Raw genomic sequence first — 44,480 nt, 5'->3', positions numbered from 1 at the left:
CTTCGACGTCGACGCCGCCGCCCAGCGCTCCATGGCCTTCGAAGCCCTCGACCAGCTCGCCCTGGACCACCTCCTCGGCGTCCGCTGACCCCCAGGGTTCCAGCGACACCCCCGCATCGCGGCTCGCGATGCGCCGACCGGCAGGGGCCGGGCCGTCCGGCGGGACGGCCCGGCCCCTGCCGGTCCGTGTGCGGTGCTACCGGCCCGTACCCCCCGTCTCACCGCCCCCGGCCGGCGTACGCCACCGGGTCGGCCAGTACGTCCTGCATCACCAGGGCCGCCGCGCCGCGCGCGGCGTCCCCGGCCACCGAGGACGCCCGGAGCCTGCCGCTGCCCCGCGACCAGAGGCCGGAGACCACCCGGCCCGTCAGTTCCTCGTCGGCGGGGCCCGCCAGCCATGGCATCAGACCGCGGTAGATCCCGCCGAGCACCACCGCGTCCGGGTCGATCAGGTTCACCGCGCCCGACAGGACGCGTCCCAGCATCCGGCCCGCCTCGCCGACCGCCGCTTCGGCGCGCGCGTCGCCGGAGCGCACCCTGCGCTCCAGCTCGACCACCGCCGCACCGCCGCCGGCCCCCTCTATGCCCGCGGCCCGCAGCAGCGCCGCCTGACCGGCGTACTGCTCCAGGCAGCCGCGCGAGCCGCACCTGCACTCGGGGCCCGCCGGGTCCACCACCACGTGGCCGATCTCCCCGGCGAAGCCGTGCGCGCCGCGCAGCAGCTCACCCCCGATCACCAAAGCGCCACCGACACCGATCTCGCCCGTCAGATAGAGGAAGCTGCGCACGTCACCGAGACCGCCGAACCACAGCTCGGCCAGCGCCGCCAGATTCGCCTCGTTCTCCGAGCTGACGGGCAGCGGGCCGAGACCCGGGCTCAGTACGGCGAGCGCCTCGGCGAAGAGACGCTCCGCCGGGACGCGGTTCCAGCCGAGGTTGGGGGCCTGGCGCACCGCGCCGCCGGAGACGAGGCCCGGCAGGGCGAGCGCCGCGCCCACCGGGTCGAGTTCCTGCTCGCGGGCCGAGTCCAGGGTCCGCGCGGCGATCCGGGCGGCGCGGACCAGAACCTCCTCGGGCGGCTCTCCCCGGTTGTCCAGGTGCTCCGTCTGCCGTACCCGCCCGGTGCCCGCGAGGTCGACGACGCACACCGAGACGTAGTCGATGTTGACCTCCACGCCGATGCCCGCGGGCCCGGTACGGGCGACCTTGAGCGCGGTGCCGGGGCGCCCCGCCTGACCGCTGAAGGTCTTGCCGGACTCGGTGAGGAAACCGGTCTCCAGCAACTGCTCGACCAGCGAGGAGACCGCCGCGCGCGTGAGCCCCACACGGGCCGCCACACCGGCCCTGGTCGCCTCGCCGGTCTCGTCCTCGTCGCGGACGGCACGGAGCACGAGGCTCAGGTTGTGCCGACGGACGGTGTCCTTGTCGGCCTTGGGGCCCAGCTGCGTGAGGTGGTTCTTCATATCGCCCCGAGCCTATGCGATGGCGGGTGCGACCGGGTGGGGAGCCGGGAGCGCGCATCCCGCTCCGTCCGCCCGGCTCCCCGCTCCTGTGTTCCCGCGACGTCAGGGCCTCGCGCCGCGCGCGTGGAGCATGTCCGCCATGAGGGCGATCTCCGACCGCTGACCGCGGACCATGCCCGTGGCCAGGTTCCTGATCGCGTCGGTCGTGGCCGAGTCGGCCGCCGCCTGTGCCATCTCGGCCCCCGCGGTGTGGTGAGCGGTCATGAGCCGCAGATAGAGGATCTCTGCCTCCTGGCCCTTCGCCGCACGCAGCGCGTCCAGTTGCGCGTCGGTGGCCATCCCGGGCATGAGCGCCCCGTCGTGCGGCGTGACCGTGTGGCCCATCCACCGCATCGGCGGGACGGCCGAACTCTTGGGCAGCCCCCACATCTCCAGCCAGCCGAGCATCATGCCGCGCTGGTTGGCCTGCGTGTTGATGATGTCGTACGCGAGCCGGCGCACGTCCTCGTCGTCCGTGCGGTCCCGGACGATGAACGACATCTCGACGGCCTGCTGGTGGTGTACGGACATGTCCCGGGCGAAACCGGCGTCCACCGAGCCGTCCGCGGGCGCCGACCGCCCGGCCGGGGAGGCGGAGCCGGAGGAGGATGCGGAAGACGGCCGGACGACCATCAGCGCCACCAGCCCCAGGGCGAGCAGCAGCACGGCGACACCGGCCACCGCCAGCCGCCGTGTTCCGACCGTGCGGCCGGCGCTCGTCACTTCGCGATCCCGCCGGTGCAGGCGGCACCCGGCTCCGGCGTCTGCGCGCCCTGGACGTACTTGGTGAAGAACTGCGCGACCCGCGGGTCGGTGGCGCTCGTGACGGTGACCTGTTTGCCCCAGGCGCTCAGGATCAGCGGGTCCGCCTGGTCCTCCAACGGGCTCATCAGTGAGTACGGGGTGGCCTTGACCCGCTCGGTGAGCGCCTTCACGTCCGCCGCCGCGGCCTTGCTGTTGTACGTGACCCAGACCGCGCCGTGCTCCATGGAGTGGACGGCGTTCTCCTTCGGTATCGCCTCGGTGTACACGTCGGCATTGCAGTTCATCCAGACCGGATTGTGGTCGCCGCCGACCGGCGGGTTCATCGGGTAGTCGACGGGCTTCTGGACGTGGTTCTGGGTGAGCTTGTCCCAGCTGCGCTCACCCGCGATGGCGCTGGTCTTGGCCTTCGCCTCGGCCTTGTCCTTGTCGTCCGACTTCGTCACGAGGTAGCCGCCGCCGACGACCAGGGCGGCGACCACCACGACGGAGGCCGAGATGGTGAGGATCCTGACGCGGCGCTCACGGCCACGCTCCTTGCGCCGCGCCTCCTCCAGCTTGGCGCGTCGCGCGGAGGAGGCGGAGGAGGGGGAGTTCTGGTTCTGGGTGGAAGTCATGGGAGAGTCCTCGGAATTCGGCATTGACGGAAGGCACGCAGGGGCTAGGGAGGCCGGGCGGGCCGGGGAACGCCTCGCAGGAGCTTCTTGTCGGGCTCGTGGCGGCGGGAGGCCCTGGTCGCGGCCCGGGGGGTTGCCGTCGCCGGGGGCTCACGTCCGCTGGATCTGCAGGCGATGGCGGTCGACGGCCTGCGTGGCGTGGTCCGAGGGCCCCCGGATGGGAGTGATGCCCGGGCTCGGCGAGGGGCCGATGCCGTCGGGGTGCGGCAGCGCGAGGGGCGACGCGAGGGCGGGCGGCAGGGCTGCCGCCGCGCACCCCGGGGAGCCGTGGCAGGAACTGCCGAGCCCGTGGCCGCCCGGGGCGTAGGCGCGTACCTCCGGGAGCCCGGAGGTCCCGGCCGGGTGTGCCAGGGTGAGGGTGGCCGAAGTCGTCGCCGTGGCGCGGGCGGTGGCGACACCGTCGGCGGCCGTACGTTCCGTCGGGGCGCCCGGTGCCGGCATCGCACCGGCCTCCGCCGCGGCGCTCGCGCCGACGGAACAGCAGAGCAGGATCAGCACCGCCGACAGCACGGCCCGCGGCGACACCGCCCAGGCCCGACCGGCCCGCGACAGCACGGCCCGTGGGAACACCGCCCAGGCCCGACCGGCCCGCGACAACGCGGCGTTCGCCCCGCGGGCCCGCCGCGGTACGGCACCTGCCCGACCGGCCGGTGACGGAGACGGTGGACGCGCACCGGCGGATTCGGCATCCGCTCGTGCGTCCTCCGGTGCCCTCAGCCTGGTCATCGCCACCACAGTATAGGTATGTGAAATTTCAAGAATGTGCCCGCAGTCCTGTCGCGGGATAGTGTGCCTCGGTGACCACGACTTCGAACATACCTGCGGGTTGGTTCCCTGATCCGCACGGCGCCACGGAGCTGCTCCGTTACTGGGACGGCTCCCGGTGGACCGAGCACACCCACCCCGCCGCAGGCGCCCAGCCCACGGCCCCGGCCGGCGCCCCGCAGGCCGCCGCCGTGCAGGCCCCGGCCCTGCAAGCGGCCGTGCCCCAGCAGCAGAAGGCACCCGTCCAGGCCGCTCAGCCGGGCCAGATCAGCGCCGGAACGCTCTTCAACCAGCAGGTCCTGGTGGTGAACCAGAAGGCCAAGCTGATCGAGGTGACGAACGAGTACCGCGTCTTCGACCAGCAGGGCGCGACCCTCGGCTCGGTCGTGCAGGTGGGACAGAGCGCGTTCCGCAAGGTGCTGCGCTTCGTGTCCAGCTGGGACCAGTTCCTGACGCACCGCCTGGAGATCCGGGACGCTTACGGTCAGCCGCAGCTGCTGCTGACCCGTCCCGCCAAGTTCATCAAGTCGCGGGTGATCGTCCAGCGCCCCGACGGGCAGACGGTCGGCGAGATCGTCCAGCAGAACGCGTTCGGCAAGATCAACTTCGCGATCATGGCGGACGGTCAGAAGGTCGGCGCGATCAAGGCCGAGAACTGGCGCGCCTGGAACTTCGCGATCGTCGACCAGAACGACGCCGAGGTCGCCCGGATCACCAAGACCTGGGAAGGGCTCGCCAAGACGCTCTTCACCACGGCGGACAACTACGTCCTCCAGATCCACTACCAACTGCCCGAGCCGATGCTGAGCCTCGTCGTCGCGACGGCGCTCACCGTGGACACCGCCCTCAAGCAGGACTCGCGCGGACTCGGCTGAGTCACACCGACGCCGACGCCGGGGCTCCGTACGCATGAGGCGTCCGGAGCACCGGCGTTTTTTTCCGGGACGGGACGGGCACGGCGTTCTCCGGCGGATGCGGGGTTTTCGGCGGGCGGGCGCGGGCCCTCGGCGGTCCCGGCCGGGGCGTCTCAGGCCTGTTCCTCCTCCGCCAACTCCGCGAGCACCCCTGCGGCGACCCGGAACGCGGCGTTCGCCGCGGGCACCCCGCAGTACACCCCGGTCTGGAGCAGCGCGGCGCCGATCTCCTCGGGCGTGAGCCCGTTGCGCACCGCCGCCCGGACGTGCAGGGCCAGTTCGTCCAGGTGGCCGTGGGCCACGAGTGCGGTGAGCGTGATCAGGCTGCGTTCCCGGCGGGGGAGTGTCGGGTCGGTCCAGATCTCGCCCCAGGCGTACCGGGTGATGAAGTCCTGGAACCGTGCGGTGAACGGCGTGGTGGCCCTCCGCGCCCGGTCCACGTGCGCATCGCCGAGCACTTCCCGGCGCACCGCGAGCCCGCGCGACGCGAGCCCGTCCTCCTCCTCGGCGGCGAAGTGCGCCCGCAGGGCCCGTACGAGCGGCTCCGGGCGTTCGGCGGGCGCCAGGTGCGAGGCGCCCGGCAGCTCCAGCAGGGTCGCGCCGGGAACGGCGTCCGCGATCTCCCGGGCGTGCGCCGGTGGCGTCGCGGGGTCCTCGCGGCCCGCGACGACGAGGGTGGAAGCGCCGATCGAGGGGAGCAGCGGACGCAGGTCGTACGAGGCGAGAGCGTCGCAGCACGCCGCGTACGCCCCCGGATCGGCGGCACGCAGATCGTCCAGCAGCGCCGGAACGGTGAACCCCGGGGTGAACCATCGTGCCTCCGCCCCCTTTGCCACCGGCCCGGTGCCCGACTCGCGTACCCGCGCGGCCCTCTCCCGCCAGGGCTCCGGTGCGCCGAAGCGCGCGGACGAGCAGACCACCGCCAGGCGGTCGATCCGCCCGGGGTGGTGGACCGCCAGCCAGAGCCCGACCGCGCCGCCGAGGGAGACCCCCGCGTACGAGAAGCGGGGCAGCGCCAGCGCGTCGGCGAGGGAGAGGACCAAGTGGCCGAGATCGGCTACCGTCGCCCCGGGGCCGATCAGGCATGCCGGGGAACCGCCGTGTCCCGGCAGGTCCCAGCGGACCACCCGGTGCACCGTCGAGAGGCCGGGTACGACGGCGTCCCAGAGGGCCGTGGACGTGCCGAGCGACGGCCCGAGCAGCAAGGGCGGCGCGTCGGGCGCCCCGTCCTCGCGGAAGTACGGTACGGGGTGCGTGTGCGGGGTCATCGGCGCTCCAGGGCGCGGTCGGTGAGCGGGCCGGCGGAGCCGGTGTACCGGGTGGGATCGGTGAGGGCCAGGAGGTCGAGTCCGGCGAACGCGGCTTCCCCGTCGAGGACTTCGGCGAGTGGGAGCACCCGCTCGCGTGCGGTGGTGGTCGCCCGTGCCATCAGCTCGGTGGCCCTGGTGCGGCCGATCCGGTCCGCGGCCACCGCCGCCAGCCGCTCCGAGACGATCAACCCGTGCGTCAGGTCGAGGTGTTCGCGCATGACGTCCGCGAAGACCCGCAAGCCGGAAACGAGTTCAACGGCGTCCCGGGCCGATCCGCCCACCAACCGGAGCAGGTCGCGCAGCGGCTCCCACTCCGCGTGCCAGGCACCGGCGGGACGCTCGTCCTCGGCGGCGAGCGAGCCGTAGAGCGTCGCCGCGAGGTGCGGTGCGCGGCGGGCGGCCGACGCGATCAACGTGGCGCGGACCGGGTTCGCCTTGTGCGGCATCGCGGAAGACCCGCCGCCCGACCCCTCGGCCACCTCGCCGATCTCGGTACGGGCCAGGGTCAGCACGTCCACGGCGAGTTTGCCGAGTGCGCCCGCGGTGAACGCCAGTGCCCCGGCGAGATCGCCGATCGGGGCGCGGAGGGTGTGCCACGGCAACGGGGGCTCGACCAGGCCCAGTTCGGACGCGTACGCCGAGACGACGGCCAACGCGGACGCCGGGTCCCGCGCCTCGGGGACCTGCGGCCCGAGTGCGGCCAAGGTGCCTGCCGCACCGCCGAGTTGCACCGGAAGGGACACGGTCACGGCGGCGAGCCGGTCCCGGGCGTCGAGCAGCAGCGCGCGCCAGCCGGCGGCCTTGAGGCCGAACGTCGTCGGTACGGCGTGCTGGGTGAGCGTCCGCCCCGGCATGGGGGTCTCCCGGTGCTCGGCGGCGAGCACGCCCAGCCGGGCGGTGGTGCGCCCGAGGTCGTCCACGACGAGGGCCAGGGTGCGCGAGGCCACCAGCATCGCCGCCGTGTCCATGATGTCCTGGCTGGTCGCGCCCCGGTGGACGTGACCGCGCAGCTCCGGGGCCACCCCCGCGCGCAGGTCGGCCACCAGCGGGATCACCGGGTTGCCGCCGGAACGGGCTCGCAGGGCGAGATCCCGCGGGTCGAAGAGCGCGGGGTCGGCGGCCCGGGTCACCGCGGGCCCCGCCTCGGCGGGAGCGAGCCCGCAGCAGACCTGGGCCCGTGTGAGGGCGGCCTCTGCGTCGAGCAGTGCCCGCAGGAAGGCCGCGTCGCCGGTCGCGGCCTCGGCGGGGGAACCGGCCCGCCCGGGAGCGAGCAGGCCGGTGTCGAGTGGGCCGGTGTCGAGTGGGCCGGTGTCGTGCGGGGCGGTGTGGAGCGGGCCGGTTGAGTGCGGGCCGGTGTCGTGCTCGTGCATCAGAACTCCAGGAGGGCCGTGCGGTGCTGGTGCATCAGGAGAACTCCAGGAAGACCGTCTCGTCCTCGCCCTGCAGGCGGATGTCGAAACGGTACGTGCGGTGCCCCGCGGGTTTCGCGATCAGCGTGGCGCGGCGCCCCTCGTCCAGCGACTCCAGCAGCGGATCGCCCTGGGGTGCGGCCCCTTGCTCGTCCGGGAGATAGACCCGGGTGTGGAGGTGGTGCACGAGGCCGCGCGCGAAGACGACGACGCTGAGATAGGGGACGCCGCCCGGCGGCAGTGTCCGGAGCGACCACTGGCCGTCCGCGTCCGTGCAGACCCGGCCGAAACCGGTGAAGTCCACGCCGTTGCGCCCGGCGTTGCGGCCCGTGACGGGATCGCGGCGCATGGAACCGGGCAGCCCGGTGCGCGATCCGTCCGGAGCCGGCTGCCAGGTCTCGACGACCGCGTCCGGCACGGGAGCCCCGGCTCCGTCGAGCACCAGGCCGCGCACCGTGATGGTGTCGGGGTGCCCGGCCGGGGCGATGTCACCGCCGTCCGGCAGCGGCAGCGCGAACCCGTAGAACGGGCCGATGGTCTGGGAGGGTGTCGGTGCGAGGCTCATCGGTCGCGGCCTTCCTCGATCCAGGTGGCGGACGGGCCGTCCAGGACGATGTCCCAGCGGTAGCCCAGGGACCACTCGGGTACGGACAGATCATGGTCGTAGGCGGAGACGAGCCGCGCGCGTGCGGCGGTGTCCGTGACGGACCGCAGGACCGGGTCGTGGGCGAAGAGCGGATCGCCCGGGAAGTACATCTGGGTGACCAGTCGCTGCGCGAACGCCGTGCCGAAGAGGGAGAAGTGGATGTGGGCGGGGCGCCACGCGTTGATGTGGTTGCGCCACGGGTAGGCCCCCGGCTTGATCGTGGAGAAGGTGTAGGCGCCCTCGTCGTCGGTCAGACAGCGCCCGAAACCGGTGAAGTTCGGGTCGAGCGGCGCCGGATGGTGGTCGAGCTGATGGGCGTACCGCCCGGAGGCGTTGGCCTGCCAGACCTCGATCAGCTGGCCGCGTACCGGACGCCCGTCCCGGCCCAGCAGCCGCCCGCTGACGGTGATCCGTTCGCCCAGCGGTTCCCCGTGGTGCTGCTGGGTGAGGTCGCTGTCCAGTGCCGTGACGTCGCTGACGCCGAAGGCCGGCCCGGACAGTTCGACCGCCTCCGGGTCGCGGACGGGTATCGGGGACCGGTGGGGATGGCGCAGATGACTGCTCCGGTACGGCGGATAGTCGCGCGGCGGGTGGTGCCCGACGCGTTCCGCGGCCTCGGCCAGATCCATCGCCCGGTCGATCACGGACTGGTCCAGGCCGTCGGGCAGGGGTGTGGAAACCATGGTGACTCCGGGGTCGGACCGTCCGTGCCGCACGTGGGTGCTGCTCGGACGTGCTGGTCGGGCGGTGGTCTGAGGTGGGGTGCATTTGATCAGTGCACGGAGTAATTCCTGACGACTCCGGAGCTAACCAGGAGAGTTGAAGGGGGTCAATACCCTCAGTACACTGCTTTTTGGCAGGCTCGCACTACTGCCATCGGTTGCCGCCGACACGGTTGCCACCACCAGGGTCGCCGGGGCATCCGCAGACGGGCGACGGACGAGCAGGGGAGGCGGCCGTGGCCGCGGTCGATCTGAGCACCCATCCGGGCCACCTGGCCCGGCGCTTCCAGCAGGCGCACCACCTGCTCTGGACCACGATGGTCTCCGAGGAGATCACTTCGCCGCAGTTCGCCCTCCTCAACACGCTGATGTCCCAGCCCGGACTCGACCAGCGCACGGCCGGGGAGCGGATAGGCCTGGACCGCTCGACCATCGCCGACCTCGTCACCCGGCTGCTGGGCCGGGGGCTGCTGGACAAGGTCCGCGATCCGCAGGACGGCAGGCGGTCCGTGCTGCGTCTCACCGAGGCGGGTACGCGCACGCACCGCAAGGTGGCGCTGCGGGCGGCCCGGATGAACCAGGTCTTCCTCGGTCCGCTCTCCCCCGACGAGCAGGGCGTCTTCCTCGACCTGCTGCGCAGGGTGTCGGACGCGGCCGAGACCCTGCGCACCCCGGCGGACCCGCCCGTGGTCTGACGTACCCGGCGGACCGGCCCGGGTCCGACCGACGGAACGGCGCCCGGCACCGCGAGCGGGTGACCGGGCGGCGGTCGACAATGGCGGGGCGACCGGATGCGCCGGTCGTTCCGGTGCGGGACGGGGCCGCCCCGCCCAGGTGCCGCCGGCAGCGCCAGCGAAGGAGGGCCCCGCATGCGGAACCGCCCGCCCCGTCCGCCACGCACCCTCCGGGGCGCACCGGCGACCGTGCCCCGGTCCGGTGCGCGGGGTGCGGGATGCGGGGAAGTGCCGGGGTGATCGCCGGGGCGGAGCGGGCCGCGATCCTGCGCAGATCCGTCCGGGTCACCGTGGCCGCGAGCCTCGGCTTCTACCCCGCGCTGTACGCCGCCGGCCTGCCGGTCACCGCCCTGTACGCGCTCTTCGCGCCCATCGCCGTGGGCCTGCTCTCCACCGTTCCCGGCTCGGGCCGCCAGCAGGCAGCCGTCACGTTGCGGGTCATCCCGCCGGCCCTGGCGGCCGCGACCCTGGGGACGCTGCTCGCGGTGAACACCTGGGCGGCCACCGGCGGGATGCTCGTCATCGGCTTCGTCCTGGCGTTCGCGGCTGTGGGCGGACCGCGTGCGGCCGGCGTGGGACCCGGCCTCCAGCTCTTCTACATCCTGGCCTGCTTCCCTCCCTACGCGCCCCACACGCTCCTGGAGCGGCTGGCCGGGCTGAGCATCGGCCTGCTCCTCCTCGCGGCCTGCGAGATCCTGCTGCCCGACCCGGCGGCCCCGACCTACCGGGAACGGCTGGCCGCCGCGCTCGGGGTCGCGGGACACGAGGCCCTCGCCGGTGACACGCCGCCCGAGCGGCTGCGCGAGGCCGGAGCGACGATGCGGCTGTCCCGCGTGCCGCCGGCGGAGCGCCCCGCCGGAGCGGGCCGCACCGACCGGGCGCTGGAGCAGGCGGGCCGCGCCGTACGCCGCCTCCTCGGCCAACTGGCCGCCCTCGCCGAGGCGCGTCCGAGTGAGCGCGATCCGGCGTCCGCGGTGCTGCTCGGCCATGTCGGAGAGCTGTGCGAGGAGTGCGCGCGAGCCCTGCGCACGGGGACCCGTCCACCGGCGCCCGAACCCCTGGAGCACGCGATGCGGAGCTTCCAGGCGGAGCGCGTCCGCCTGGAAGCCGGGCCACCGGACGCCACCCCCTCACGGCCGGCCGTGAGGCAGGCTCCGGGCTCCCCGCACTCCCCGACCGCCCTGCTCCGCGGGCAGTCCCCGGTGCTGGCGGCGGCCGAGGCCGCCCGTGTCGCGGGGATCGCCCTGGGCATCGCGCACAGCGGCGTACCGGTTCGCGGCCCCGCCCCACGGGCGATGTTCTGGTACGCGGAGCGGGCCACACCGGACCTGTGGGCCCGGCGCGTCCTCGGCAACACGACCCTCCGCTCCGTGCTCTTCCAGAACGCCGTGCGGACCTCGCTGGGCCTCGCGGCCGCCCGGCTGGTGGCCGGATCCCTCGACCTGACCCACGGGTTCTGGGTGCTGCTCGCCGTGCTGACCCTCGGACGTTCCACCGTGGGCGCCACGTGGCGGGCGGTCCGCCGAGCGGTCGCCGGCAACGCCGCCGGGGCCGTGGTGGCGGGCGCGCTGCTGATCGGGATCGGCCCGGTCACCCAGACGTACGCCGCGCTGCTCGCCCCTCTGATGCTGCTGGGGTTCTTCGGCGGGCCGATGCTGGGGATCGCCTGTCAGCAGGGGTTCTTCACGCTGGTCGTCGCCACCGCGTTCGCCCAGATCTCGCCCGTCACCTGGCGCCTCTCGGAGGCGCGGATGATCGACGTCGTCACCGGAAGCGCGATCGGTCTGCTCTGCGGGCTGCTGGCGTGGCCGGCCGGGGCCCGGCGCGAGGTGCGGCGGACCATGGCCGGGCTGCTGCGCTCCTGCGGCGCGCTCGTCCCCGGCACCGCCGAGGCACTGCTGACCTCCCCGCCGGGAGAGCGGACCGTACCCGGAACCCTGCCGAGCCTGCACCGGATGCGTCTCGCCGAAGCGGCGTACGCCCAGTACGGCACCGAGGCGTCCGCCACGAGGGGGGACGCCGTCGCGAAGGAGGCCGAGCCCGACTGGCACGCGCTGCTCGTCACGGCCGACGACATGGTGTGGGGCGCGCACCGCCTGCCCCTGTTCGGGCTGCGTCCGGCGGCCCCGGCGCCGCCGGACACGTGGACCCGGCAGAGTGCTGCCGCCGTGGAGAGGGCTGCCGGACGCATCGCCGCCCGGCTCGACCAACGGGCCGCCCCGGCCGGTCCGAGGTGTGGTGAGCCCCCGGTGGGGAGGCCGGCGGTCCCGCCCTCCGTCGATCTGGAGGTGTGGATCACGAGCCTCGGCCGTCAGCTCGCGCGGATCGAGGCAGCACTGGAGCCGCCGGAACATGAGACGCCGGGGGAGCGGACGCCGGAGCCCGGCCCGCCCGGAAGACGCCCACCGGAGCCCGGCCCCCCGTAGCCGCGGCCGTGGCCGTCCGGCGCCTGTGGGAGGACTGCGGGAGCGAGAATACCTTTTACAGGTGTAATACCTGTTAAAGTAAATGGGTGAGTGAGACAACGACCCTTCCCCGGCGCCCCTCGGTCCGCAGCCTTCCCCTGAAGGCGGCCCTCCGCCTCAACCACCCCTCGGACACCTGGTTCAAGCCGGCGCTGAGCGTGGTCGTCGCCTCCCTCGTGCCGAACCTGCTGCTCTTCGCCGTGGACCGGCTGGACCTCGTGATGTACACGATGGCCGGGTCACTCTGCGCCCTGTACGGGCACGCCCTCCCCTACGCCCGTCGCGCCGGGACCGTCGCACGCGTGGTCGTCGGCATGATCGCCGGGCTGGCCGTGTCGCTGGTGGTGGGTTCGCTCACCGACTCCACCGCGATCCTCATCGCCGTGGGCGCCCTGCTCGCCGCCGTGCAGAAGGCGCTCTGCGACGCGTCCCGCATCGGGCCGCCCGGGCACGTGATCTTCACCTTCGTCACCTCCGCGGCCCTCTTTGCACCCCAGCACCTCGGCCAGGTGCCCGGTCACCTCGCGCTCACCCTCGCCGCCGGCGCCTTCTCCTGGTGCGTCACCGTCGGCCCTGCCCTGCTGCGCCGCGAAGGACCCGAACGCCGCGCCACCGCGCGGGCCCTGGACGCGGCCGCCGCCTGTGTCGCCGACCCCGGCCCCCGCACCCGCGCCGCCGCCGCCGCGGCGGTGCACGGAGCCTGGCAGACACTGCTCGCCTCCGGCCGGGCCACCCCCGCCCGCCGGGCGCTGGAACGCCTCGTCGTGCACGCCGAGGCCGCGCTCGCCGAAAGCTCCCCCTCCGGCCACCGCGCCGCCGCCGACCCGGCGCACCTGCGCGAGTGGGCCGCGCTGACCCGGGCGCGCGGACCCGTCCCGGAGCCGCCGGCCGCACCCGGGACCACCGCGGAGCTCTACGGCATCGACGCCGAACGCGCCGGCCGCCGGGCCCGTACGACGAGGGGCGAGCTGCTGCGCCGCCTCGGCCCCGGCTCCCACGTGCTGCCCGTCGTCGTCCGTACCCTCATCGGCTGCGCCCTCGCCGGGTACGCCTGCGAGGCGCTCGGGGTCGGCCGCCCCTACTGGGCCATCGTCACCGCCGCCTCCCTCTACCAGGCCAACGTCACCCTCTCCTGGAACCGGGCCCTCCAGCGCACGCTCGGCAACCTGCTGGGAGTCCTCGTCTTCGCCGCGGTCCTCCCGCTCAGCCGGGTGAGCCCGCTGCTGCTGATCGCCTGCTGCCTCTGCTTCAACTTCGCCGCCGAGGCCCTCATCACCCGCAACTACTGGCTCGGATCGATCGCGGTCACTCCGATGGCGCTCCTGGTCATCGAGTTCGGCGGCACCCACCCCGCCGGAGAACTGATCGGCGACCGGGTCATCGACACCGTGGTCGGCGCCGTCGTGGGCTTCCTCGCCGCCGTACTGGTCACCAACCGCCGGGCCACCGGCCGGGTCGAACGGGCCCTGGAGGCCGCCGAGCGGGCCCGCGCCCATGCCGTACGCGTCCTCGCCGACAGTGCCGCGGGGCCCGCCGAGCTCGACGCGTCCCGCCGCGGCCTCACCGCCTCCCTGGTCGAACTGCGCGAGGCCGGCGACACCGCCGCGGGGGAGTGGTGGCAGCGCGCCCTGCCGGAGGAGGATCTCGTCGCGGCGGAGCGGGCCGGACACCGTACGCTCGCCGCGACGGCACAACGGCAAGGGCTCATCTCCCTCGCCCCGGAGAACGGAGCGGTGTGAGCGACGACATCGTGGCCTCGGTGGTACGGCAGTGGCAGGCGGTGAGCCCCGGTCTCGATACCGGGCCCATGGAGCTGATCGGCCGGATCAACCGCTGCGCGGCACTCCTCCAGCAGGCCGAGGACGCGCCGCTGCGCGCCGCCGGGCTGAACCGCGCGGAGTTCGATCTGCTCGGCGCGGTACGCCGTACCGGCCGGGAACTCACCCCCGGCGAACTCGCCCGGGAGACGTTCTCCTCCGGGGCCGCCGTGACCAAGCGGCTGCGCGCCCTCCAGCTACGCGGTCTCATCGAGCGCCGGGGCGACGACCGGGACCGCAGGGTCGCCCGCGTCCGCCTCACCGAGGAGGGACGCGGCCTCGTCGACCGGCTGCTGCCCCAGCAACTCGCCTACGAACGCACGGTGCTGGCCGGGCTGGACGAGCCGGCCCGCGACCGCCTCAGCGCCCAGCTCAGCGAACTGCTGGTGCAGTTGGAGGGGCGCCTGGGCGGCACCGGGCGCTGAGGCGCGCGGCGCGCGACCCGCCGCCCCGCCCGCCTGCCCTCCGTCGGCCGTCAGCCGTCAGCCGGCCGCTCCAGCGTCGCCGCCGACTGCCGCAGCCGCAGGGCGTGTTCGTCCAGCTCGGCCTCGTCCCCCCGGTCTGCGGGCACCGAAGCCACCAGGGCGAGCCGGTCGCGCGGGCCCGACCCGGAGAGCGGCACCGCGACGGCGTTCATGCCCCGCGCCGATTCGCCCGCGCTCACCGCGTGACCCCGGTCGCGGACACCCTCCAGCTCCGCCAGCAGCGCGGTGCGGGAAGCGAGGGTGCGCGCGGTGACCGGTTCCAGTTTCTCGTCCGGATAGAGGGCGCAGACCTGCCCGGACGTCATCGGGGCGAGCAGCATCTTGCCGCCGGCCGTCGCGTGCGCCGGGTGGGTCAGGCCCGCCCCCGGCCGCACCCGCACGGGGTGCGGGGACTCCCGCCCGTCCGTCACGATGATCCGGTCCCCGATCAGCGCGACCGCCTGGACCGTCTCCCCGGTACGCCGGACGGCGACGTCCAGAACCCGGGCCACCCGCTCCCGGACGGCGGCACCGAACCCCGCCGGGCGGCCCAGCCTCATCAGTTCCGGCCCCGCCGAGTATCCCCGCCCCGACGCGTCGCGCCCGGCGAACCCCCGGCCCTCCAGGGTGGTGAGCACCCGGTGCGCGGTGGAACGCCCCACCTCCAACAGCTCGGCGGCCTCGCTGACGGTGAGCGTGTCGTGGGTCAGGAAGAGCCGCATCAGCCGCAGCCCGGTGTCCAGCGACTCGATGGTGTAGTCCGGCGCCGATGCCATGGGGTGCTCGCTCTCGTCCGGTACTCGCCGCGGCCGTGCGGAGGGACGGACGGTCCTCACCGGCCGTCAATCCGGGCGATTTCGCCCGCCACTCTTCCGCGAGGCGTGAATACGCCCTTTTCGATTCACTTCGAGTGTGTGTGCGTACGTACTGCTCTGCGGGACGGACGAGTGAGGCCGTCCCGGCGGCGAGCTTAGAGCCTCTCGTCCCGTACGTGCCGCCACCTGCGCCGGGTTGCCCCATGAAAGAGTTCTGTCGCCCGGGGTGATTACGGTCGGTTCTCACGATGCTCCGTACGCCTTCGTACCGCTGTGCGGTACGACAGCTCGGAATCCGGCCCGTTCGGCGTCAATCGTCACTATCCGCGCACGTCCGGAAGCGTTGAGTGCGAAAACTGGCGAGTGTATTACCCCCGGAAGATGCGCGCAGGGCGTTGGGTGAATGTGCCGACCCCCTGTTCCGATCTGGCTAAGCTCACGCGCAGTGAAGCCGAGTTGGCACCAATTCGCGCACATGTTCATGAGTGTCAGCACCTGTGGGCATACATCCCGGAATCAACCGCCAGAGGGTTTTTAGATGGTCCGTGTTGAATCACCACCGACCGACCGACGGATCCCCGTCGTCCGCGTACTCCTCCTGCCCGTCGTGCTGGTCGCCGGCGCCTGCGCGCTGGGCATCACGCTGGTCACGGACGCCGCGCGGATACCACTCGCCGTGAGCGGCGCGCTCGCCGCCGTCGTGGTCGGTGCGCTCGCCGTCGCACTGAACCGCCGACAGCGCGAGACACGCGTCCTGCGCGCACAGTACGAACAGCGCATCGCCCAGCTGGAACTGCGCATCGCCGCACACGACCAGGAGACCGTGCGGCTCACCAAGGAACTGATGCCCGCCGCCATCAGGATGCTGCGGGCGAGCAACTCGCCGGAAGAGGTCATGCGGGAGGTGGTGGACGGGGACGAGTCCTACCGCAACCTCCCGAAGGCGCTGCGGCGGCTGGTCCACACCGTCCTGCAGATCATCGACGACGAGGAGGCCCGGCGTGACTCCGCGCAGCGCGCCTTCGTCAGCGTGGCCCGGCGGGTGCAGGCCATCGTCCACCGCCAGGCGAGCGAACTGCGGGAGATGGAGGACCACTACGGGCGCAACCCCGAGGTCTTCGACGACCTGCTCCGCATCGACCACGGAACCGCTCTGATCGGCCGCCTCGCCGACTCCATCGCCGTGCTCGGCGGTGCCCGGCCCAGCCGCCAGTGGCCCAAGCCCGTGCCGCTGTTCAGCGTGCTGCGGGGTGCGATGTCCCGCATCCTGGAGTACCAGCGCGTCGATCTGCACTCGATCGCCAAGGTCGCCATCGTCGGCACCTCGGTCGAGCCGCTCATCCACGCCTGCGCCGAACTCCTCGACAACGCCACGCGCTACTCGCCGCCGCAGACCCGCGTGCACGTCACCGCGGTCGAGGTGCAGACGGGCATCGCGATCGAGATCGAGGACGGTGGAGTCAGCCTCAGCGAGGAGGCCCGCTCGCGGGCCGAGAATATGCTCGCCCAGGCCCAGGCCGGCATCAACATGAACGACCTCGGCGAGTCCCCGCGCCTCGGCATGGCGGTCGTCGGCCGGCTGTCGCGCATGTACCAACTCCAGGTATCGCTGCGCCAGTCCGCGTACGGCGGCGTCCGGGCCGTACTCATCGTGCCCCGGGACATGATCACCACCGGGCCCGCACCCGGCATCGCCCACGGCATCGGTGCCACCTCGCGGCCCACCAGCTCGCTGGACATGTCGCAGCTCCAGCACGTCGTCCCCCCCGCCGGAAAGCGCAAGGCGCGGGTCGCGGCCACCGGCCCGGTGCCCTCGGCAGTCGTCACGCCGGCCGCGTCCGCGCGCCCGGCCGCGCCCGCCGCCGCCATGGAGGACGAGGCCCCCGTGGTGACCGAGTGGACCGAGAACGGCCTGCCCCAGCGCCGCAGCAGGGGCCGCGCCCCGCTCGGCTCGCACAACCTCCCGCAGCAGACCCAGGCGCCTGCGACCGAGGGCGTTCCGGGATCCCTCAACGGCGCCGCCCCGCACGCCGACGGCCGCGCCGGCGGCGTGGAGAAGCCCCCCGGCCTCTGGCTGGAGGCATTCACCAAGGCCGTCAACGGCGTGCCGCACGACCCGAAGAACGGCGAAGACTCTGACGACGCGTGGGACAAGGGAGACCTCAAGTGATCCAGCAGCGGGGAAACATGGACTGGATGCTCAAGGAGCTGGCCGACGACGTTCCGAGCATCCACCAGATCGTGGTGCTCTCCTCGGACGGACTGCGGATCGCCATGCACGGCGGCGACCCGGACGTCGGCGACCGGCTGGCCGCCGCCTGCGCGGGACTACAGAGTCTGGCCGCCGCCGTGGCCTCCGAAATCCCCTACAGCGACGGGCTGATGAAGCTGGTCGTCATCGAGGTGACCGGCGGGTTCTTCTACCTGATGGCGGCCGGTACGGGTGCCTACCTCGCGGTGCTCGCCGGTGAGACGGTCGACGCCGGGCTCGTCGGCGCGCGCATGCGCGACATGGTCGTCCGGATCGGGGCCCATCTGACCAGCCCGCCGCGCCACGACGGGCAGGCCGGATGAACGCTCCCCGACGGGAACGCCGCAATGCCGACCCGGCGCTCAATGATCCCGAGCGCCTGTACGTCATCACCGGCGATCTTGACGGCAGCGAGCGGGCAGCGCTCGACCTGGTCACCATGGTCGTTGCCCATGCGGAACCCTCACCGACGTTCCAGCCCGAGCAGGCCGCGATCCTGCGGCTCTGTCAGGCACCTCTGTCGGTCGCCGAGATCTCCGCGTATCTCGGCCTCCCGTTCAGCGTCGTCACCTCCCTCCTGACGGAATTACTCGCGACCGAACTGATCGAATCGCGGGCACCCATCGTCCGCGCCACCCTCCCCGACAGGTCCCTTCTCGAAGCGGTGATGCATGGACTTCAGAAGCTCTGACACGATCACCGGCCCCCGTACCGAGGACGTCCTGCCCACCACGGCCACCGCCGCGGTGAAGGTCGTGATCGTCGGTGGGTTCGGGGTCGGCAAGACGACCATGGTCGGCTCGGTCAGTGAGATCCGGCCCCTCACGACCGAAGAGACCATGACGCAGGCCGGCGTCGGCGTCGACGACAACGCCGGGGTGGAGAGCAAGACCTCCACCACCGTCGCCATGGACTTCGGCCGGATCAGCCTCAGCGAGGAGCTGATCCTCTACCTGTTCGGCACGCCGGGCCAGGAACGATTCTGGTTCCTCTGGAACGGCCTCTTCGAGGGCGCACTCGGCGCCGTCGTGCTGATCGACACCCGCCGCCTCGAAACCAGCTTCGACGTCATCGGACGCCTGGAGGAGCGCGGGGTGCCGTTCGTCGTCGCCGTCAACACCTTCCCCGACGCCCCGCACCATCCGGTCGAGTCGTTGCGGCGGGCGCTCGACCTGCCCGACGAAGTCCCCATGATCGACTGCGACGCGCGGCTCCGGACGTCCAGCCGGGACGTGCTGATGACGCTCATGCGCTACCTGCACAGCCTGGCCGTACCTCTCGTATGACGTTCGGGCGGCCGGCCGGACCGTCCGGCCGGCCGCCCGGGACGGAAGCCGCGCGGCGCCGGGGAATCCGGCGGATCGGCCCGGATCGCGGGTCCGGTGCCGCGCGTCGCCCGACGCGAGGCACCGGACGAGGTACTGGACCGGGCACGTGAGCCCGGCCGCGGTCCGCCGGACAGCCGCAGTCCCACCTCCGCCCGCACGTCCCTCCCGCGCGACCCCTGTGAAGCCTCATCCCTGGAGCCACTGTGACAACCCCCTTCTCCCACGACCCCGGAGCGCCGACGGGAGCCGCCCCGCCGCCCGGATGCCCCGCCCACGGCGCCGGCGCCGGCGGGCTGCGCCGTTACTACGGACCGGAGGTGGAGAACGATGTCGTCGGGCTGAACGAGAAGCTGCGCGCCGAACACGGCAGCGTCGCCCCGGTGCTGCTCCACGGTGACGTACCCGCCTGGCTCGTCCTCGGCCACAGCGAGAGCCTCCACGTCACCAGGACCCCCTCGCAGTTCTCCCGCGACTCCCGGCGCTGGCGCGCCCTGCAGGACGGCAGCGTCGGTCCGGAGCACCCCCTCGCGCCGATCTTCACCTATCAGCCCATCTGCGTCTTCGCGGACGGCGCGACCCACGAACGCCAGCGCGGCGCGATCACGGACAGCATGGGCCGGATCGACACCCGCGGCGTGCGGCGCCACATCAACCGGTTCAGCAACCGGCTCGTCAACGACTTCTGTCTCAAGGGCACCGCGGACATCGTCAGCCAGTTCGCCGAACACCTGCCGATGATGGTCATGTGCGCGATCTTCGGGATGCCCGAGGAGTACGACGACCGGCTGGTGCAGGCCGCCCGCGACATGACGCGCGGCACCGAGACCGCCGTCACCAGCAACGCGTACGTCGTCGGCGTGCTCACCCGCCTCGTGGAGCGCCGCCGCGGCGCACCGGAGTCCGACTTCGCCAGCTGGCTCGTCGAGCACCCCGCCACGATGAGCGACATCGAGGTCATCGAACACCTGCGGCTGACCCTCATCGCGGCGTACGAGTCCACCGCGAATCTGATCGCCAACGTGATCCGGATGGTGCTGACCGACCCCCGCTTCCGGGCGCGGCTCAGCGGCGGCCACATGACCGTCCCCGAGGCGGTGGAGCAGACCCTCTGGGACGAGCCCCCCTTCTCCGCGGTCTTCGGCCGCTGGGCGGTCGGCGACACCGAGCTAGGCGGGAAGCAGATCAAGGCCGGCGACGCCATGCTCATCAGCATCGCGGGAGCCAACAGCGACCCCGCCGTCCGGCCGGACCTCAGCGCCGGGATGGAGGGCAACCGCGCCCATCTCGCCTTCAGCGGTGGCCCCCACGAATGCCCCGGCCAGGACATCGGCCGCGCCATCGCGGATGTCGGGGTCGACGCGCTGCTGATGCGGCTGCCCGACCTCGAACTCGCTGTGGACGAGAGCGAACTGCGCTGGATCGGCAACATCATGTCGCGCCATCTGACCGAACTCCCGGTCCGGTTCGCGCCCAGCCCGCAACAGGAGATCGACGACGAACCCATGACGGCGATGGCCGCCCGTTCCGGCCCCCGCAACGACTGGGAGATCTCGTCCCCGGCGCCGCAAGCCGCCGGCCGGGCCGCCGGAGGCCAGGAGACCGCCGCGCCCCCGGCCGACGGCGAGCCGGCCCCGGTGATCCCGGAGCAGCGCACGCAGAGTGCCACGGGCCGCCTGTGGCACGCAGTCTCCACCTGGTGGAAGGGCTACTGACCGACGCACACCGGGGCGCCGGGACCGCTCCCGAACGTGACGTGCCGGGTCGGCCCCCGGCACGTCCGGCGAGTCCGGGTCCCGGCCCGCCACCCCTCGCCTCCCGGCGGGCCGGGGCCGGGCCCGTACCATCGAGCAGCGTGAAGCTGACAATTCTTGGCGGTGGCGGATTCCGGGTCCCTCTGGTGTACGGGGCGCTCCTCGGCGATCACGCCGAGGGCCGCGTCTCCCGGGTCACCCTCTACGACACGGACCACGACCGCCTCACGGCCGTCGCCCGGGTGCTGGACGAACAGGCCCGGGGGGTGCCGGACGCACCCGTCGTCCTGGCCACCACCGACCTCGACGAGGCTCTGAAGGGCGCGGACTTCGTCTTCTCGGCGATCCGGGTCGGCGGCCTCGCCGGCCGCGCCGCCGACGAGCGGGTGGCCCTGGACGCCGGGGTGCTGGGGCAGGAGACGGTCGGGGCGGGCGGCATCGCGTACGGGCTGCGCACCGTTCCTGTCGCCGTGGACCTCGCCCGCCGCATCGCACGGCTCGCGCCGGACGCCTGGGTCATCAACTTCACCAATCCCGCGGGCATGGTGACCGAGGCCATGTCCCGGCACCTGGGGAACCGGGTCGTCGGCATCTGTGACACCCCCGTGGGACTGGGCCGCCGCATCGCCCGCGTCCTGGGCGCCGACCCGGACCGCGCGTGGGTCGACTACGCGGGCCTCAACCACCTCGGCTGGGTCCAGGGCCTGCACGTGAACGGGCGGGACGAGCTTCCCCGGCTGCTCGCCGACGAGACTCTGCTCGGCTCCTTCGAGGAGGGCAAGCTCTTCGGCACCGACCTGATCCGGTCGCTCGGCGCGGTCCCCAACGAGTACCTGCACTACTACTACTTCAACCGCGAGGCCGTCCGCGCCTACCAGCAGGCGGAGCTGACCCGGGGCGCCTTTCTCCGCGAGCAGCAGCAGGGCTTCTACGCGCGCATGCGGGAACCCGGCACACCGCCCCTGGCCACCTGGGACCGCACCCGCGCCGAGCGCGAAGCCACTTACATGTCGGAGAACCGCGAGGTGGCGGGCGCCGGAGACCGCGCCGCGAGCGACCTGGAGCCGGGCGGCTACGAACAGGTCGCCCTCGCCCTGATGCGGGCGGTGGCCCGCAACGAGCGCACCTGCCTCATCCTCAACGTCCGCAACGGCACCACCCTTTCGGTGCTCGACGCGGACGCCGTGGTCGAAGTGCCCTGCCTCGTCGACGCCAACGGCGCCCATCCGGTGGCCGTCAGCCCGCTGCCGTACCACGCGGCCGGGCTGGTGACCTCGGTGAAGGCCGTCGAACGCGCCGTGCTCGAAGCGGCCGACAGCGGGTCCCGATCGGCCGCCGTACGGGCGTTCGCGCTGCACCCGCTCGTGGACTCCGTCCAGGTGGCCCGCGAACTGCTCGACGCGTACACCGGCGTCCACCCCCAACTGGCCTACCTCGACCGGCCCTGACCCCCCACCGTGACGGTCCGGCCGGAGATTCCGGCCGGACCGTCGACGGCCGGGGCCCGACGGACTCCCCCGAGCACCGTCAGGTCGGCGAGCGCCTCGGACGCCGTCACCGGGTCCAAGCCGCCGAACAGGTGGTTGTACGTCCCGTGCGGCCAGTGGTCGCCGGGCCGGTCGCCGAGCCAGACCGCTTCCAGCCGCTGATCGGGGAAGGCATCCGGAGAGCCGGCCACGATGCCCTCGTAGAAGCCGATGACCAGGTACAGGTCCTCGCCGAGGCGTTTGGAGATCCACCCCTCGACCCCGCCGTCCTGCGGCGCGCCCCGCTCCCAGCCGCGCCGCTCCAGGCCCAGCACGGCGGCGGTGGGCACGGTGAGGCCTTCGAAGCGGGCCAGTCGGTTGCTCGTCCGCTCCTCGTCCGTCAGCGCGAAGACCGCGCGCTCCAGTTGCGGGAACGGCTGGGACAGTTCCCGGCGGGCGAAGAGCTCGGTCCAGGCCTTCAGCCCGTCGCCGAGGCGGAGCGGGTGGGCCAGCCGGACGGAACTGCCCGCGGGCAGCACGAACACGTCGTCGCGCACATCGGCCAACGTCCGGTCCCCGGTCACCCGGAAGGCCGTCGTCGCGCTCCGCGACTCGTTCAGCCACACCAGCCGCCGGACCAGGTGCCCCACCAGCGGATGGACGACGAACAGGTCCTGGAACTCCCGCGCCGTCCAGGACCGGCCCGAGACCATCGCGGTCTCCAGGCGCCGCACCTGTCCGGAGGCGACGGTACGGACGTCCTTCTTCAGCGCCAGGAACCTCTTGCGTCCCTCCGAGGCCAGATCCCCGTCGTCCCGGGCCGCCGGGGCCGGCAGATCCCTGCGCCGTCTCCCCGTACCGTCCAGGACGTACGGAGCGAGGCGTTCGTCGAAGCCGACGGTGAACCGGCGCGGCCCGTAGTCCACGACCGTCGAGCCGTCCGCGTCCAGCCCGAAGTCCGGCACCAACCGGTCCGACAGTTGTTCGGCGGTGAGTCCCAGCACCGCGGCCACCTCGGCGATCTTCTCCTGGGCGCGGGTCTTCAGAGCCTTGAACTTCACCCGCTGCCCGATGCCGTGCAGCTGCATCAGTGCCGTCTCGCTGCCGATCGCCGCCAGCACGTCCAGCCCCTCGACCGCCCGGTGGTGCGCGCCCTCGCCCGGCCAGGCGCGGACGACCGGGGTGAGCCGCCGGACGGTCTCGTCGTCCCCGACCTCGCCCAGGACGTAGAGCGCCCAGGACTCCCTGGCCGGAAGGCGCGCGTCGAGCCACTGCTCGAAGACGGCCCAGGCGAACTCGGCCAGCGAGGCCGGAGCCGTGGCCTCGCGCAGCGCGGCGACACCCGGGTAGACCTCGCCCGGCCGGGAGAGCGCGAACATCGTCAGGGCGTTGCGCACCACCTCGGCGGGCAGCGCCTCGCCGGTAGGCGTCAGGAGCTGGGGAAGGAGCGCCGGCTCCGCCCAGTTCGGCAGGACCGGCAGCTTCTCGGGCAGCGCGCGCTCCAGCGGGTCGCTGACCAGCAGCGCCTCGACGGACCGCACCGCTTCGGCGCCGTACCGGACCGCCGCCTCACGGACCGTCCGCTCGCCGTGCACCGCCGCTATCTGGAGCAGCGCGCGTTCGGCCGCACGCCGTGGGGCACCGGGCACGCCGACCGCGTCCGGTACGAGGAACACCGCCGCCGCGGCGCCGTGGCGCGCGAACCACGTCCGGGTCGTCGCGGCGGTGGACTTCAACCGGGCCGCCCAGTCCGCCATGTGCCGGGCGACGGCCGCGTCGGCGAACGGCAGTAACAGCGTCGCCATGGTGCTGGGCTGACGGGGGACGGTGCGCAGCAGGAGCGGCAGGGCGTCGATCCCGAAGCGGGCGACGATGGGCCGGAGGGTGTCCGCCCCGTCCCAGAGGTCCGTCGGCCCCCAGGTGGCGAGGGCCGGGGCGACGCGCTCCACGGGCGCGTGCAGGAAGATCCACGCGGGCCGCAGTCCGGTGCTGTTCAGCCCTTCGAGCTGGGAGGAGAACACCTTCTCGTAGTCGCCGTCGTGCTGGGGGCGGGTGTACCAGCTGGAACAGCGCGCCCACTCCTCCTCCTCGCCCGGGAGCCAGCGCAGCTCCGGCGCGGGGAGAGTGACCCCGGCGGTGCTCACCACGGTGGCGGCGCCGACGCGCGGGCGGACCCACGGGGGCCGCGTGAGATCGGGGGAGAGGGACGCGAGGGACGCCTCGGGGAAGCGGGACACCGGGTTCAGCAGCGGGCCCACCACCTCCGCCAGACCGTCGGGCAGCGTCGGCAGGAGAGCGGACACCAGCGGACGGTGGGTGTTGATGTGGGCGTGCAGCAACTGGCGCGAGGCGCGCGACCTCGTGTCGGTGTTGTATCGGACGTCGGCCGAGAGCAGCCGCAGGGCCCGCACCGGGTAGCGGCGCATCGCGTCGAGCAGCGCCGCGCGGACCTGCTTCAGCTCCTTGTGGTGCAGGAGGACGTTGAATGCCTCGTCGGTGGGGAGTTCGGTGAGCGCGGCGGAGACCGCTTTGACGCCGTCGGAGTAGTGCGGGCCGTGGTCGAGGTACTTCCTGAGCATCGGTGCGACGGCCGTCCCGAGGCCGTCGGCGAGCGTCGCGATCACGGCGAGGGTGTGGTCCGGACGGTACGACAGCCGGGCCAGCTGATCGGCCGACGTCAGGGAGCAGAGCACCATGCGCTGCAGGACGTAGTGGTCCTCGGCGAGCACGGCCGGCTCGGACAGGAGGGCGTCGACCCACTCCTTCTCGCTCGGGGCAAGGAAGGCGGCGGTGATCCGCTGGTGGCTGTCGCCGCGGGCCGTTTTCAGCGCTTCCACGGTGGCGCGGTACGTGGGCTCGTCCGCCGCCGCGATGTGGGCACGGGCCCGGGCGGCCACGTTCAGCGAGCCGTGGTGCCAGTGCATGGATGAGGAGAGGGAGACCCGCTTGAGGGCACCCTTCACCCGTCGGCCCAGGGCGTGGTAGCTGTGCGCCTTGATGGTCTGGAGCTCCTGCGCCGCACGGGCGGCGAACGGCAGACCGTGCTCGGCCACCCAGGTGTCCACCCAGCTCGAAGGAGCCGCTTCCCCGAGGGAGACGATGGCCGCCAGCGCGGCGGCCCCGACGGGCGACGGGCTGCCGGCGAGATAGGCACGGGTCGCGTCCACGAGGACGGGGTCCGAGCCCGGTTCGGTGAGTATCAGCTCGATCCAGGCGGCCTCGGCGGCGATCCGCTCCCCGACCTGCGCCAGGGTCTCCTCGCCGGGCCTGTTCAGCGCCCGGACACAACCGCCCCGCCGGGGGTAGAGCACCCGGCGCCAGCTCAGGGGGAGTTCGAAGGTGTCCTCGTCCGGCAGTGCCGACGCCCCCGGCGCACCGGACGGGACGGCGGTCACCGGCACCGCGCGGGGGTGCGCGGCGGTGGACAGGGGCGCGGTCGGGGCGGACGCGGACGCCGCCACCTCTTCGTACCCCTTGCGCTCCTTCTCCGCTATGGTCCTGCGCACCTTCGCGTGCGCGGCCTCCTCGGAGGCGTACTCCTGCGTCCGGGTGCGGCCCTCGGACCCGCAGCGGCCGTACCGCACGGTGACCGCGACGCCGACCGCCCCGGTCTCCCAGAACTTCGACGCAGTGCCCTCCACCAGCTCCCAGCGCCGCATCCGCTCCGCCCCCTCAACCCCAGTACGGCCCGCCGAGCGGCGGGTCTCCCGATCGCTGCATTCATTCTGGAACCGACCACTGACAGTGCCGTGCGACGGCGGCCCGGACCCCGGGCGTGCGGGTCCCTGCCGACCGGATCGAGGGAGAACCCTCAGGGCGCGGTGACCGCCCGCCGACGGCCCGGCGTCCCCCAGCTGGGTGTCACCCCGGCCACCTGGCACACCATCAGGAAGAGGGGGATCGGGGGGGTGTACGGGGTGCGGTTGTCGGGCCCGTGGATGAGCCGGGGCCGGGGCACCGGTACAAAGCCCCCCGTGGCGTAGGCGACCGGCTCGGGCCAGTCCAGGTCCTGATCGGACCCCGCGGGAACGATCCACCACCACACGTCGGCCGCCTCGAACACGCACCCGGTGCGCGGGAGGTGGGACAGCAGGTGGAATCCGTGCCGGGCCGGGACACCCACCGCGTCGTACCCCAGGCTCGTGCTCAGCTCCGGGGGCAGCGGCAGCCGCGCCCGCACGGGCTCCGCGCCGCCCGTGTCCCCCGCGGTCCGGGGGGCGTGGCGGCCCCCGCGCAGCCGGGAGAGCGCGTCCCTCAACATGGCCGCTCCCAGCCGGACGCCGACGAGGGACGCGGCTCCGCACCGGCCCCGGGACGGGGGCTCGCGGGCCGGGGGATGAGCGCACTGCCAGGTGCCACGACCGAATCCTCACAGTGGTTGCCACGTCACGTCCGGACCTCGACGCAGCGGGAGAGGGCGGGCGTGACCAAGTGAACTGGTTCAGTCATCAACTCTCCCCCTGACGCGGACACTTGGCAAGGGGCACTCTGAAAATTGCAGAGTGACCGTGTCTTTGTTGTCACCCGCATGGCACACTGCTGACAGAAGAGACCATCGGAGGTCCGAAGTGAGCGAGCCCCGGTCAGCACCGACCGTGGGGCAGGTCGTCCTCGGCAGGCGCCTGCAGGACCTGCGGGAGCGTGCCGGACTGACCCGCGACCAGGCGGCCAAGGTGCTCCGCGTCGCGTCCGCGACGGTCCGCCGGATGGAGACGGCCGAGGTCGCTCTCAAAATTCCCTACGTGCAGGCCCTGTTGCGCGCGTACGGGATCGGCGAGGAGGAGACCGACGCGTTCGTAGACCTCGCGGAAGAGGCCAACAAGCCCGGCTGGTGGCAGCGTTACCACGACGTGCTGCCCGACTGGTTCAGCATGTACGTCAGCCTGGAGGGCGCGGCGAGCCTGCTGCGCATGTACGAACCGCACTTCGTGCCCGGACTCCTCCAGACCGAGGAGTACGCCCGCTCCGTGCTGCGCAGCGGCGCCGTCGGCCAGGCCCGGCCCGAGGACATCGAGCGCCACGTGGCCCTGCGGATGGAGCGGCAGGGCCTCCTCGCGAAGGCGGACGCCCCGAGGCTGTGGGTCGTCATGGACGAGACGGTGCTCCGGCGCCCGGTCGGCACTCCCGCAGCCATGCGCGCGCAGATCGACAAGCTGCTCGAAGCCTCCGAACAGACGCACATCACCCTGCAGATCGCGGAGTTCGCGACCGGCCACCACCCCGGGACCTACGGTCCGTTCGTGCTCTTCCGCTTCGCCGTGCCCGAACTTCCCGACATGGTCTTCAGCGAGTACCTGACCGGCGCCGTCTACTTCGACGCGCGCCCCGAGGTGGCTTCCTACCTCGAGGTCATGGACCGCATGGCGGCCCAGGCCGCGACTGCACGACGCACGAAGGACATCCTCCGGGATTTCCGCAAGGAGCTGTGATGAGCGACATCTACAACGGCATGCCGGCCGCCGCCCTCGGTGCCGATGGCTGGGCCAAGCCCTGGAGCGGGGGCAACGGCGGCAACTGCGTCGAGACCCTGAAGCTGGCGGACGGCAGGGTCGCGATCCGCCAGTCCGCGGACCCCGACGGCCCGGCGCTCATCTACTCCACCGGCGAAATGGCCGCCTTCATCCAGGGCGCCAAGACCGGTCAGGCCGATTTCCTGCTGACCTGACCTGACCTGCTGGGTGATCTTGTGGCGGGCCCGGCGTGAGAGGGGGCCTCCCGCACAACTCGTGGGCGTCGAATCCAACCGAGCAACAGGGCCCCTGGTGCTGCAGTCTTCCGTGGCGATGTTGTGCAACTAGGTATCCGTCCCACATGAGCGATGCGGAGTGGGCGGTCGTCCCCGAAGCGGTGCCGGTTTCCGGCCGACTGGAGGGCCGCGGCGGCCAACCTGAGAGCTACTGCCACCGGCAGAAGGTCGACGCGCGGTGCGCCATCTGGCCGCGGGAGGCATCACCTGGCGGTCGATCCTGGCCCGCCTGTACGAGCGGCACTGGCACGTCACCCGGGTGCGGGCCGCCGGAGGCTGCACCGGGCGCCTGGTCGACCTCGTCCGCGATGTCCTCGCACCACGCTGAACGTGGTCAGACGCAGCGACGACACCAGTGGATTCGCCGTGCTGCCGAAGAGGTGGCTGGTGGAGCGCACATGCGCGTGGCTGATGCACTCACGCCGGCCGGCCCGCGACGGCGAGACGCGCATCGATACCTCGGAGGTGGTGATCCGGCGGTCGATGACCATGGGCATGAGCCGTCGGCTCGCGCGGAGGGCACGCTGAAGCCTCCACCGACTGTCCGCCTGCCACCACGACCGGCGGAACGTCTCCTTTCCGCGAGGCTCTGCCAGAACCTCGCCCGCCGTTTCGCGGGCCATCACGAACCGCTCCCAGACGGCCTCGACCTCCCGCAGCTCGTCCTGGAGAGCCTCCACCCGCTGCCGAGCAGCGCGCTCACGCTCCTCCTCCAGCAATCCCCTCACCGACGGCATCCCGACACCTCCAGTGAAGAGACGACACCACACCTCGTCCCTGCCGCCGAAACACCAGACCTCCACCTGACCAGCGAAAACGACCCCGCCACACGCGGAAGGACACCAGCCTCCCAGGCTGATCCCAGCGGCGAAGTCCGCCCGGCGCTCGCCGGTCAGCCGCATCAGGCGTGCCTGAGCGTTTCCGTTGGCCACTCCGCGCATCACGGTTGGCCACGCCGACGCCCGTCTCATTCGCCGCGGGAAAGCGGCTGGTGTGGTCGCTCGGGCACCTCTCTGGTCTCATGTACGCACGAAGCGGTACATGCATGTACGCTAAATCCGGTACATAGGAGGTTCGTCATGGCCAGTCGACTGGCTCGGCCGCTCACGATCCCGGCCGAGGAGGAGATCGACCTCTACGAGGTCATGTCGGCGCTGACCGATCCCGTGCGCCGAGCCCTCGTGCGACACATCGCCGTCACACCGGGCGGCCCGTGCAGCACCTCGGACTTCGGCGTCTCCAAGTCGACGCTGACCAGGCACTGGCGCGTGCTGCGTGAGGCGGGACTCATCAGGCAGGAGGTCCGCGGCACCACGCACCGCAACTGGCTGCGCCGCGAAGAGCTCGACCGGCGCTTCCCGGGCCTGCTCGCGCTCGTCCTGGACCCACCGGAGCCGGAGCCCGGAGCTGCCGCCCGGTGACTCACCGCCGGCGAACCCCCCACCCGCAGAAGTGCAAGGAGAGCAGCATGCAGATCGGCATCATCGGCGCAGGATTCATCGGAGGCACGCTCGCCAGGAAGCTTGCGGCCGCCGGGCACCACGTCCGGATCGCCAACTCCCGCGCGCCGGAGACCCTGACCGGGTTCGACGGAGACGACTCGATCCGGCCGACGTGGGCCGTGGACGCCGTCACCGGCGCGGACGTCGCGATCCTGAGCGTCCCCGTGAAGGCCATCGGAGCACTCCCCGAGGACGTGGTCACCGCGCTCGCCTCCGTGCCGGTCGTGATCGACACGGGCAACTACTACCCGGTCCGCGACGGCAACATTGATGAGCTGGACCAGGGGGTCACGGACAGTGCCTGGGTCGCCGCCCGCCTCGGCCGGCCCGTGTACAAGGTCTTCAACAACATCACCGCCCCGAGCCTGAAGAACAAGGCGACCGACGACGCCGCTCGGCGTCTGGGCCTCACGGTCGCGGGCCCCGACGGCAACTCCAAGCAGCAGGTCATGGCGCTGGTCGAGGAGATCGGCTTTGACCCGGTCGATGCGGGCACCCTCGAGGACTCCTGGCGGCTTCAGCCCGGCACGCCGACCTACTGCCAGGACATGACCGCCGAGCAGCTCCGCACCGGTCTGGCGGCGACCGTCCTGGCCGACGTCGAGACCTACCACGCGGGCCGGGACTCGATGACGGCCGAGCAGTTCGCCGCGGCGAACGACCGCGTACGGCGGATCATGGCCTGAGAGCCTGCCGCCCAACCCCTGTGCCCGGGAGCTGTTGTCTTTCCGAGTGTGACGGGGGCGATTTCGCTGATCAGGTGGAAGTCTGGTGCTGCGGCGGCAGGGACGGATTCGACGCGCACGAGCTGTGCGGGAGGCCCCTCTCATGCCGCGCCCACCACAAGATCACCCGACCGGGTCGACGATCTGGAACTCACGCTCTCCATGACCGATCGGACAACAGCCGCTGACCTGAACCGACTTGGGCTTGGCGTGTAACGCCGCAGGTCACTCGCCCTGTTGGTCTGCGGTTCTGCGGCTGCTGTGGCGAGCAGCCCCAGGTCGGCGCAGTCAGCGCACGAAGTTCGTCACCGTACCGTGGTCGCCGGAAGAGGTCATCCCCCAGAGGATCAGCCCTACGACGATTGCCAGCAGGACCAGCCCCGGCACGTTCTCGGGCCCCCAACCGAGGGACTGCCGAACCGGTGGGCCGGGTGTGGCGTCGTCGCGTGCAGTGTCGGAGTCGGCGCGCTGCCACGGTGCGACCTCGGCCTTACCCCGGGCGATCCGCCCGGCCACGCGGCGCACGTCGGCGGCGTGGTAGGTCGGCTCCCGGGTCAGGTCCGGGGAGGGCGAGACCGAGGTGCGTACGCTGTTGGCCCGCGCCACCGCCCTGATGCTGCTCGGCCTGATCTGCGGCCAGATCTCACGGACTTCGGCCTTCGTCAGCCAGCCGTTCCCGTCATCGAGGTCCTGCTCGTCCGCTGCCCCCACTCGAAGTCCGCCCCCTCTGCTCGCCGGTCGTCCTCTGCTCGATACCCAAACCGCCCAAAGATCACCCGGCCGGGCAGCCACCCTCGGACTGAGGTGTCGCGCGATCGGTGGAGAAACGACTCCGACCTGACCGGGCCTGACCCGACCCCTGACCTGACGCCCTACGACTGGCATACCTCGGCCAGCAGATCGGCGCTGCCCCGCGGGTCGAGCGCGACCGCCCGCAACCGTTCGAACGCCGCCCTGAACTGCCGGCTCTCCGCCTCCGACTCCAGGAAGAGATCACCCGCAGGCGTGTCCATGTAGACCAGTTCCGGATCCCTCGGGTCCGGGAAGTCCATGTGGACGAAGCCTCCGGCCATCCCGGTGTGCGCCCCCGCGCCGAACGGGATCACCTGCACGCAGACCTGCGGCTCCTCCGCGATCCGCAGGAGGTGTTCGACCTGCTCGCGCATCACGTCGCGCCCGCCGACCACCCGTCGTAGGGCCGCCTCGTCAACGACCGCCCGGAGACGTAGAGGAGGGGAGGCGCGGAGCGCCGACTGCCGCTCCGTCAGCGCCGCGACCCGGGCGCCGACTTCCGAGGAGCCCGCGTCGTGGAGGACGCCCCTGACCAGGGCCCGGGCGTACCGTTCGGTCTGGAGCAGCCCCGGGACGAACGACGACTCGTAGGTGCGCACCGTGCGCGCCTCGGCCTCGAACCCGATGTACGCGGCGTACCGCTCGGACAGTCCGGCGTGGTACGGCCGCAACCAGTTCCGGTCCTGCGAGTGGCGTTCCGCCGCGAGCAGGTCGTCGCGCTCTGCCTCGGTCGCTCCGTACACCTCCATCAGCGCCGTCAGGGTCCTCTTCTGCGGCCGGGCGCGCGCCTTCTCGATCCGGTACAGCGTCACGCCGTTGATGCCGGTCCGCTCGGCGACCTCCTCGCGCGTCAACTCCGCCGCGGTGCGCAGACGTCGGAGCATCGCGGCGAGCCGCCGCAGTCGGACCGTGGGTGGGGCCTGCCGCTTCTCTGACACTGTGCGCCTTCCGTGGTCGGTGGTAGCCGCGAGTCTGATCGGTGACCACGCTCCATCTCAAGCGGACGAACGCAATGACGAAGAACGCAATCCTTGCGTTTTCCTCCTCCACGGATGCATGCTGGGTGCGATCGGCTGGTCACGGTGTGCACGCGGTCAGGGGGGGTGGGCGTGGACGGTCATGCCCGGCGGAGAGGATCTCTGCGGCGATGGGCCTCCCCGGGGGTGCGGCCGATGCCGCGGGAGGAGCGTCGACATGGTCCTGACACCGGGGGAAGGGCGGCGGGCGTGATGACGATTCCCCCGATCTGCCTCGACTGCCGCGGTTCGATCCTCGGTCAGGTGGTGGTCGTGGTCTTCGGGGACAACGCGTCCGGGACGCGCGGCCACGGGTACGCGCATCCGGCGGGGGCGCCCGAATGCGTACCCGCGGCGTCCTCCGGGCGCGGCAAACGGCGCCGGTGGGCGGCCGAGGACCTGAACTCCGCCGACAGTGGCCGAAGTCGTCCGGGGACGGGCGGACAGGATGTGGCGGACGCTGATTGACGTTCCGTCACGATCGGCTCACCGAGCGGGTGATGCCCGCCGCGATCGTCGTCGCGAGCAGCCACCCGGTCACGATCAGCGCGTACGAGAGCCACTGGTGCCAGCCCTGCGGATCGAACGCCTTCTCCTGTCCGAAGTCGACGATGGGCAGCAGCAGATCCGCCGTGTAGAAGAGCGGATTGAAGTCCGGGGCCTCGTCCGCCTTCAGCGCGGCGGGGTGGTGAACGCCGAACACGACCGAGCCGATCAGGAGCAGCGAGGCGAGCCAGGCCGCCGCGCGGGCCGGCCGGAAGCCGTAGCCCACGGTCACGTCCTGGAGGCGTCCCCACACCCTGCCGTACGCGGGAAGCGTCGCCCGGTGCCGTCGCTCCTTCGCCAACTGCACCGTACGGGCCGCGTCGTCGTCGCCGACCTGCCGGTAGGAGGCGGTCAACTGCTCGTACACGTACGGTACGTAGCCGTCCTGATCCCGCTCCAGCAGTGGCAGTCGGCGGAGGGCCGGCAGGTGAGGGAGGAGGGTACTGAACGTCAGGCCCTCCAACTGGACCTCGTCAGGCCAGACACCGGGGTCGGCATGGATCAAGTCGATCCGGGCGCGGCGCAGGTTTACGCGCCCCTCCACCCGGGCCGCTTCGCGCAGCCAGAATTCGCCGATCACGGCACTGCTGGCGCGCAACGCCGTCCCTCCGGGGTGGGCGAACGACGCATACGCGAGGTTCAGCTGCCCGGGCACCCGGGCGCCGCGCAGGTTGACCAGACCCCGCGCCCGCAGTCGCATGGCATGCAGATCGGTTCCCACGCTCAGCGTCTCGGCATGCAGTGCGGTCCCGCCAGGGTTCACCAGACGCGCGTCGTTGAGCACGATCTGGCCCGTCACGACGGCCCCGGCGAGCCGGGTCTCGCCGTGCACCACCAGGCCGGGCATCCAGAGGTCGTCCCCGGCCGTGATGTGGTTCATCTCCAGGGCGGCTCCGTCGGCGGGCGCGGTGGATCCGTCGGCGTGCACCCCGATCCGTGTCCCGTCGAGGAAGACCGCCTGCTCCACCCGGCTACCGCCCAGACGCACCTGTCCGGGAATCCGGCAGTCGGTGAGCCGCAGCGCCCCGTGCACCCGGAGCGTCGAGGCGTCCAGTCCGGGGAGCACCGACTCGCTGAGGTTGAGCTGCCGCACCTCGGCCCCGTAGAGGTGCGGCACCCCTTCGAAGTGGCAGCCGGCCAGGAGGACGGCGCACTCGGCGACGGCGTACCGGATGTCGAGTTCACCCGTGATCCGCGCGCCCACGATCCGCAAGGCCGGTATCTCGCCGTCCTCCCGCGCCCCGGCCAGCAGCACTTTCCGGAGCACCGCGGCCCGCACGGTCCGCTCCGGCCCCCACCCGGCGCCGGCCTCCGGGTCGTCCTCGGCCGCGTCGCCGGTACGGAAGTCGACGGCCGCCCCGCGCGGATACGCGTCCACCACCCGGCGCTCGGCCGACGTGAGCTCGGTGATCTCCATCGGCCGAGACTCTGTCCGCACCGCGCGGGGGTGTCAACCCCGCACGGTGCGGAGCCAGGTGGCCTCGGGCGGAACGGGAGGCCCGCACGGGATGGGAAGGGTGCGCACGGGGGAGGGGACGGCCGGGAGAGGGGGCGGGCGACAATGGGCGCATGTCACGACGCACCATCCCCCGCCGGAAACCGCCCGTCCCCGCAGCCCCGCGCGTCACCCCGGACGCCCCCTGCCCCTGCGGCCTGCCCGCTTCCTACGGCGCGTGCTGCGGCCGGTACCACGCGGGCCCGTCCTCCGCGCCCACCTGTGAGGCCCTGATGCGGTCGAGGTACGCGGCCTTCGCCGTGCAGGACGCCGCGTATCTGCTGCGTACCTGGCATCCCGCGACCCGGCCGTCCGTCGTCGAGTTCGACCCGGGTACGCGCTGGGACCGGCTGGAGATCCTGGAGACGACCGAGGGCAGTGCGTTCCACACCACGGGCACCGTCACCTTCCGCGCCCACTTCACCGAAGGAGGACGGCCCGGCAGCATGTACGAGCGGAGCACCTTCGTCCGCCACGAGGGCGCCTGGGTGTACGAGGACGGCACCTTCCCCGAGTGACTACGGCGGCCCCTTCCGGACAGCGGCCCCTTCCCGCACGCGCCGCAATATCCGCACGCGCCGTACGGGGCGCGTTCAGACCCCCGTACCGACCGGGGTGGGGGCGTCGCTCCGGCGGGCCGGGGCGAGTTCCGCCGTCAGGTCCTCCGCGAGCAGCTGCTTGGCGATGACGTCGACCGCGGCCCGAAGTCGCTGGTCGTCCGGCCGGGCGCCGTCCTCCGCCAGCCGGTCGTTGAGCCATGCCGCCCAGGCGGAGGAGATCGTCGCGGCCTCCCGACGGCCCGCCGCGGTGTGCTGGAAGAGCCGCCCGTCGCCGGTCAGGTAGCCCTCGTCGACCATCCTGCCGAAGACCGGCACCAGGACCTCCGGGGGCAGCCGGTGGCGGGTCGCGATCAGCCCGAGACCGGCGTGCCCGACCATCCGCGTGAAGAGGTCGACCTGCATGACGGCCCAGGCGCCCGCCATGTCCAGCCGGGTGTCGGACGCGGCGACGATCCGCCGGGCCGCGTCCGGGCCGGCGCCCTGGAGGATCTTGGCCACCGCGAACTCCAGGACCCGGTCCGCGTTGCCGGCGGTCGGCCGGGCGAAGCCCTCGCCCATGTCGGTCGAACCGGCCCGTGCCGAGTCCCGCAGCTTGACCTCCTTCAGGAAGAGCGCCACCACGAATCCGATCAGCGCCACCGGCACCGTCCAGAGGAAGACCGTGTGGATGGTGTCCGCGTACGCCTGCGCGAGCGGGGCGGACTGCGCGGCGGGCAGGGCGTGCAGGGTCACCGGATTCTGCGCGGCGGTGCTGAGCGTGGCGGGATCGCCGCCCGCCCGCGCGGCCTCGGCCACGCCCTGTCGGAGGTTCGGCTCCAGCGAGTTGGCGTAGATCGTGCCGAAGACCGCCGTGCCGAAGGAGCTGCCGAGGGTCCGGAAGAACGTCACACCGGAGGTGGCCGTACCGAGGTCCGCGTACTCCACCGTGTTCTGCACGGCGATCGTCAGGACCTGCATCGACAGCCCGATGCCGAGGCCCAGTACGAACATGTAGAGGGACTCCCACCACACTCCGCTGTCCGGGCCCATCAGGGACATCAGGTACAGGCCGGCGGCCATCACCAGCGAACCCACGATGGGGAAGATGCGGTACCGCCCGGTCTTGCTGACGGTGTTGCCGCTGAAGACCGAGGCGATCAGCAGACCGACGACCATCGGGAGCGTCCGGACGCCGGAGATCGTGGCCGAGTTCGCGTCCACGTACTGGAGGTACGTCGGCAGGAACGTCATGGCGCCGAGCATCGCGAAGCCGACGATGAAGCTCAGGATCGCGCAGACCGTGAAGACCGGGTTGTGGAAGAGCCGCATCGGCAGCATCGGTTCCTTGGCCCGGTTCTCCACCACGACGAAGAGGGCGAGCGCCACCAGTCCGCCGATGAAGAGGCCGATGATCATGGGGGAGCCCCAGGCGTACTCGTTCCCGCCCCAGCTCGTCCCGAGGATCAGCGCGCTGGCGCCGATCGCCACCAGCGCGATGCCCAGGTAGTCGATGACCGGACGGCCGGCCGCACGCACGGAGGGGATGTTCTTGGCCGCTGCGATGACCACCACGATCGCGATCGGCACGTTGATGTAGAACGCCCAGCGCCAGGTCAGGTGGTCGGTGAACAGGCCGCCCAGCAGCGGGCCCACGACCGTCGCCACCCCGAACACGGCACCGATCGCACCCTGGTACTTGCCCCGGTCGCGCAGCGGGATCACATCGGCGATCAGCGCCATCGACGTCACCATCAGCCCACCCGCGCCGATCCCCTGCACGCCGCGCCAGATGATCAGCAGCAGCATGTCGGAGGCCAGGCCGCAGAGGAACGAGCCGGTGATGAAGATGATCGCCGAAACCTGGAAGACGATCTTCCGCCCGAAGAGGTCACCGAACTTGCCGACCAGCACCGTGGCGACTGTCTCGGCGAGCAGATAGGCGGTGACCACCCAGGACATGTGGGCCGCGCCGCCGAGGTCCGAGACGATCGTGGGGAGCGCGGTGCCCACGATCGTCTGGTCCAGTGCGGCGAGCAGAATGCCGAGCACGATCGTCGCGAAGACGATGTTGCGGCGGCGAGGGTCGATGACGGGCGGCGCGGGGGTGCTCGGCGCCACCGGAGCGGTCTCGCTGCTGGCTGTGGTCACCTTCGCACCCTCACACCGGCACCGTCGCCCCGCATGCCGGACGGAGCCGGACGAGTCAGGCGAGGACCGCCGCCACCGACTCGGCCATCCGGCTCACGAACGCGTCCCGCAGCTCCCCGGACACCCGGTCGAGGGAGAGGAAGGGGTTGAGGTCCTCCAGCTCGACCAGGAGCAGGCCACCCGCCGCCGTCCGGCAGGCGTCCACGCGCTGGATGCCGTGGCTGAGGGTGTTCCACCCCACGAAGGTGCGGGCGAACTCCAGGTCCGCCGCGCCCGCCTCCCACGGCTCCAGCACCCAGCGCCGCTCCGGGTCGGGGGCGTACAGCGCGTACTGGAAGTCGTGGTCGACGAAGTAGAAGGACACCTCGTGGCGGAAGTCGATGCGCGGCTGCACCAGCAGGGTGCCGTCGTCGGCCGGATCCAGCTCGGGCCGGGACACGAAGCGCAGCCCCTCGGAGTCCGCGCCCAGCTTCGGCTTCACCACATACGACCGGGCCTCGGGCAGCAGCCCCAGATCGGCGGCCCGGTCCACGGTCGGAATCACCGGGAGACCGGCCCGGTCCATGTCGACGAGGTACTGCTTGCCCGCCATGTCACCCCGGCCGTCCAGCGCGTTGTACACCGGTATCGCCAGCTCCAGCGCCCGCCGCCGGAAGGCCTCGTACGCCACCGGGTAGTGCAGCACCGGGCCACTGTTGCGCACCACCACACCGTCGAAGCGGTCCAGCAGCGCCGCCGCGTCCCGGGGATGGCAGAGCGCGATGTCGAAGCGGGAGCGGAGACGCGAGGTGAGGAAGATGTCCTCGTCGCAGTAGCGCCTGCCGCGCGCCTCGTACGCCAGATCGGTGACGAAGAGGACGGACGGGCGGCGGGCGCCGGAGGCGGTGGTCATCGGTCTTCCCCAGGGGTGCCGGAAGCGGGTGGTCGGTCAATAGCCTGGACGCCGATGACCGTCCGTTCACGACCGAGGAGCATTCATGAACGCTGCCCCGCGCGAGCCGTACGCATCACCCGCGTCGCCACTGCCGGACATTCTCTCGCCCGCCTTCACCGCCGGCGCCCACGGGGCCCACCGGATCATGCGCGAGCGGGCCCCCGGCGTCGGCCAACTGCTGGACGCGATGCCCGACCTGCGCCTCGCGGAGGGGTTCACCCCCGTGGAGCCGGGCGTTTTCACCCGGGGGCCGGAGTCCCTGCCGGTGCGCTTCACCCCGGTCGTTTGACAGCCCCCGTGAGGTGGGCTCCGGTGGCGGGGCCGTGCCACCGGAGCCCGGCCCGTCAGCGGATGTGCAGCCCGGTGATCGCCCGCGCGATCACCAGGCGCTGGATCTCGCTGGTCCCTTCAAAAATGGTGTAGATCTTCGCGTCCCGGTACATCCGCTCCACCGGGTGCTCCCGGCTGTACCCCGCGCCACCCAGGATCTGTACGGCCTTCTCCGTGGCGGTGACCGCGAGTTCGCCCGCGCGCAGCTTCGACATGGAGCCCTGGCCGGCGTCGAAGGCGCGGTCGTTGCGGGCCATCCACGCGGCCTGCCAGATCAGCAGCCGTACCGCCTCGATCTCGGTACGGATGTCGGCCAGCGCGAACGCGATCGACTGGTTCTCCACGATCCTGCGGCCGAACGCCTCCCGCTGACCGGCGTACTCCAGGGCGTACTCGTACGCGGCGCGCGCGATGCCGAGCGCCTGGGCGCCGACGGTCGGGCGGCTGACCTCGAAGGTCGCCATCGCGGCCTGGCTCTTCGCCGTCTGCCCCTTAGCAGCCTGCCCCGTTGCCGTACGGCCCTCGCGGGCGCGGGCGAGGCGGGAGTCCAGCTTCTCTTTCCCGCCGAGCAGGCAGTGGCCGGGCACGCGCACGTCGTCCAGGAAGAGGTCGGCGGTGTGCGAGGCGCGCAGGCCGAGCTTCTTGATCGTGCGGCCCGCCTCCAGGCCGGCAGTGCCCGGCGGCACGATGAAGGCGGCCTGGCCCCGGGCGCCGAGCTCCGGGTCGACCGAGGCGACGACAACGTGGATCTCCGCGATGCCGCCGTTGGTGATCCATGCCTTCTGGCCGGAGAGCACCCACTCGTCCCTGGCCTCGTCGTACCGCGCCCGGGTGCGCATAGCCGAGACGTCGGAGCCGGCCTGGGGTTCGGAGACGCAGAACGCGGCCACCTTGGGGTCGTCCTCGTCGCCGTAGCACTGCGGGACCCACTCGGCGAGCTGGTCGGGGGTGCCGGAGGCGAAGATCCCGGCGACCGCGAGCGAGGTCCCGAAGAGCGCCATCCCGATGCCCGCGTCGCCCCAGAAGAGCTCCTCGTTGGCGATCTGGAGGGAGAGGCCGGTCGGGTCGCCGTACATGTCGGCGAGCGACTCGAATCCGTACAGCCCGATCCGGGCGGCCTCCCGGATGACGGGCCAGGGAGTCTCCTCCCGGGCATCCCACTCGGCCGCCGCCGGGCGCACCACGTCTGCGGCGAAGCCGTGCACCCAGTCGCGCAGATCCCGCTGTTCCTCGGTCAGAGCGAGGGAGAAGAAGCTCACCGGATCACGCCTTCGGGATGTCGAAGTAGCGGGTGAGGCCCGCCGCCAGACCGACGTCACCGGCGATCTTGAGCTTGCGCATCATGAACATGGTGATGGGATTGCCGTTGCCGGAGACCAGTTTGAGGAAGTCGGCGTCGCCCATCACCAGCGTGGTGCGGGGTTCGACCGTGGAACGGCCGTGTGTCACTGAGCAGTTGCCGTCGGCGATGGCCGTCTCGTAGACCTCGTCGGTCTCGCCGGTGATCTTCCAGCGGATCAGCGCCGTGACCCCTCCCGCCGCGTCCGGCCGGAACTGCTGGCGCATCCTGTCGAAGACCGCGCCGAGTATCCGGTCACGGAGTTCGCCGTGCATCACCTCGTCGAGCTGCTTGACGGACAGGCCCTTGACGATCCGGGCGAACTCCTCGGGCGAGACGGCCGAGAAGTCGAGCCGGGACAGCTCCTCGGTGAGCTCGCCGCTGCTGTGGTCGGCCACGCCGTTTCCTTACTCCGGAGTAAACTTACTTTTGAGTAAGGTAAGGCCGCCGTCGCGTGGTTCGCAAGCGGTCGGCGTCCGGGAGTGCGGAGGATGCGGCCGGAGGGCCTGTTCAGCGCCAGGGGCGCGGACGGACCGTCAGCCCGGGATGGTGGGCGGCGAGCACCTTGTTGGCGCGGGCGAGATCGGAGAGCGCCTGTTCACGGTCGGCCTGGTCCTCCACGCCGAGCGAAGGACCGCGAAACCGGCGGACCTCGCGCGCCGCGCAGTCGGCGTCGAACTCGGCCTGCAGCACGTGCGCCGGGACGCAGGCGCCGATCAGTGCGGCGACCCGGTCGGGAATCGGCACGGGAACGAGCAGGTGGGAGGCGGGCATGGGGGTTCCCTCTCGGTTGGTCGGCCAGGAGGCGCTACGGTCGTGGTCGCCCCGAAGGGCTCCCCCCGCGCCTCCCTGTGTACGGCACACGGGTCCGGGTTTCTCATCGGATACGTCTTGTTGCCGCAACCGTTTGGGACTGACCGGCTATTTCCCCTTACTGGGGGGTAAGTTGACTCGTCGCGTGCTGTGTGGTGGTCACCGCCGGGTGCCGCCATCTCCGCCGCGGGAGCGGAGGCGGAGCGCCCGGAGAACGGCCTCTGTGGAGAACCGCCGCTCCGGATCGACCAGTTGCTGGCCGAACAGCGACTCCAGGCTGCGCATGCGGTAACGGACGGTCTGCGGGTGGACGTCGAGCAGTTCGCCCATGTGGGCCGCGGTGCCCCGGGTGTCCAGCCAGATCCGGAGGGTCTCGATCAGCCGCTCCCTGCGGGTGGGGCTGAGGGCGGAGACCGGGGCCAGTTCGCGCTGGGAGAGCTGGTCCAGCAGGGCCGTGTCCGAGAGCAGCCACAGGGTGATGAGGTGGTCCTCGGCCAGGACGAGCGGGGCGTCGTCGATCACGCCGGTGTCCACCAGTTCGAGGAGCCTGCGGGCCCAGCGGATCGAGTCCGGGGCGTGGGACGGCGGGACGGTCAGACCGACCGCCGCGTGCGCGCCCAGCAGCGCGTGGTCGAGCATGCGTCTTCGCGCGTCGTCGATCGGGCCCGGGATGAGCATGTTGGGCTGAGGGTCCGTCAGGTCGGCCAGCACGTCCCGGTCCAGCGCGAGCCGGCCCAGATCGGGGGAGGGGCGCAACGCCACCAGCGTCACCTCCTCCGGCATGGTCCAGCCGGTCTGCTCGCAGAGTTCGGCGATAGCGCTGCGCGGTGCCGGGCGGCCCGTGAGGATCAGGTGCAGCAACCGGCGGCGCAATGTCTCGGCGTGGTCGTCGGTGGCGGCCCGTACCTCCAAGTACCCCTCGCGGGAGAGGGATTCGAGCTCGTCGACGTAGGTGAAGAGGGCGTCGGCGAAGGTCAGCATCATGGTGGGGGAGAGGTTGTAGCGCCGCCCCACCTTCTTCGCCCGCCGTAACGCGATCCGGGCGCCGAGCCGGTACGCCCCCTGGAGCTGGTCGAGGCCCCGTCCCTCGTACGCCTCGAACCGGCCGAACCGCCGGCACATCTCGTCCCTCAGCGGGGTGGGCGCGGAGGGCCGTGCGACCTGTTCGACGAAGACGGAGATGCTCTGTTCCATGCCGACCCGGATGCCCTCACCGTGCGGGCTGTCGAAGAGCCGGGCGTACTCCGGATAGGCGCGGGTGACCTCCAGGCCTATCTCCTTGATGAGGCTCGGGAGTTCGGGACGGACGATCGCGGCGAACTCCTGGGGCAGTGGTCCCAGAGGTTCCCCGAGGTCCGAGGGCTGCGAGACTGCCGGCATGTTCCGTTACCCCTTGCTCTCCCGTGCCCCGACGGCGGCGAGCAGGGGGAGAGCGCTCCCACATGCCGCCAGGTGCGTACCCAATGGAATCTTGAACATAGAGCACGTCCGAGCGCGTGGACACCGGTGCGACGGCAGGAAGTACGCGGGGGGAGTGTGCCGGTGGCGACTTTGAGCCATGGGCGAGCCGGAATCCGCCAGTCCCCTTCCTGGAGAGGTTTCGGACTCGTTCTCGCGGGCGAATCCCGCCGGCGCTCGCGCGACGGCACTCATGAGCCACAATTCCGCGGCGCTTCACCGGATAAAGAATGATCCAGCAGGCGTCGACTCGAATTCCCCGACGGCAGAACAAATTCTCCGGCACGGCGGTCGTCTGATCAATCATCGGTCAAGGGCACGCCGATGCCGCGACCGCATCCGGCCGAGGTCCCCCTGGCCGTCATCCCGCTCTGACATGGGAGGTTGTGAGCAACGAGAGCGCGGTGCGGGCCGCTGGGAGCAGGTGACACGATCTCGCGGAGAGCGTGTTTGCTCACTTCACGACAAAAATCGCTTGGCGTCCGGCTGGTGCTTGCTCGCCGTCCAATAAAAGACCGGCCGAAAAAAGCTCTTCCGGAATTTCTTCAGCAGGGCTGTTGCGGAGGAACGTTACCCGCCCGTAGCGTCATCGTCGAACGCAAGCGGTCGAGCGGTCCGTCAGGGCGGGCCGCCACTTCACACCACCCTTGTCCCCCCGGATTACCGCCTCTTTCCTGAGACGAGTATGTCCGGATCGGGATACTCTCCCCCGAAGGGAAACCATCGTGAACACCCTTGCACGTAGAGCCGCCGTCGTCCTCGCCGCCGGCGGCGCCGCCCTCGGCATGACCGTCTCGTCCGCTTCGGCCGGTGTTCAGGCACCGTGGACGGTCACCCCGTCCGGCGCCTACTCCGCAACCGCGTCCGGGCCGACGCTGAGCGTCCCGGCCGCCTCGCTCTACTGCACGTCCAGCACCGCGACGGGCAACCTCGCGTCGAGCACCACCAACACGGTCGGCACCATCGCCACGATCACCTTCACCGGCTGCAACCTGGCTGGGCTGCCCTTCACCGTGAAGATGAACGTCACGCCGTGGAACATCAACGCCACGTCCAAGAGTGGCAGCATCGTGACCGGCAACGTCAGCAACGTCTCGGCGAAGATCACCGGCACCGGCTGCACCGCGACCTTCGCGGGCACGGTCAACGGCACCTACAACAACACCACCTGGGTGCTGGGCCTGAACGGCACCGGCACACTCAAGGCCACGGCCGCGAACTGCCTCGGCCTCATCAACGTCAACGACCCGGCCGCCTTCACCGGCAACTACCTGGTGAACACCCACCCGGTGATCTCCTAGTACTTCCCCGGTACATGAGCCTCCGGGCCGACGGTGAGCAGCGACCCTGCCACCGTCGGCCCGGATCGTGCGTTCTGCGGTCGGCGGCGTGCGCGCCGGACCGGGCAGCACTTCACTATTTCAGCTGAAGACAGGACCAGGATGAGCGAGAAGACATTGGCGACCGCCTCGCGGCGATCCGTGCGTCTGGCATCCGTCGCGGCTGTCGCCACCCTCGCCGGACTGCTGAGCGGTCCGGGGTCGGCGGCCGACGACGTGGACGCCAGTGCCGTGGTGACGTATGACTGCGATCTGCCTTCCGGCGGAGTGCAGGTGCCGTTGGAGGTGCGGGGGACATTTCCGGCCACCGGCGAGGTGGATGTGCCGATGTCACCCGTGGGCGTGAGCATGACGGCCGACGTCGTGGCCGCCGATCTCGCTCCGCTGCTGCCGGAAGGAGCCACCGAGGTCGTCAGTACAGTGACGCTCGACGTGGACGTGGTGCAGAACGACCAGACGGCCCAGACGCAGTGGGCCCAGTTCGTCGCGCCCGCCACGCCGCTGGCCGGCGACGAGAACGGGAAGGTCCGTCTCGCGCACACGGGCGAGGTCCCCTCGGTCACTGTGAGCGCGGCCGGGGACGTCACCCTGATCGCGGGCGGACTGACCCTCGAGCTGAGTACCTCGGCCGTCGAGGGCGAGGAGACACCCGCCGATCCGGTGACCCTGACCTGCGACCGTTCCGAGGGTGACACGGGCATTCTGACGACGGTCCAGGTCCCGGACGCGGGCACGCCGGAGACACCGGACCCAGGTGGGGAGACCGACCCCGGGGAAGGCGGCGGCGAGGATCCGGGCGACCCGGGGGAGGAGCCGCCGCTGCCCCCCGTCGACACGTCCTGCCCCGACGTCGTGCCGCAGGGAGAGATGGACACCAGCGACGTCCCGCCGATGCCCCCGGGCGCACCGCCTTGGATGCTCGATCTGCCCGGCCAGAGAGTCTGTGGATACGCGGTGGGGCTCGCCACCATCAGGAAACTGAACGGGTCCGTGATCGTCAACGATCCGGCGAAGGAGCCCGCGTTGATCTCCGCCCTTGCCAACAAGCGGGCCACGAATCGCCCGCCCACGGCGGAAGGCGGTCAGTACACCGTGTTCAACTCGATCGCCCGTCTCGACCTGCCCGATGCCGAGTCGACGTTCCTGGCATTCGGATTCCAGCCCGTCTCCGCCAAGGTGGCGTTCGACACCGGGCCCCTCACCGTCTCCACCGGGCAGCTGGCCACGGACCTCTTGCATGTCACCCCGTTCGCGGTAGCCAGTTTCCAGCAGTCCATGCGGCTGTACGACGTGAAGGTGAACGGCGTACCGCTCGATGTGGGTCCCGCCTGCCGGACCGCGCACCCCTACAAGGTGGTGCTCCGCGGTGACTTCACGAGCGGAAACCCGTACCTGAACGTATTGGACGGCGGACCGCTCAACGGCACCGTGGACCTCCCGGCCTTCTCCGGTTGCGGAACCGGCGGTGAAGATCTGGACGCGTTGTTCACCGCGTCGATATCCGGCCCGGGAAACACCATCGCGATGAACCAGGCCAACATGTGCGTCCCGGACGCAGACCTGGAGGTCAGAAACTGCCCGCCGAGGCTCCCCGCCCTGCCGGGCAGCCCCACCCCCACAGCTGACTGATCCACACAAGGAGATCTGCACTCGTGAGAAGACGGAAGAGAAGCACCGGCATGCTCGTGGCCTCGCTGTCCGTGGCGATGGCGCTGACGGCGATTTCGGCGTCGGCGACGAGCCGGTCCTCCTACGTGGTGACTCCGGGTGGCGCGTTTTCGGGGCACTCGGACGGGACTCTGAGTTGGCCCATGATGGCGCTGTACTGCTCCGCGACCGACGTGGCCGGTTCCCTCGTCCCGAATCCCCCGGGGAGTGTGATCGGTACGGTGAACACCGTGGCGATCGGCGGCTGTAATCTCGCCGGCCTCACCTTCACCTTCACCCTGACGTCGGGCG

At 71.8% G+C, this 44,480-nt stretch carries 42 protein-coding genes and 1 pseudogene (1 of these 43 running past the window's edge); 23 read left to right on the top strand and 20 right to left on the bottom strand.

Annotated elements, in window-relative coordinates:
* Positions 1–218: 218 nt before the first annotated feature.
* The 4 genes from ACFYPN_RS25405 to ACFYPN_RS25390 form a co-directional block, all read right to left on the bottom strand.
* The gene (locus ACFYPN_RS25405; RefSeq protein WP_358763905.1) at positions 219–1,463 is read right to left on the bottom strand and encodes an ROK family protein; all 1,245 of its coding nucleotides are present in this window, start codon (positions 1,461–1,463) and stop codon (positions 219–221) included.
* 102 nt (positions 1,464–1,565) lie between these two features.
* Positions 1,566–2,225 (bottom strand): DUF305 domain-containing protein, encoded by a 660-nt coding sequence (locus tag ACFYPN_RS25400; RefSeq protein WP_389301247.1) that lies wholly within the window; start codon positions 2,223–2,225, stop codon positions 1,566–1,568.
* Positions 2,222–2,881 carry a DUF3105 domain-containing protein gene (locus ACFYPN_RS25395; RefSeq protein ID WP_358763909.1) on the bottom strand — a complete coding sequence of 220 codons (660 nt, stop codon included), beginning with the start codon at positions 2,879–2,881 and terminating at the stop codon, positions 2,222–2,224. Before ACFYPN_RS25395 ends, ACFYPN_RS25400 begins: the two co-directional genes overlap by 4 nt.
* Before the next feature lie 150 nt (positions 2,882–3,031).
* Positions 3,032–3,496 carry a hypothetical protein gene (locus ACFYPN_RS25390; protein ID WP_358763910.1) on the bottom strand — a complete coding sequence of 155 codons (465 nt, stop codon included), beginning with the start codon at positions 3,494–3,496 and terminating at the stop codon, positions 3,032–3,034.
* A 242-nt stretch (positions 3,497–3,738) separates the two neighbouring features.
* On the opposite strand from ACFYPN_RS25390, the gene ACFYPN_RS25385 reads away from it, so the two are divergent.
* On the top strand, positions 3,739–4,581 hold the full coding sequence (locus ACFYPN_RS25385; RefSeq protein ID WP_358763912.1) for a phospholipid scramblase-related protein: 843 nt from the start codon (positions 3,739–3,741) through the stop codon (positions 4,579–4,581).
* A 152-nt stretch (positions 4,582–4,733) separates the two neighbouring features.
* Here ACFYPN_RS25385 and ACFYPN_RS25380 read toward each other — a convergent pair whose 3' ends face one another.
* From ACFYPN_RS25380 to pcaH, 4 genes are read right to left on the bottom strand one after another with little or no spacing between them, the layout of a single operon-like run.
* Positions 4,734–5,888 carry an alpha/beta fold hydrolase gene (locus tag ACFYPN_RS25380; RefSeq protein WP_358763914.1) on the bottom strand — a complete coding sequence of 385 codons (1,155 nt, stop codon included), beginning with the start codon at positions 5,886–5,888 and terminating at the stop codon, positions 4,734–4,736.
* The gene (pcaB, locus tag ACFYPN_RS25375) at positions 5,885–7,300 is read right to left on the bottom strand and encodes a 3-carboxy-cis,cis-muconate cycloisomerase (RefSeq protein ID WP_389301244.1); all 1,416 of its coding nucleotides are present in this window, start codon (positions 7,298–7,300) and stop codon (positions 5,885–5,887) included. Before pcaB ends, ACFYPN_RS25380 begins: the two co-directional genes overlap by 4 nt.
* 34 nt (positions 7,301–7,334) lie before the next feature.
* The gene (gene pcaG, locus ACFYPN_RS25370) at positions 7,335–7,904 is read right to left on the bottom strand and encodes a protocatechuate 3,4-dioxygenase subunit alpha (protein WP_389301241.1); all 570 of its coding nucleotides are present in this window, start codon (positions 7,902–7,904) and stop codon (positions 7,335–7,337) included.
* The gene (gene pcaH, locus ACFYPN_RS25365; protein WP_389301257.1) at positions 7,901–8,614 is read right to left on the bottom strand and encodes a protocatechuate 3,4-dioxygenase subunit beta; all 714 of its coding nucleotides are present in this window, start codon (positions 8,612–8,614) and stop codon (positions 7,901–7,903) included. Before pcaH ends, pcaG begins: the two co-directional genes overlap by 4 nt.
* A gap of 329 nt (positions 8,615–8,943) precedes the next feature.
* Here pcaH and ACFYPN_RS25360 point away from each other — a divergent pair, with 329 nt between their 5' ends.
* The 4 genes from ACFYPN_RS25360 (at position 8,944) to ACFYPN_RS25345 (ending at position 14,148) form a co-directional block, all read left to right on the top strand.
* Positions 8,944–9,402 carry a MarR family transcriptional regulator gene (locus ACFYPN_RS25360; protein ID WP_358763920.1) on the top strand — a complete coding sequence of 153 codons (459 nt, stop codon included), beginning with the start codon at positions 8,944–8,946 and terminating at the stop codon, positions 9,400–9,402.
* A gap of 257 nt (positions 9,403–9,659) precedes the next feature.
* Positions 9,660–11,867, top strand: a complete 2,208-nt coding sequence (locus ACFYPN_RS25355; protein ID WP_389301238.1) for an FUSC family protein — start codon at positions 9,660–9,662, stop codon at positions 11,865–11,867.
* 86 nt (positions 11,868–11,953) lie between these two features.
* Positions 11,954–13,645 (top strand): FUSC family protein, encoded by a 1,692-nt coding sequence (locus ACFYPN_RS25350; protein WP_389301236.1) that lies wholly within the window; start codon positions 11,954–11,956, stop codon positions 13,643–13,645.
* Entirely contained in the window at positions 13,642–14,148 is a 507-nt protein-coding gene (locus ACFYPN_RS25345) for a MarR family transcriptional regulator (RefSeq protein WP_358763925.1), read from the top strand. The genes ACFYPN_RS25350 and ACFYPN_RS25345 overlap by 4 nt, the downstream gene beginning before the upstream one ends.
* 50 nt (positions 14,149–14,198) lie before the next feature.
* On the opposite strand, the gene ACFYPN_RS25340 is transcribed toward ACFYPN_RS25345, so the two are convergent.
* Positions 14,199–14,963 (bottom strand): IclR family transcriptional regulator, encoded by a 765-nt coding sequence (locus ACFYPN_RS25340; protein ID WP_389301233.1) that lies wholly within the window; start codon positions 14,961–14,963, stop codon positions 14,199–14,201.
* 577 nt (positions 14,964–15,540) lie between these two features.
* Here ACFYPN_RS25340 and ACFYPN_RS25335 point away from each other — a divergent pair.
* From ACFYPN_RS25335 to ACFYPN_RS25310, 6 genes are all read left to right on the top strand, one after another.
* Entirely contained in the window at positions 15,541–17,172 is a 1,632-nt protein-coding gene (locus tag ACFYPN_RS25335; RefSeq protein ID WP_389301230.1) for a sensor histidine kinase, read from the top strand.
* Positions 17,169–17,576: a roadblock/LC7 domain-containing protein gene (locus ACFYPN_RS25330; protein ID WP_275491019.1), complete on the top strand. Its 408-nt coding sequence runs from the start codon at positions 17,169–17,171 to the stop codon at positions 17,574–17,576. Before ACFYPN_RS25335 ends, ACFYPN_RS25330 begins: the two co-directional genes overlap by 4 nt.
* Complete coding sequence (locus tag ACFYPN_RS25325) at positions 17,573–17,944, top strand: DUF742 domain-containing protein (RefSeq protein WP_358763931.1); 372 nt, start codon at positions 17,573–17,575, stop codon at positions 17,942–17,944. Before ACFYPN_RS25330 ends, ACFYPN_RS25325 begins: the two co-directional genes overlap by 4 nt.
* On the top strand, positions 17,925–18,539 hold the full coding sequence (locus ACFYPN_RS25320) for an ATP/GTP-binding protein (protein ID WP_358763933.1): 615 nt from the start codon (positions 17,925–17,927) through the stop codon (positions 18,537–18,539). The genes ACFYPN_RS25325 and ACFYPN_RS25320 overlap by 20 nt, the downstream gene beginning before the upstream one ends.
* Positions 18,540–18,784: 245 nt before the next feature.
* Complete coding sequence (locus tag ACFYPN_RS25315; protein WP_358763935.1) at positions 18,785–20,293, top strand: cytochrome P450; 1,509 nt, start codon at positions 18,785–18,787, stop codon at positions 20,291–20,293.
* Between the two features lie 140 nt (positions 20,294–20,433).
* Positions 20,434–21,780 carry a 6-phospho-beta-glucosidase gene (locus ACFYPN_RS25310; RefSeq protein ID WP_389301225.1) on the top strand — a complete coding sequence of 449 codons (1,347 nt, stop codon included), beginning with the start codon at positions 20,434–20,436 and terminating at the stop codon, positions 21,778–21,780.
* Here ACFYPN_RS25310 and ACFYPN_RS25305 read toward each other — a convergent pair.
* Positions 21,762–25,457 carry a DUF4132 domain-containing protein gene (locus ACFYPN_RS25305; protein WP_389301222.1) on the bottom strand — a complete coding sequence of 1,232 codons (3,696 nt, stop codon included), beginning with the start codon at positions 25,455–25,457 and terminating at the stop codon, positions 21,762–21,764. The genes ACFYPN_RS25310 and ACFYPN_RS25305 overlap by 19 nt on opposite strands.
* A gap of 152 nt (positions 25,458–25,609) precedes the next feature.
* Entirely contained in the window at positions 25,610–26,059 is a 450-nt protein-coding gene (locus tag ACFYPN_RS25300; RefSeq protein ID WP_389301219.1) for a hypothetical protein, read from the bottom strand.
* 307 nt (positions 26,060–26,366) lie between these two features.
* On the opposite strand from ACFYPN_RS25300, the gene ACFYPN_RS25295 reads away from it, so the two are divergent.
* The 6 genes from ACFYPN_RS25295 (at position 26,367) to ACFYPN_RS25270 (ending at position 29,732) form a co-directional block, all read left to right on the top strand.
* Positions 26,367–27,227 carry a helix-turn-helix transcriptional regulator gene (locus ACFYPN_RS25295; protein WP_358763943.1) on the top strand — a complete coding sequence of 287 codons (861 nt, stop codon included), beginning with the start codon at positions 26,367–26,369 and terminating at the stop codon, positions 27,225–27,227.
* Positions 27,227–27,463 carry a DUF397 domain-containing protein gene (locus ACFYPN_RS25290; protein ID WP_358763945.1) on the top strand — a complete coding sequence of 79 codons (237 nt, stop codon included), beginning with the start codon at positions 27,227–27,229 and terminating at the stop codon, positions 27,461–27,463. The genes ACFYPN_RS25295 and ACFYPN_RS25290 overlap by 1 nt, the downstream gene beginning before the upstream one ends.
* Positions 27,464–27,722: 259 nt before the next feature.
* Positions 27,723–27,872, top strand: coding sequence for a hypothetical protein (locus tag ACFYPN_RS25285; RefSeq protein WP_389301216.1), 150 nt, complete (start codon positions 27,723–27,725; stop codon positions 27,870–27,872).
* A 2-nt stretch (positions 27,873–27,874) separates the two neighbouring features.
* On the top strand, positions 27,875–28,072 hold the full coding sequence (locus tag ACFYPN_RS25280) for a hypothetical protein (RefSeq protein ID WP_358763949.1): 198 nt from the start codon (positions 27,875–27,877) through the stop codon (positions 28,070–28,072).
* A 551-nt stretch (positions 28,073–28,623) separates the two neighbouring features.
* Positions 28,624–28,965 carry a helix-turn-helix domain-containing protein gene (locus ACFYPN_RS25275; protein ID WP_358763950.1) on the top strand — a complete coding sequence of 114 codons (342 nt, stop codon included), beginning with the start codon at positions 28,624–28,626 and terminating at the stop codon, positions 28,963–28,965.
* 47 nt (positions 28,966–29,012) lie between these two features.
* Positions 29,013–29,732, top strand: coding sequence for an NAD(P)-binding domain-containing protein (locus tag ACFYPN_RS25270; RefSeq protein WP_358763952.1), 720 nt, complete (start codon positions 29,013–29,015; stop codon positions 29,730–29,732).
* A 327-nt stretch (positions 29,733–30,059) separates the two neighbouring features.
* Here the strand turns inward: ACFYPN_RS25270 and ACFYPN_RS25265 are convergent, their stop codons facing one another.
* Positions 30,060–30,482 (bottom strand): hypothetical protein, encoded by a 423-nt coding sequence (locus ACFYPN_RS25265; RefSeq protein WP_358763954.1) that lies wholly within the window; start codon positions 30,480–30,482, stop codon positions 30,060–30,062.
* Between the two features lie 161 nt (positions 30,483–30,643).
* A complete protein-coding gene (locus tag ACFYPN_RS25260) occupies positions 30,644–31,501 on the bottom strand; it encodes a helix-turn-helix transcriptional regulator (protein ID WP_358763956.1) in 858 nt (285 codons plus the stop codon).
* A 288-nt stretch (positions 31,502–31,789) separates the two neighbouring features.
* On the opposite strand from ACFYPN_RS25260, the gene ACFYPN_RS25255 reads away from it, so the two are divergent.
* The gene (locus ACFYPN_RS25255; protein ID WP_358763958.1) at positions 31,790–32,047 is read left to right on the top strand and encodes a hypothetical protein; all 258 of its coding nucleotides are present in this window, start codon (positions 31,790–31,792) and stop codon (positions 32,045–32,047) included.
* A gap of 7 nt (positions 32,048–32,054) precedes the next feature.
* Here the strand turns inward: ACFYPN_RS25255 and ACFYPN_RS25250 are convergent, their stop codons facing one another.
* On the bottom strand, positions 32,055–33,542 hold the full coding sequence (locus ACFYPN_RS25250) for a membrane-associated oxidoreductase (protein ID WP_389301210.1): 1,488 nt from the start codon (positions 33,540–33,542) through the stop codon (positions 32,055–32,057).
* Positions 33,543–33,694: 152 nt separating this feature from the next.
* On the opposite strand from ACFYPN_RS25250, the gene ACFYPN_RS25245 reads away from it, so the two are divergent.
* Positions 33,695–34,138, top strand: coding sequence for a YchJ family protein (locus tag ACFYPN_RS25245; RefSeq protein WP_389301207.1), 444 nt, complete (start codon positions 33,695–33,697; stop codon positions 34,136–34,138).
* Positions 34,139–34,213: 75 nt separating this feature from the next.
* Here the strand turns inward: ACFYPN_RS25245 and ACFYPN_RS25240 are convergent, their stop codons facing one another.
* Positions 34,214–36,307, bottom strand: a complete 2,094-nt coding sequence (locus ACFYPN_RS25240) for an MDR family MFS transporter (protein ID WP_358763964.1) — start codon at positions 36,305–36,307, stop codon at positions 34,214–34,216.
* 55 nt (positions 36,308–36,362) lie between these two features.
* Positions 36,363–37,199: a hypothetical protein gene (locus ACFYPN_RS25235; RefSeq protein WP_389301204.1), complete on the bottom strand. Its 837-nt coding sequence runs from the start codon at positions 37,197–37,199 to the stop codon at positions 36,363–36,365.
* A gap of 199 nt (positions 37,200–37,398) precedes the next feature.
* Between ACFYPN_RS25235 and ACFYPN_RS25230 the strand changes: the two are divergent.
* A pseudogene (locus ACFYPN_RS25230) lies at positions 37,399–37,530 on the top strand (cytochrome P450); the annotation flags it as partial.
* Positions 37,531–37,585: 55 nt separating this feature from the next.
* On the opposite strand, the gene ACFYPN_RS25225 reads toward ACFYPN_RS25230, so the two are convergent.
* The 4 genes from ACFYPN_RS25225 to ACFYPN_RS25210 all read right to left on the bottom strand — a co-directional run bounded on the left by ACFYPN_RS25225 (position 37,586) and on the right by ACFYPN_RS25210 (position 41,103).
* A complete protein-coding gene (locus ACFYPN_RS25225; protein WP_389301201.1) occupies positions 37,586–38,830 on the bottom strand; it encodes an acyl-CoA dehydrogenase family protein in 1,245 nt (414 codons plus the stop codon).
* Between the two features lie 4 nt (positions 38,831–38,834).
* On the bottom strand, positions 38,835–39,308 hold the full coding sequence (locus ACFYPN_RS25220) for an SCP2 sterol-binding domain-containing protein (RefSeq protein WP_389301199.1): 474 nt from the start codon (positions 39,306–39,308) through the stop codon (positions 38,835–38,837).
* A 112-nt stretch (positions 39,309–39,420) separates the two neighbouring features.
* Positions 39,421–39,684 (bottom strand): hypothetical protein, encoded by a 264-nt coding sequence (locus ACFYPN_RS25215; RefSeq protein WP_358763972.1) that lies wholly within the window; start codon positions 39,682–39,684, stop codon positions 39,421–39,423.
* Positions 39,685–39,882: 198 nt separating this feature from the next.
* Positions 39,883–41,103 (bottom strand): helix-turn-helix domain-containing protein, encoded by a 1,221-nt coding sequence (locus tag ACFYPN_RS25210; RefSeq protein WP_358763973.1) that lies wholly within the window; start codon positions 41,101–41,103, stop codon positions 39,883–39,885.
* An 803-nt stretch (positions 41,104–41,906) separates the two neighbouring features.
* On the opposite strand from ACFYPN_RS25210, the gene ACFYPN_RS25205 reads away from it, so the two are divergent.
* From ACFYPN_RS25205 to ACFYPN_RS25195, 3 genes are all read left to right on the top strand, one after another.
* Positions 41,907–42,482 (top strand): hypothetical protein, encoded by a 576-nt coding sequence (locus ACFYPN_RS25205; RefSeq protein ID WP_358763975.1) that lies wholly within the window; start codon positions 41,907–41,909, stop codon positions 42,480–42,482.
* A 141-nt stretch (positions 42,483–42,623) separates the two neighbouring features.
* The gene (locus ACFYPN_RS25200; protein ID WP_389301195.1) at positions 42,624–44,150 is read left to right on the top strand and encodes a DUF6801 domain-containing protein; all 1,527 of its coding nucleotides are present in this window, start codon (positions 42,624–42,626) and stop codon (positions 44,148–44,150) included.
* Between the two features lie 23 nt (positions 44,151–44,173).
* Positions 44,174–44,480: the 5' portion of a hypothetical protein gene (locus ACFYPN_RS25195; protein WP_358763979.1), read on the top strand. The gene runs 281 nt beyond the window's last position; 307 of the gene's 588 nt are visible here — the first part of the coding sequence; its start codon is at positions 44,174–44,176; the stop codon falls past the right edge of the window.

It is taken from the genome of Streptomyces sp. NPDC005576, from assembly GCF_042871745.1.
Taxonomy (GTDB): domain Bacteria; phylum Actinomycetota; class Actinomycetes; order Streptomycetales; family Streptomycetaceae; genus Streptomyces.
This window is presented reverse-complemented; position numbering and strand designations above follow the sequence as displayed.

Coding starts and splice junctions, on each gene's coding strand:
- ACFYPN_RS25250 (WP_389301210.1), bottom strand. CDS start 33,542: ATGGAGATCACCGAGCTCACGTCGGCCGAGCGCCGGGTGGTGGACGCG.
- ACFYPN_RS25335 (WP_389301230.1), top strand. CDS start 15,541: ATGGTCCGTGTTGAATCACCACCGACCGACCGACGGATCCCCGTCGTC.
- ACFYPN_RS25355 (WP_389301238.1), top strand. CDS start 9,660: ATGCGGGGAAGTGCCGGGGTGATCGCCGGGGCGGAGCGGGCCGCGATC.
- ACFYPN_RS25325 (WP_358763931.1), top strand. CDS start 17,573: ATGAACGCTCCCCGACGGGAACGCCGCAATGCCGACCCGGCGCTCAAT.
- pcaH (WP_389301257.1), bottom strand. CDS start 8,614: ATGGATCTGGCCGAGGCCGCGGAACGCGTCGGGCACCACCCGCCGCGC.
- ACFYPN_RS25270 (WP_358763952.1), top strand. CDS start 29,013: ATGCAGATCGGCATCATCGGCGCAGGATTCATCGGAGGCACGCTCGCC.
- pcaG (WP_389301241.1), bottom strand. CDS start 7,904: ATGAGCCTCGCACCGACACCCTCCCAGACCATCGGCCCGTTCTACGGG.
- pcaB (WP_389301244.1), bottom strand. CDS start 7,300: ATGCACGAGCACGACACCGGCCCGCACTCAACCGGCCCGCTCCACACC.
- ACFYPN_RS25215 (WP_358763972.1), bottom strand. CDS start 39,684: ATGCCCGCCTCCCACCTGCTCGTTCCCGTGCCGATTCCCGACCGGGTC.
- ACFYPN_RS25210 (WP_358763973.1), bottom strand. CDS start 41,103: ATGCCGGCAGTCTCGCAGCCCTCGGACCTCGGGGAACCTCTGGGACCA.
- ACFYPN_RS25235 (WP_389301204.1), bottom strand. CDS start 37,199: ATGACCACCGCCTCCGGCGCCCGCCGCCCGTCCGTCCTCTTCGTCACC.
- ACFYPN_RS25395 (WP_358763909.1), bottom strand. CDS start 2,881: ATGACTTCCACCCAGAACCAGAACTCCCCCTCCTCCGCCTCCTCCGCG.
- ACFYPN_RS25200 (WP_389301195.1), top strand. CDS start 42,624: ATGAGCGAGAAGACATTGGCGACCGCCTCGCGGCGATCCGTGCGTCTG.
- ACFYPN_RS25245 (WP_389301207.1), top strand. CDS start 33,695: ATGTCACGACGCACCATCCCCCGCCGGAAACCGCCCGTCCCCGCAGCC.
- ACFYPN_RS25380 (WP_358763914.1), bottom strand. CDS start 5,888: ATGACCCCGCACACGCACCCCGTACCGTACTTCCGCGAGGACGGGGCG.
- ACFYPN_RS25405 (WP_358763905.1), bottom strand. CDS start 1,463: ATGAAGAACCACCTCACGCAGCTGGGCCCCAAGGCCGACAAGGACACC.
- ACFYPN_RS25275 (WP_358763950.1), top strand. CDS start 28,624: ATGGCCAGTCGACTGGCTCGGCCGCTCACGATCCCGGCCGAGGAGGAG.
- ACFYPN_RS25300 (WP_389301219.1), bottom strand. CDS start 26,059: ATGTTGAGGGACGCGCTCTCCCGGCTGCGCGGGGGCCGCCACGCCCCC.
- ACFYPN_RS25340 (WP_389301233.1), bottom strand. CDS start 14,963: ATGGCATCGGCGCCGGACTACACCATCGAGTCGCTGGACACCGGGCTG.
- ACFYPN_RS25290 (WP_358763945.1), top strand. CDS start 27,227: ATGAGCGACATCTACAACGGCATGCCGGCCGCCGCCCTCGGTGCCGAT.
- ACFYPN_RS25320 (WP_358763933.1), top strand. CDS start 17,925: ATGGACTTCAGAAGCTCTGACACGATCACCGGCCCCCGTACCGAGGAC.
- ACFYPN_RS25305 (WP_389301222.1), bottom strand. CDS start 25,457: ATGCGGCGCTGGGAGCTGGTGGAGGGCACTGCGTCGAAGTTCTGGGAG.